This window comes from Halarcobacter ebronensis, assembly GCF_013201825.1.
Taxonomy (GTDB): domain Bacteria; phylum Campylobacterota; class Campylobacteria; order Campylobacterales; family Arcobacteraceae; genus Halarcobacter; species Halarcobacter ebronensis.
In genome coordinates this window covers 1,038,086-1,095,756 of the sequence record NZ_CP053836.1, presented here as the reverse complement: position 1 = coordinate 1,095,756, position 57,671 = coordinate 1,038,086, and the positions used below count along the sequence as shown (strand labels likewise).

Sequence of the window (57,671 nt, the reverse complement as noted above, 5' to 3'; positions counted from 1 at the left end):
TTTTTAGCAAAAGGTTTTAGGTATTTTTCCCTTGCAATATCAACATTTAGATGAAAATGATTTTCTAAAGTATTTTTTAAATCAAGCTTTTTTTCATAAATATTTGGAAGATTATTTTCAAACTCTATTAGAATATCACTATCACTATTTACAGATATCACATCTTTGCATAAGAACCAAAAAGACCGAGCCTAGTGATACCAAACTTCTTTGAGAATTCATCTTTATGTTCGCCAAGATAATTGATAATATATTCTTTTGTCACTTTGAGTCCTTGTTTAATTTTTTAACATAACATACTTTGAATCAATAATAATATAAAGAAATAGTTCTTTATTTAAATAAAAGAATGCACTGTATCTACTTACAATTAGAAATAAAAAACCTTTACTTGCTTACATCATTAGATTTATTAACAAGTTCTTTTGCACAATCAATTTCTATAATTTTACCAATAATAAAGAAAGATATGAAAAATAATATAAGTGATACTAATAGAATTCTAAGTCCAGAATAGCCAATGCTAAATGTTTCATATACTCCATAAATTAAAGTAATAATAAAAGAGACAACAGAAAAAATAAAAATTATAATTAACAAAGCATAGTCAAAGAAAAGTATATATTTATTATTTCTCAATTCAAATGATTTTTCTTTATCATTAAATATAATATACTCATGACCATGAATATAATAATAAAATTGATTCAGAGAATCTTTTTTATGATTCAACAGCATAAAAATCTCACAAGTAATATTACATTTCAAAATACTTTGTAGTTCCAAGTCAAAAAAGAAATTATCTAATTTAGATTTTTTTGTTTTATTATTATATTGATTTATAATTTTTTTTACTTTTTTTACATCATTTAATTTTATTTTATATTGATTATTTATTAAACTAAATAACTTATATATTTTTAGAAAATTCATAAAATAGTCTCCTTCTTTATAATCTCAATTATAACTAAAAAATAATTCTAAGATATCAATTTTTTAAAAGAGCTAGTTAGATTAAAATAATTCTATTTTATTTAAAAAAAATGATTCTACAATGCTAGTTTTTAGGAAGATTAAGGCGGATAAATTTTTGAGAAAGGAGTTTACTGCAGTAAATGACTAAGCAAAAATTTCTCCAACGCCAAGATTTTTAAAAAATGGCGTTAGAGAATCATTTTTTTATAGGGCTTTTGCAGTGATTCTTGATAATCTTTGAGCGAATGCCACAGTATCAGTAATCTCCATACCTTCACTTAATTTAGCTTGGTCAAGTAGTACCCAAGATACATCCTCTACCATTTTTTCATCACTTACATTTTTTAGTTTGGTAACGATTTCATGGTCAGGGTTAATCTCTAAAATTGGAGCTGATTCTGGCATCTCTTGTCCCATAGCTCTCATCATTTGCATCATTTGAGCCATTTGTGCATCACCTGCATCTTTTACAACACAAGATGGAGAGCTTGAAAGTCTAGTTGTAACTTTTACCTCTTTTACAGCTTCACCTAAAGCTGCTTTGATTTTTTCAGTTATATCTTTGAACTTCTCTTCAACCTCTTTTTTCTCTTCTTCTGTTTGTTCAACTTTTGGTGCTTCACAAGCAGTAATATCTTTAAATTCCCACTCTTTAAATGCTCCATACATTGGAGTAATAATCTCATCTATCTCTTTATCATCTAAAATTAAAACTTCAATATCATTTTTCTTATAACTCTCTAAAAGTGGAGAGTTTCTTAGGATATTTTCATTTTCACCTATAATATAATAGATAGCTTTTTGTTCACTATTTGCTCTATCTTTATAAGCTTCTAATGAAGTCATTTCACCTTTTTCTAGTTTAGAAGATTTGAATCTAAGTAGCTCTAAAAGAAGCTCTTTATTTGTGAAATCTTGATATGCACCCTCTTTTAAAGGTCTGTTATATTGAGCAACAAACTCTTTGTATTTCTCTTCATCTTTAGCTAGTTTTTTAATCTCGCTTAGAATTTTTTTGATTGAAGCTTGTTTTATATTTGCCATTACTCTATTTTCTTGTAGAATCTCTCTACTAACATTTAGTGGCAGATCTTCACTATCAATAATACCCCTTACAAATCTAAGATAAGTAGGTAGAAGCTCTTTTTCGCTATCAGTTATAAATACTCTTTTTACATATAGTTTAACTCCTGGTTGATAGTCAGCTCTGTACATATCCATTGGAGCAGTTTTAGGAATATAAAAAAGTGTAGTATATTCACTTACACCCTCTGCTTTTGTATGAATTGTAAGCATTGGATCTTGAGAATCATGAGAGATAGATTTATAAAACTCATTATAATCTTCATCTTTTAGTTTTGCTTTTGGTTGAGTCCATAAAGCTGTTGCTTCATTTGCTTTTTCTCTTTTATTCTCTATTGTTTTTTTAGGCTCTTTTCCTGCTTTTTTATCCTCTTCACTTAACTTTTCAGTTACCTCTTCGCTATAGTTTAAGAAGATTGGATATGCAATATGATTAGAGTATTTTTTAACAATAGTTTCAACTCTATATTTTGAAGTATAATCATCTACTTCATCATCTTTTAGTTTGATATAGATAACTGTACCATTTTCATCTTTTATACAAGGATTTAAATCAAACTCTCCTGTACCTGTACTTGACCATTTGTATGCTGTATCTTCACCTGCTTTTTTTGAGATTACATCAACATTATCTGCAACCATAAATACAGAATAAAATCCAACTCCAAATTGACCAATAAGATTTGAATCTTTTTTAGCATCACCTGTTAAATTTTCAACAAATGATTTAGTTCCTGATTTTGCAATTGTACCAATTGAAGCTATTAAATCCTCTTCATTCATACCAATACCATTATCAGAAATCGTAATAGATTTATCTTTTTCATCTAGCTTGATATTGATTTGACCAGACCAATTTTCTGGTAGTTTTAATTTCATATTCTCATCGGTTAGTTTTAAATAGTTTAGCTTATCTATCGCATCACTTGCATTTGACACAAGCTCTCTTATAAAAATCTCTTTATTTGAATATAGTGAGTGAGTCATCAAATGTAATAGTTGACCTACTTCTGTTTGAAATTGATGTTTTGCCATTAGTTATTTCTCCTTTTTTTTAAGAAAGGGGACAAATTGCTAAAGCAATATGTGCCACAAATTCTTTTGTAAATTAAATTTCTAATGAAGCAATTTTATCACAACTTTATAAAAGGAAGCTAAAGTTTTTATATTTTTTAGCACTTTTTAGTTTAAAGTGCTAATTAATTATCCTATACAGACTTTATTTCTACCTATTCTTTTTGCTTGGTATAATCCAAGGTCAGCTTTTTTCATATATAAATCAATAGGATTAGAGAAGTCATCTATAAGTGTAACACCAATACTTACAGAAACTTTTAAAATACCTTGAGGCGTATTTATTTCCATTTTCTCACATATTTCTCTTACTCTATTTAATACAATGATTGATTCATCTATGTTTGTATCTCTAAGTAAGATTATGAACTCTTCTCCTCCCCATCTAACAGGAATATCATTGTCTCTCAAATGCTTTTTAAGAAGGTTTGCAAACTTTTCTAAAACCACATCTCCAATATCGTGTCCATAAGTATCATTTACCCTTTTGAAGTGGTCTAAATCACAAACTGCAAAACAAGCACTCTGTGAAGATTTAGCTTTTGCAATAATCTCTTTATATTTATTATATTGTTCATCAAATCCTCGTCTATTTAAAAGACCTGTTAAAGTATCACAATTTGCTTCATTGTATAACTTTTTGGTTTCATCAATTAACTTTTTATTGTACTTAGATAAAGAGATTTGAAAAGTTATCACTGTAGATACTATAGTAAATACAATAACTAATATGGCAAAAAACAAGTTAGTTTCTAAATGAAAAAATCTCAAAAATAAAATGCCTAAAACAAAGCTTGAAATAATAGCTAAAGCAGTAGTAATAAATACACTCTTCTTGTATAGCTCTTTTCTTGTACTTAAATATAAAGAGAATAAAACAGATATAAGCAAGAAAATACCATTTACAATTTTATTATTATCTTTTAATAATAGATTATTTTTTATTGATTCATAGGCAATTGCAAGTAAATATGAACCTGACATAGCCCCTTTTGGAGTATTGATTCTATCAGATAAGAAAGCAGAACTTCCTATAAAAACTGTTTTTCCTCTAAAGAAGTTGTTATTTGAGATAGTTTTCTTATTTAAAGCCACTTCACTTATTTTGTAAAAAGGGATTGATATGATTGAGTTTGCATTTTTAGGATAAAAAAGTTTTATTCTATTTTGTTTATCTGTATAAAATACTCTTTTATCTGTTATAAGTTCATTTGTTTTTGTATTATATTTAATATTAGGAATATTAATATGGGGAAACTGGATTCTTAAAAGCAAAGATGGAAATAAATATGAATCAACATTGTATAACATAGGAATTGACCTAATTAAGCCATCACTATCCTCTAAAACAGAAGTTATTCCTAGTTTGTAAATTGTATCTTTGTTAAGTAAATTCTCGTGGGGGAGAAGTAAACTTTTGTATTTTAGTGCAGGCATATCTGAATCTAATCCCCAAGAGATCTCTTTTAACTTCTTTTTATCTTCTGTGTTCATTGGAATAGTTTCTTTTAATGCGCTAGTTACAAAAAATACATTATTATACTTTGCAATAGTTTTTTTAAAAATATCATCACCAACTCTTGGATCTGCAAAGTTGATATCAAATACGATTTTTTCTACATTCATTGATTGTAAAAACTCAATTATTAATACATATTTATCTCTTGTATAAGGCCAATGTCCAAAATCTTTTTCTAGCATTTTTAGTGAACTATTGTTTATATCTACAACTACTGAATCGCTAAAGTATTTCTCATCAGATGCTAAATATTGTAAAGTATCATTAAAATAGTTTTTTAGATTATCATAGGCAGAACTAAATGAAAATACATATGCCAGACCTAATGATAAGATAACTATCCAAAAGTTACTTGACCAATAAATAGTATCTGATTTTCTCATTTTTCATCTACTTTAAAAGGATAAATTGTACTATAAGGACCTTTATTTTTTGAAATATCAATACTTGACATTCTTATAAAATATTCACCTTTTTGAAGAGGTAAAGAGATCTCCTCTAAAGTAGCATTTAAATTATTTACTCTAATTAATATTTTCTCAAAACTTCTAGTTTTTGAGATTTCAAGTATATATTTATCTGCTTCATCAGACTTTTTCCAAGAAAATAAAATCTTTTTAGATTTCTCATTATTAATAGGAGCATTTACAATAGGAGGTATAGGATTTGAATTTACTTCAAAAAACTCTTCTAGTTTAAATCCTTCTAAACCATATTTGTCCACTGCTATTATATCTATTTTGTATTTTCCATTTTTTAAACTATCTATATTTAGTTCTGTTTCATTGATATACTTATCATAAACAAGTGAATCATAGTTTGAAATAGAGTAGATTTGAACATGATATTTTTCTGCATTTTCAAGTTTTTGCCACGACAAATATTTTTTATAGTATTCAACATTTAGTTCATTTATATCAATCAAAGGTTTGCTTAACAGTGCAATAGGAGAGCCTAACTCATTTGTTTCATCTACAACTATACCGTATCCAGTTTTTAGAAGTAAAGATGATTTTTCATTTGAGACTAATATCTTCCCTTCTGTTACAAAAGCTTTTGTATCTTTTTCTCCAAGATGAACATTGAAAATAGTTCCTCTAACTGCCAATTGCAGTGTGGGAGTAGTTACTTTATACTCTGAACCAAAAGTTTCTTGATCTGTAACATTTGATTCTATTTTCCCTTTTAGAAGTAGTATATTTGAAATAGATTGTTTAGAAGATTCATCATATATTAATTTACTCATAGAAACTAATGAATTTTCTGAAATAATTGCAATTGAGTTATCTACAAACCTTATTGTTACAGAAGAGTTATCCTTTGTTTCAAGGAATTCACCATTTTCTAATTTATACCCCTCTTCTATTTCTGATAGCACTTTTCCATTTTTATCAACTATGTTAACAGTTCCTACTTTAGAAACTATTTGGGCAAAAGTATTTTTTGAATATTCAAGCTTATAATATATAAATCCAATAATACATAATATTAAAAATACAAATATAAATATATACTTTTTATTATTCACATTTAGTCCTTACTCTTTTAGTTGATATTTGATTTCAATGAATCCAATTTTATTTTTAAACTTACAACTCTAACAGTTTTATCTTCACTTATAGCTTTTACAAGAACTGAAACTTCACTTGCATTTTTAGGTAAAGTTCCTCTTATTTTTCCTGTTTTAGTGTTAATTACAAAATCATTTATTAAAGGCGTACCTTCTGCAAAACTTGCACTATAGTTTGTATTTGCTTTTTTATCAAGTATATCAATTTTGATTCTGTTTTTTCTTATCGCAATATCTTTGATTGCTAGTCCCATTGTTTCTAATACATCACTTGAATTATCACCAAATGCTAATTTTCCATTTTTATTGACTTTTACTTCAATTTGAGATTTACTATATACTATTTCCCCATTTTCATCAACATCTATTTCTATTTGTGCCTCACCTAACTGGATTGTATTTTCTTCTGTTTTATCATAATTTGAACTTTGACTTGTGTTAGCTGAATCTATAGTTTCTTCACTTGCATCTGTTTTTTGTTCTTCTGAATTTTCATTTGAATTTTCAGCTATACTACTAGAGTTACTATTTTGGTCAATTGAATTTGTATTAGACTCCCTATTTAAAACCATGAAATCTGTTTTTTGTTCTGTTACATTTTTACTTGAACTTTCACTTTGATTACTTGAATTTGTACTTTGTTCTATTAGGTTTTTATTTGAATTTATAATTGGCTTATTTGAATTAATATTTTTTTCTGTTGTATCTTTAGGCAAAATCTCATTAGGAGTGCTTAAATCTGTATATATAGCATTTTCTACTGTATTAGATAAATCAACTAAATTATTAATTAAATTATCAACTAAAGATATTGATTTATTCTTTATATTATCAAAATTTGGAAAATTTTTAATTGTATAATAACTATATGCATTAATTGAATACGAATTATCTGTATTTTCAGATTCATCTGAAATATAATATATATTTCCAGTGGCATTTAGATTTAGGGTATTTGAACCATTTGAAATAGGTTTTTTAACAAAGATATCAGAAGCTAAAAGTTCAACATCACCATTAGCTGTTATTCCATCAACTCCATTTATTGTACCAATTGTAATATCATTTGAATCGCTATATGTTAAAGAAGTCATCCCTGTAGCAGCTAGTGTTTTTATATCATTATTAGAATTAGTTAAAGTTGTAGTGAAACCATTTTTTAACAATAAATTAGCAATTTTAATATATGAAGTAGAATCGGCAGATATTTCATCATCATTTGCATCTATTATAAGTGTTCCTGTTCCTGTACTTTCTATATAAGACCCATTGTTCAAATAGATAGAATCACTTGAAGTATTTCCTTGATTTGAATATCCATTTATAAAAATAGTTCCATTATTAACTCTTAAAATAGCTGATCCATCAGTTAAAGCAGAAGATGTGTCTCCAATAGCTACAGCATCAGAACCACCTTTTGCTTTACCTTCTATACTTATATTTCCATTATAGTTTGTTGTAACAGAACCTGATATAGAAACTCCTCTAGCACTTGTATAATGACTTGATGTACTAGCTAGTCCTTTTATAAAAATATCTCCACCAAAACTATCTGCATTGGCAAAAATATTTCCATTTATTGAAACACCTCTTGCTATTGCATTTCCCTCAGAAGAAGAAAAGCTACTTCCAACAGCAGAGGAGTTCCCAACTGTTAAGCCATTCCATGTTGAAGAACCAGCTCCCCCGCCTAACCAAACATGCCCACCATTTGATGAAATACTTGAACCTTCAGGTAACCATATTGAACCATCACTATTTCCATCACTATCTGACCATAAAACTACATTTAAGCTATTACTTGTACTTGAAATACTACCAAGTGATGTTGGGCTTTGATAATCATCTGCAAAAAATATATTTCTATGTGCCTTTAAAGTTAAAGTTGCATCTGCACCTGAAGTTTTATTGATACTTGTTTGTAAAAAAATATCACCATCTTGTGAATTTGTTCCCGCTTCACCTGTTTCAATAATTACATTGGTTCCATTATTTAATTGACTTTCAACTGTGGATGCACGTAAAATAGTTGTATCATCTAAAGATATATATAATGGTGCACCCGAAGAGTCTACATTTGCTTCAGCAGTTGAATCAGATACAATTTTTATATTATTGGGATCAATAAGCCATGTTCCACCTTTGCCTGCATTAATGATAAAGTTATCAGAAAAATTTATTTTTGAACCAGATGTTTCAATAAAACCACCTTTTGCATTAATGGTTCCATCAATTAAAGCTTCACCGCCATGGGCAAAAATCTCTATGTGTCCTGTTATATCATCAATACTATTTGCCTCAACGATACCAGTATTGTTTACAACTCCTTTTAATAATTCATCTACTGCATTTGTTGTAAGGTAAACTTTTCCACCATCAGCTAATATTGTTCCAGAGTTTGAAACCATTGCATCAAGTACACCTTTATCTACGCTAAGGTCAACTAAGGAGTTTCCATTTAGATTAATTGAATAAGAGTCTGCTCCTACTAAATGGATATTTCCTCTTACTGCTTTTATTATTCCTTCATTTATAACTTCATTTGAAGCTAGTATCACTGAGCCATTGTTTATTACTTCAATTGTTCCTTGATTAATTATTGAGTTTGCTGTTGCATTTTTGAAATTATAATTTCCTATATTAAAATCACCATCAGAAAGTTTTGCGGTAGTTGCTAATAAACCACTTGTATTAATACTTGCATTTTTTCCAAATAAAACACCATTTGAGTTTAGTATCCAAACTTGACCATTTGCATTTAATGCCCCGTTGATAATACTTTTTTCATTTCCAACAACTCTATTTAGTGTAATAGCATTAGCATTTGGCTGATTAAAATTAACTATTTCATTTTGTGAAATAGAAAAGTTCTGCCAATTAATTGTTGCTTTATTAGTAGTTTGATTAATATTGGTGATATTACCATTTTGACTTATTGTAGCAGCCCCTGAAGTCACCTTCCCACCAGTTGGTGCTGCAAATGTAAGTGTAGATGAACAAAGTAAAGAACACACAATTAAACTAATTTTACCACCTTTTAGAATTCTAAAACGTGAATGAACAAAAACCATAAACCCCTTTCTATTATATTTCATGCATAAAAACAGAATTATATCTTTTAACAACTTTGTATATCTTCATTTCTTCGATTATTATTTATAATATAACAAACAAAAAAAGAATTTTCCATGAAAAATTTACTTTCTCTTATTATTTTAGGAATATTTATTATTTTATATATCTTAAAAGAGTTAATAAAGAAGCAAAATCTTATTCAATAACAAGCACAAAATTGATAGACTATGTTTGACTATATATTGAAGGAAAAATTTTGAATAATGACAAATTTTTAAATGATTTAGTAGAAGTTTATGACTTTTTTGATACACAAAAAAATAATGTAAACAAGCATATAATCTATTTAGAAAAGGGTGAGTTTGAAAAACTTACTATAATTGAAGACTTTGCAAAAGCTTTAGGTCTATATATGAAAGATGATTTAAGAGTTGCACTTATTACAAGATTGGTAAATCTAAGAGATGACTCTTTAGTGCAAGTTCTAAAAAAACTAGGAAAAAATGAAAAAGAGATAATAGAACTACAAGAAAAAGCCTATATTTTTGTAAGAGACTTTTGGCATGACAAACATAAAAATACAATCAACTATATAAAAACAAATAACCTTTTAACACCCTTTTATCAAGCAGTATTTGAAGGTGTTTATGAAGTTGGTCTAAAGATGTCATCTTGGCAAAGTTCATGGACAGCTCATATTATAAATGGAATAAATAAAGAACTTTTAGAGATGTTTGATGGAAATGAAAAAAAAGTTTATGAATATTTAGAAGAGAACTCTTTATTTGATTTGGGACATAATGGAATTGTTGCTGACAGGTCTTACTCTGCACTTGTACTTGAAGATGGGAAATACTCTTCAAAAGCATATATCAAAGCTTTTAAAGAGCAAACTACAGCTGTAATTGATGCACTTGAAAAGTTTGAAGAGAGTTTAATTGAGCTTGAAGATGAGATTTATGATGAAAAATGGAACTATATTTTATATATTCAAAATCTAATCAAAGCCTTTAGTGAAGAGCAAAACCATAAACTTGTGGAGAGATGGGCTGATGTTGATAGAGCTTGGATGAAGATAAAATCTCCTGTTCAAATAGGTCACCCATTGGAATATTATGAGGACCACTTTAGAAAAGCAGTTGCCTTAGAGTGGGATATTAGATTAACTAATCCAAAATTTGCCCAAAACGACCATAGGGTAAACAAAATAAAATCTGCTTTTAAAAAGATTTTTAATGAGATAGAGAAAAAAGAGGGTTATGAAAATACTTATAATTTCTCTTTGAAATCTTTGGATAAAGTTCAACTATATATTGGAAGACCTGCTTTGTTTTTTGGTGCAGAATTTAATGGTCTGTTTTCAGCTCAAGTTGTTCCAAATGATGAAGTTGTATCAAAAGAAGAGGGTAAAAAAATCTTTGCATTTGCAGATGAAATTTTACAAACAAGCAGAGCAAAACCATTTTTAAAACTAAGCCAAGAGATATTTGGACAAAAGTTTTTATCTGAAGATAGAATGTTTTTATTTAATGAAGATGAAGCTTGGCATCAAGTATATGACATTACAACTATTGGACATGAGTATGGACATATTTTATGGTGCGATGAAGATACAGAATCAGTAATGAACAAAACAGGAAACTTCAAAAATATAGAGGAGTTTAAAGCTACAACAGGTGGTCTTATCTCTTTCTTTTTAGATGAATCAAATGATGAAAAAGATTTAGAAAAGCAAGTATTAATGGATACTATTAAAAGAGCTGTTGGACTAATTGGTTGGATGGAAGTTGATGAAGTACAACCATACTATTGCGAAGGGTTAATTCATCTAACTGCACTATTTGAGACTAAAATCTTAAATTGGGGAGATGAGGAGTTAACATTAGATATCTCTTCAGTTAAATATGAGAGATTAAAAGAATGGTATATTAAAACCTATACAGAACTTGCAAACCATTATCTAGATAAAAAAGATGCAACAGAATTTTTAACTAGATTTGCAAAAAAAGATGGAAAATATTTTATGCCAGTAAATCATAAACTTCACTCTTTTGTAAAATATTATTTTAAAAGATATCAAGAGATTGGACAAGAGTTAGATACAAAAGACTCAAAAGAGAACTATATAAAATAGAGAGAAATCTCTGTTTTATATACTAATAAACCCTATTTCTTCCCCCAATTTTTGCCCTTTTTAACGACTCTTTTGCCATTATTATCAAATCTTTCATATGTTCCACATCATCAGGAATAAAAGTAGCTGTTCCAATACTAATGGTAAGAACATTTGAAGCAATCGAGTTATCATGGGGAATATTTAGAGATTTTACTGCTTCAATACATCTTTTAGATACCCCTTTTGGCTCTTTTGTATTAGGCAAAAGAATATAAAACTCATCTCCATTAAATCTTGCTACTAAATCAACAGGTCTATTACAATGATTTACCAAAATATTTGAAATCATCTTTAAACACTCATTCCCTTCATTTTCTCCATAAATATCATTAAAGGCTTTAAACTCATCAATATTTACAATAAGCAAGGAGATATACTGTTTTTCCCTAATTGCTCTCCTAAACTCCTCTTTAAATCTTTTCATAAAAAACTTTTCATTTAAACACTGGGTTAAAGGATCTAAATGTGAGTTAGTTTTTAATCTCTCATTTTCATCTACCAAATCTTTTGTTCTTTGTTCAATTTGTTTTTCTAAATATCTATTTTTGTAGTATTTAAAAATTGTATATAAAAAAGTAACCATAGCAAAAAGAATACCCAAAAAGATAATTTTTAATAAAAAATCATCTTTGTTATAAATCTCTGCTTGTGTATTTGTGTAATCTAGGTAAAAAGAGGTAAGAATATAAAAAATCAGACATATAGATAAAATTGTTGAGAAATTACAAAAAGTTATTTTCTTTGAGTCCATTTGTTTCCTTAGGAAATTTATAAATAATTTTACACTTTTTTTCTTTATTTTCCTATGGCAAGTGCATATAAAACCTGTGTATATTCCCCTAAAAACTCACAAACTTCATCATCATAATAGGCACCAATACCACTACAGCCTATTTTTAAGTAATTTGAAACTAAATATAATCTATGACCAAGTATTCCTGCTTTTTGATACATTGCTTGATAATTGTTTGAATTTGAAGTTATAAAAAAGGTTACAGCAGAGGATTTACCTAAATCTTGTTCTAGACAAAGATAGCCTGCTTTGCTCATAAAATCACCCTCTTTGATATATTCACCATTTTTAATAAGTCCTAATTTCATCTTTTCAACTCTATTTATAACGCAATAGATATCCAACGTTTCATTACAATCTGAAGGAATTGGTTCATTTAAAAGTTTCATTATTGTCTCAAACTCTATTTTGCTAATACTTTGTTTTGCAAACTCTCTAATTGATCTTCTTTTTAAAACTACCTCTTTGAAATAGTTTTTACTAAAATTAAAACTTGGTTTTTGACTCTCTTCTTTTGGATTTAAAAGATTTAAAGACTCTTTATAAGCACTCTCAATCATCTGATTTTCTTCAAAATAATAACTTCCATCAATGGTTGGCAAATCAAGTTTTAGTTCTAAAACCTCTTGGTCTAAAGATTTAGTTATCAAAAAAGAGGAGGTAAAAAACTCTTTATTATCAAAAGAAAACAGAGCATTTAACCCCTTTTTATCAAAATCATATTTTATTTCATACTCTTTATTATGTATATAAGAAGAGATCTCTAAGCAACCCAAAAGATGTCCCGCATCTAAAAGACAATATCTAAAAGCTCTATTTTTGTACTTCCATGAACTTCTATAATATATGGAAGAGAGTAGAAAAATAAAACCTTCTGTTTTCTTGTTCAAACCAAAATATGACTCAACTCCATCTTGTTTGATTTTTTTAAGAAGGGTTATGGAAGAACTTGCAATATCAAAGTGATAAATCCCATCTTCTATATCTTTATTGTTTCTGCTTTGAAAATAGATTTCATTTGGATATAGTGCTCCAGCACTTGGATTTACTCTTAAATAATATTCAACTCCTGGATAGCTCTTTTTAGCTGTAATTCCAGCAATATAGTAGATAAAACTATGATTCTCTTTTTCCAAATCAAGTTCTATTTTTTTAAACTCTTTAGGATAAGACTTAAAAGCGCTTGGCTGATTGTCCCAATCAAGTCTGTTGGGAAAACTTCTTACTGAATAGTATGAGTGTTTTGTTTTATTATGGTATTCAAAAAAAGAGTTAAACATATACCTAAGAACCTTTAGATTAATGCCAAATTCTACTAACTAACAATTAATTGTCAATTAATAATCAAAACTAACAATCTTTTTTATAAATAACCTAACTATCTATTTTTCATCTAAAGATGTGAGAAATTTTTTTGATACATCAACAATCATATGTCCATGTAAATAGTTTTTTCCTATCAAAATAGGATATTTGAATTTAGTTCTATTAGTCAAAGAAACATCGATAATTTGGGTTGTCTTACCAAGTTTTAATTGCATTTTAACCACATATCTCTCTTGGTTTTCTACACCATGTCTTTTTATATGAACAACTCTTTCAACAGGAAGAGATTCTTCTATTAAACCACCTTTTGTATCATCAAGTTTAAATTTAACCCATTTTTTGCCATCTTTTTCAAACTCAATAATATCAAAAGCATGAATTGAAGTTGTTGTTGCACCTGTATCAATTTTTGCTTTATAGGTTAGATTAAAAGCGGGAAGAGAAACATATTCAATATATCCAACAGTCACCTTTTTGTCCCCTAAAATAGACTTTTTAGAAACATAAGATTTACTCTTAGTATTTTTTATCATCTTTTCATCTAAACTCTTTTGTGTTGTACAAGCAACAAAAAAAATAGATATGAAAATATTTAGTAGTATAAGAGTGTATCTCATTATTATATGCTTTCTATTATTTTAAAAATTATAGTAAAATAACCTAAAACTTAATTAAAATTATTTAAGACAAATGTCAGAAAAAGGGTGTTAAAACACCCTTTGTTAGTTTTTAGTTGTTGAAATTCCAGGAGCTTCTGGAGTTCCTACGTAATCATCAACTTGATTTGTATATTTGATAACAGCAAATAATGCACCAACTAAAAGACAAAAAATAACAACATAAAGAACTGTTCTTTTTTTCTCTTTTGTCTCTTTCCCATTATAATCATCAATTTTATCTAAAGATAATTCATCATCCATATTACTTTTCATAAGAACTCCTTTTTTGGAAAGGGTATCACATCAAAACTTAAAATAATATTTATAAGTCAAGATTATAATACTTAGTAAAATATATGCCAATTAACTTTTTAAAAGTCTCAATTTTTATAATAAAGAGACCATAATTTGGTTAACTGTAACTGCAACCTCTTTAATATCTTTATTCTCTCTAGTCATAAAAATATCTAATGTCTCTCTTACTTTAAAGAAAGTCTCTTTTTCATTGTTTATAAAGTTTGAGAAGGCAATTTCTGGCTCTTCATTTACCCTTTGGAAGGCTAATATTTTTTTAGTGTAATGAACAACTATAAACTCTATAAACTGTAAGACTTGGTTTCTTAAAATTAAGTCATTTTTATTTGCAATTTTTATTTTGTTTAGGGCAACAATAATATCTAAAATATTAAACTCATGAATTAGTGAATAAAACACTATAACCACATCTTTAAATGAGTGATTTGTATTTGTTTTAATAACAATTGCAGGAATTGCAAATCTTAGATAATCTAATACAGAGAAGAATAGATTAAACTCACTATCATCTTCTATTAATACTTCTACTCTTTGTTTATGTACTTGTGCAAGAAGAGAGAACAACTCATCTTTATGGTCTAAAATATGAGCTGAATCTAACTGATTTTTCTTTAGATATTTAACCATCCATCTTGTACTAGCTGATAAAATATACTCTAATCTATTTATTAAATCATATTGTCTCTCTATATCCATAATATAGTCTTGAGAGTAGATTTTTTCTCTAATATCTCTTCCACCAAGAAGTCTTTTTACAACAAGATATGATTGAATTTTAAGTAAAAATCTCTCATTTCCTAACTTCTCATAATCACTAATAAAGGTGATTCCTTGAGAGTTTATAATCACATCTGCCATTTTTGTTGCAATAATCTCTCTTCTTAATGGGTGATTTAAAATATCATGTTCATAGGCACTTATAAATGATTTTGGGAAGTATCTATATAAATATTGTAAAGCAAACTGCTCATCAATTAGAGTTGACTGCATTAATATTTTTTTCATAAAAATTTTAGAGTATGACAAAAGTGAGCAAAGAACAGGTCGGACAATTGAACCTTCAATATCAACCACTTCATTTATATTTTCATTTTTTGGAATAAAAAATGAGGCTCTATTAAAAGCTTCAACATTGTTTTCTAAAACTTCAATTGCTCTAATAAAATCATTTTGGTGTTTTCTAGAGAACTTCTCATCAAGTGAAATTGCTAAAGCTTGATTATAATTACTTTGTAAAACCAAAGTTACAACTTGTTCAGTCATAGATCTTAAAGTGCTTTGTTTCTCTTGGGAACATAAGTTTTCATGGGTACTTACATTGTTTAGTAAGATTTTTAAGTTTACTTCATGGTCAGAGGTATCAACTCCACCAGCATTATCAATTCCATCAATATTTATTCTACCACCACTTAAAGCATACTCTATTCTTGCTTTTTGAGTGAAACCTAGATTCCCACCTTCACAAACAATTTTTGCTTTTATATCAGTTGCATCAACCCTAACGGCTTCATTTTGTTTATCCCCAATATCAAGTGAGTTTTCATCACTTGCTTTTACATAGGTTCCAACTCCACCATTAAAAAGCATATCAACTTCCATAGTAAGAAGCATTACACAAAGCTCTTCTCCTGTAACATACTTCTTCTTTGTTTTAAATAGTTTCTTAATCTCTTCACTAAGTTCTATCTCTTTGTCACTTCGTAAAAAAACTCCTCCACCTTTAGAGATCTTAGTTGGGTCATAATTGCTCCAACCCCCATTTTTTGACTCAAAAAGTCTTTTTCTCTCTAAAAAACTCTCTTCCAAATCTGGATTTGGGTCAATAAGAATCTCTTTGTGCCCTATTGCTCCATAGAGTTTAAATTTGTCTGATTCTAAAAGACCATTTCCAAATACATCTCCACTCATAGAACCAATTCCAACAACAGAGATACTATCTCTATACATATCAATTCCCATCTCAACTAGGAATCTTTTTGTTGACATTAATGCACCTTTTGCAGTAATACCCAAATCTTTATGTCCAAAACCATTACTTCCACCACTTGCAAAAGCATCACCCAACCAATAACCTCTACTAATTGCAATCTCATTTGCAACATCACTCATAGAAGCAGTTCCTTTATCTGCTGCAACAACAAAATATGGGTCATCTTCATCATAAGCCACAATATTTGAATCTCTTACAACTTCACCATTTACCATATTGTCAACTAAATCAAGGTTTGCATTGATATACATTGAGTAGATTTCATTAAAATACTCTTTTGTTACCTTTGAAGTGTCCTTATTTATTACAAAACCACCCTTAGAACCATCAGGGATAATAATAGAGTTTTTACCCTCTTGGGTAATCATTAAAGATTTTACCTCTTGTCTATAGTCATCATGTCGATCTGACCATCTTAAACCACCCCTACTAATATTACTCATTCTTAAGTGAACTCCGTAAAAATCTGGATGGAAAATAAAGTTCTCTAAATTTGGTTGTAATCCTTTTAGATTTACTGCAAAACTTCTTGTATCTATTTTAAAAGAGATTGTCTCCTTATTTAAATAGAAGTTCGTTCTTAGCAATGATTGAAGTAAAGAGAATGTTAGTTTTAAAATTCTATCATCCATTATTTGAGGTATCTGTTTTATTTTCTCTTCAATATTCTCAACTAGCTTTTTTAAAAGCTCATCTCTTTTTTTCTCTTTTGGGTTGAATTTAATACAAAAGTAGTCAACAAATAGTTTTGTTATCTCATGGTGACTTGTAAGAGTATTTAGCATAGTTGCACTATTTATTGTAAGAACAGCTTGGTCTAAATACTCAATTATAGCCTTTACAAGCATCAATTTTCTAAAATCAAAATTTTGTTTTAATACTAAAGAGAATACTTTTGAGTGGAAAACTGAAGGGTCTTTTAGACACCTTGTAATAATTGCTTCAAGGTTTATTTTGGCACTATCTATTTTTTTCATATCTTCTTTATCATTTATTCTTAGATTAAATCTAGATACATAGATTAGTTGTGAACCATTTCTGATATTATATGTAACTTCATCAACAATCATAAAACCAATATCATGCAAAATTGGGGTTATAGAAGAGAGGAAAAGTTGATATGTTGAGTAGATTTTTATACTCTTTGAATCTAAATAGTCAGTTATATTTGTAACTATTACATTTTCAATCACTTCACTGAATAACTCATTTGAAATTTTTAAATCTTCAGGAGTCAACAGCTGTGAACAAATCGCATTCATATCAGATGATGTGGTACCCATTGGTATGTCCTTTTAAATTCATTTATAATAATACTACACTTAAAATATTAAAAGATTGTTAAAATAATATACAAAAGTATAATTTATATTAATTACTAATATTCGCCTCTTTTGCGTTTAATAATTTTTTTAATTCATCTGCAGAGAGCTCAATATCAAGCCCCCTTTTACCACCACTTATATAAATAGTTTTAAATGAAAATGCAGAGCTATCAACTGCTGTTCTTAGTCTCTTTTTTTGTCCTAAAGGTGAAATTCCACCAAGTAAGTATCCTGTTACTTTTTGTGCCTCATCTTTATTCGCCATTTGTGCCTTTTTAGTACCAAATGTAGTTGCCACATCTTTTAGGCTTAACATTTTTGAGACAGGAATTACACAAACAACTAACTCCTTTGGAGAGAGTTCAACTAAAAGTGTTTTAAAGACTTGGTTTGCGTCCAAATTTAACTTCTCTACTGCTTCTTTACCAAAATCAGTATTTGCTGGATCATGGTCATATTTATGTATTTCAAATTTTATTTTGTTTTTTTTAAGTAGATTAATTGCTGGTGTCATATAAGAAAAAACTCCTTTTTTATTACCTCTTTACCATTTATAACTATTGAGATAAAGTGTTCACCTTTGTAATGTTTTCTTGTTGTCATATCTTTGAAACTCTGTTTTTTTACAAAGGTTTTATTTTTTGTTTTTATTCTATTTTGTGTAATCATAAAAATCTTTTTATTATGCCTATTATTTGCTTTTTTATAATAAATAATATACTCAAGTCTAACATTTCCAATCTCTTCAAAACTAACAAGTTCAAAGGAGAAGTTTAACTCTTCTTGTAGTTCAACCTCTTTGTCAACACTGAAGTTTTTAACCTCTACAGAACTTAACTCTTCATATCCAAAAAGTTTTAAAACTCTTTTTTCCCCTTGTTTCAAAAGTGTTCTTGAGGCGTGTTTACAAATCCAATTTAACTCTTTTGTTTTTCCATAATTTTCCAAAAGAAACTTAACTAAAATATCTGGATTATCTTTTGAAATATCATTTAGATTATTAGCCACACTTTTTTGAACATATTTACTTTTATCATTTTTTAGAAGTTCTATTATTTCCAATACTTTGATTGGATTTTGTTTAAAACTTGGCAAAGCTACTGCCCAAGGAAGTCTTGGTCTACACCCTTCACTTGCCAATCTTCTTAAATGTTCATTATCTGCTTTTGCCCAAAGTTTCATTTGTGCCATTGTTTTATCTTCATATCTTAAGATAAACTCTCTTATTGCAAATTCAGAGCTTGAATCAATAGTAAAAACCTCTAATGCTACCATTGAATTTTCAAAATCATCAAGACCAAAAACCTCAACAAAATCTTGAAAGAACATAGCTTCAAAACCACTAAAATCTTTTGACACTATTTTTAATATTTCAAGCTGCTTTTTATAAGAGACAAGTAAAAATTTATTTAGAGTTGTGGCTATATGCCGCATTCTTTGTTTTAACTCTAAAGAGGACCATGATTTATCAAAAATTGCATTTTCAAAACCTAAAGAATCAAAATCTTCATACTGTTTTTGAATTTTATCGCTCAAATTTTTTATATAGTTTTTTGTATATACATTTTTTAGTTGTTCTGCCATATTTTCTCTTTTAAATTAGTTTTGATAATAAATTATTTGCCCTTATATCTATCTTAGAAAATACCTTGTGCTTGCACTCTCTTTGAGAAACTATTATCTGCTAAGGTCTTTTATACTTGCCCCTAGATGATAAACTTCTTTTTTATACATTAATTGATATGTTTCCCTATAGTTTTTATATCTCGTCCAAATAACTCATATAATTGATTTCTACTAAGCCAAACAGTCATTATTCATTGAAACTTTTAGTTTCAATTCTCCATCATTATAAACTACTATTAAATATATCATTCATAAGAGTACCTTTTAAAATTTATTGATTTTGAACTATATCGTAGAAAAAATGGGCGGGTTTGAAATATTGCAGATTGTAAAGTTTTAGTATTATAACTCTTGTTTTATAAGTTTTATAGTCTCGAGTAAGCTTTCAAGTTTGCTATCGCAAACATCATATATCTCTTTTGCATCAATATCAAAGTAGTGATGAGAAATAATATCTCTCATTCCTTTTGCACCTCTCCAATCTATTTGAGGATATTTTTCCAATAACTCTTTATCTGTAATTTTATCTATATTCTTTAAGCTTTCACCTATTGCGATTAATTGCATACAAATACTATCAAGCTTTTCCATACCTATTGATGTATTAGTAAAATAATCTACATCATCAACTACTTCAAATCTTTTTAACGTAATTTGTATTGAATTTTCTACTTGACTTAATATCTCAAAAACTAAAGATTTGTCATACATATATAGCTTCTTTTTCTATTCTATTTTTTAAAAAAGGATTCATTTTTTCTCTTACTCTTACTATATCAATATGGCTTGACATTAGTTCTTCTAATTCTTCTTTTATATGAACCATGGTAAACAAATCAGTTTTGGAAGTTTTTATACAAATATCAACATCGCTAGAATCTTTAGCTTCATTTCTAGCTACAGAACCAAATAGTCCTATTGCTTCTATACCGTACTTATCTTTATTTTTATTTTTAAATGTTTCAAGTATATTTATTGCTAATTTTCTTTCCATGATATTATTTCACTTTTTTTATTTTGTTTATTATAACAAAATTTAAAATAAATTTCTTTATTATAGGATTTATTAAAGGTGAAAGAGTAATATATAAAATGTATTATCATCAAACAATTTAAGGGTGTTTTATATAAAATGTATGTTTAATAAAAGTTATGCTTGGCCACAAATGAGGAATATAATTTAAATGAAAAAAGAAACTTCTAACAATGCATATATCTTAACAGGTGATGAACCAATCAAATCATCCACAATAAAAAGATTATTGCTTTTTCATAATAAAGTCTTATTTTCAAATATTAAAGACGAGGCAATTATTAACGACAATGAAGTAATAGAGTATTTTCCAAATAGTCAAATTACAAAAGTATGGTGGAGTTCTAGAGGTCATTATCCACGAATAAAAGAATATACTGAAAAATATTATAAATACTTAGAAGGAACAGAAGCTGCATTTAAAAGAAATTTATTAGAATCTATAGAATCAAAAAATATTAAAACAATAGATCCAGGTATACATTGGATGAGCCACAATGCATCTTTGTCTGATTATGATTTGATAAAATCAGCATCCATTGATGCATCTTTGTTAAAGCCTGACATTCCTATACCAAACACAATTATTAAAGGTGGAGAAATAGTCCCAAGTGGAATGAAATCAAAGTACTCTGTTGAATATAAAGAATCAATTGTTCTTCCTAATGTACACGATGATTGGAATACGATTTGTCAGCTAAGAGTAGGTAGAGCACTAAAATCAATAAGAATTGCACAAGCATTAAATGCATCTCCTGTTGCTATTGATAATGTTAATTCAAATATAACTCTTACTTTAATGCAAAAAAATAATCCATTTACTTTCACAAATGATTCTTTGATGGACTATTCTATCAATATGGAAGTAATTGATGATAAAAAACTTGAATCAATTTTATTAGATGCTTCATGGGATGATGTATTAAAACTTAGAAAAGAAATTTTACCTACTATTGGAAAAACTAAACAATTTTTAACTACTAGAAGTAAAAAGATATCAAATACAACTTATACAAGTGTAGAACAATACTTAGAAGCTTTAAAGGAATTAAAAACAGATTTTTCATACCTGCAAGAAAAGGAACTTGAAGCTTGGGAAGCATTAAGGATAGGTTCTATATTTAAAGCAGGAGGAGCAATGGGTGCAATGACACTTGGTACATTAGCTATACCAACACTCACTACTGTACCAAATATTTTTTTAGGATTAATTTCTACTGGATTAGTTGCTACTTCTGCACTAACTGATGAATTAAAGCAATTAATACCTGCAAAAAGAAAAGTTAAAGACAATCCTCTATTTATTCTTGAAAAACTTAATATTTTAAAAGATGATAATTGATATTTAGACTTTTAAACAAAGTCTTGGAGAGAAACGTTATTTTAAAACTCTTTGTACCATTTAAATATATTCTATATTTTTTTCTTAAAGATTCTTCGACTGCCCGCTTCTCTTACTTTGTATGGACAAAATAAGCCTTGTACTTGCACTCTCTTTGAGAAAACTCATAAATAAATACAAGCTTTTTCTAAATGTTGGGAGCAAAAGTAGGATAAGGACATTTGCATTTTTGATTTGTTTAAACTTTTTGCTTTTTTCTAATTTTCTTTACACTAGATAGTTTATACTTTTAAGATAGGAAAAGTTATAACCGAAGTGATTTCCTTTCGGAAAAAGCTGAGGATTGTTTGAATAAAAAAGAGTGATAAACTCACTCTTTTTTGTGAGCTCCGCAAGCTAGAAATTAAAAAGAATAAATGAGGGAAGCTTCGCCTCCAAAGCCGTAGTTGTTTTTGCTTACTTTTCGTCAATACATGCTGGAACGAAGTGACTAAATCCTGAAAGTTAAAAGTAAGAGAAGAGGAGAACTTGTTCTCCAAGAAAGTGCTATTTTTTATTTCGCTTATAAAGACCAATAATCTCTTCTTTACTCAATTCTCTTTGTAATTTATCACTTTCTTCTTTTACTAATATTCCAAATTTTATTGCTTCATCTTTTGTTAGTTTTTCTTTAAAAAATTCACTTATTATAAAACTTACTCCACCCTTTCCAGATTGAGAGTTTATTCTAATAACATCCTCATATCCTCTTTTTATATCTTTAGGATCAATTGGTAAATAAGGCACATTCCACTCTTGGCAATTACTATTTCTATAAAAATCAATTCCTTTTTTTATTGCATCTTGATGACCTCCACTAAAAGCCGTGAAAATCATATCTCCAACAAAAGGACGTCTTGAATCTATTTTTAAAGAGGTATTAATTTCATACATTTTTTTTACTTCATCAATAATTGATAAATCTAATTTTGGATCTATTCCTTGAGAGTAAATATTAAATGCGAAATTTACAATATCTAAATTTCCAGCTCTTTCTCCATTTCCAAATAGAGTTCCTTCAACTTTATTTGCTCCAGCTAAAACTGCCAATTCTGCACTTGCCACTGAGGTTCCCCTATCATTGTGTGGATGCACGCTTATTATTAAAGCTTCTCTTTTATTCAAATTATTACACATCCACTCTATTCTATCAGCATAAATATTTGCTGTACAAGCCTCTAAAGTATTTGGTAAATTTATTATCATTTTGCTTTCTATAGAAGGATTTACAACATCAATTACTGCATTACAAATCTCTGATGCAAAATTCAAATTAGTTTGGGAGAAACTCTCTGGCGAATATTGATAAATGACATTTCCTTCAAAATCTTTTGTTAACTCTTTTAAATATTTCATTGACTCTACAGCCATTGATATTATCTCTTCATCACTTTTTCTAAAGACTACTCTTTTTTGAAACTCATTGGTTGGATTATATAGATGAAAAATTCCATTTTTTACGCCCTCCATTGCTTCAACACTTTTTTGTATTAACTCTTTTTTTGCAGGTATTAAAATCTGTATTGAAACATCATCTGGAATCAAATTTTCTTCAATTAATTTTCTAGTAAAATCAAAATCTGTTTGACTAGCACTAGGAAAACTAACTTCAATTTGTTTAAATCCCATTTTCACTAAAGTATTGAAATACTCTAATTTTTGTTTTATCCCCATAGGATTTACTAAAGCTTGATTGCCATCTCTTAAGTCAACACTACAATAAATAGGTGCTTGTGTTATTTGATTATCTGGCCAAGTACGTATAAAATTTTTGACAATAGGATATTGTCTATATTTTTTAAAACTCATTATTTTCTCCGAAATATATTTAATATAATAAAAAATTAAATGCTTGATTTAAGCTATAGACTAAAACATAAAAATTGTAAATTGATTTAAAATTAGAGGTTGAGAAGCAGAAAAGAGAGAGTAGTTATATTTGAATTTGTTTGTATTGTTTTTTTACAATTTTTGCGATTTTGTATATGCATAAAAGACTCCTTTTTTATAATTGTCTTAGTATAACAAAAACAAAAAAGAATTACTTGCACAAAATTAACATTTTATATTTTTTTGAAACTGTTTTGGAGTTAATTGAAAGATTCTTTTAAAACTTCTATTTAAATGGCTTTGATCAAAAAAACCACTATTTTGTGCCACCTCAATTATTGGCATATTATTTAATAATAGCTCTTTTGCTTTATGAACTTTTTTATTTAAAATATAAGAGTGAATTGGTAAACCAAAATCATTTTTAAAAACTCTAATTAAATGGACTACACTTATCTGAAATTTTTGTGCTAACTCTTCTAAAGAGATATCATCTAAATAGTATAAATCTAAATACTCTTTTATTTTATCCGACAAATTAAATTTTTTTTCTAAAATTTTTTCTTCTTTAAGTGAAAAAATAGAATCACAAAAAAATAATATATTCTCTTTTTTCTCTAAAACTGAAGCTTTATTATCTAACAAAGAATTATATAGATTAATAAAATCATTGTAAAACTTCACATCTTTTATCAATTCATAACTAAATTCACATTGCAAACCATTATCCAAAAGATATTTTTCATCTAGGTAAAGGACATAACCATCTTTAGCTTTTTTATTTATTGTTGCACAATGGGGAATATCTCTGTTTATAATAGCAATCTCTTCAGGAAGAAGTTCGAAAGAATATTTATTAAAAGAGAGGTTCAAAGAACCTCTTTTTATGGCTGTGAGAGTTATCTGCTCATGCAGATGCATCTTAGTGCAATCAGGAATATTTTCAACATATCTAAACTCAACAAAAGGGATATTTTCATCTTTGAAAATTGTTGCCTTCACTCCTTTTATTTCCTAACAGATAGTTCAGGAGATGGTTTTCCTATATGATAACCTTGGGCATAATCCACATCTATCTCTTTTAAGAATCCTAAAATCTCTTCATCCTCAACAAACTCTGCAATAGTGCTTACTTTTAACTCTTTTGCTAGAGCAACAATAGATTTAACAAAAGCCAAATCTTTTTTATCTTTTGTTATGTTTACAATAAAATCTCCATCAATTTTTATATAATCAATTGGAAATCTTTTTACATAATGGAATGTTGAGAATCCAGAACCAAAGTCATCAATTGCAAAGCTAAAACCTTCCATTTTTAGGTTCTGTACAAATTTTTCTAAAAGTGCAAAACTCTTAACAGTTTCTCTCTCTGTTATTTCAAAAACAATTTTCTCTTTATTTATATCATAAAGATTTGTAAGATTTACAACCTTATCAATAAACTCACTAATAATAAGTGCTTTTGGAGAGAGATTTACAAATAAAATACCTGTATAGTTTGTCTCTTTTATCTTTTTAAATGCCTTCTCAATTACAATATAATCCATTTTATGAACTATTCCTAAAGATTCAGCAGTCTCAATAAATCTACCCGCTGTTAAAATCTCATTTTCAATCTCTATTCTCATAAGAAGTTCATTTATCTCTATGCTTTCAGTTGAAGTATTCATAATTGGTTGGAAGTGAGGTACAATCTTTTCATTTTTGATTGCATCAAGAACTATCATAGATTTATCTTCTATATCTTGATGAATTTTTTCTATATCATACTCACTTGGGAATTTAATTGCATTTTTTCCAAGATTTTTTGCTTGATACATCATATTGTCAGCTATATTAAATAACTCTTTTGGCTCAACTGAGTGGTCAGGATAAATTGCCATACCAATAGATACTGTTACTCCAACGCCAGTTCCATCAGGTGCTTCCATCTCAAATTTTTCTACATTTCCTAAGATTCTAGTTGCAACAGTATAAACCTCTTTTTCATCACTTTCAGGAAGAATAATAGTAAACTCATCTCCACCATAACGAGAAAGGATATCCTCATCTCTTTTTGAATCTTTTAACAGACTTGCAAAGGCTTTTAAGAAATCATCACCAAAACTGTGTCCATAAGTATCATTGATAGGTTTAAAGTTATCACAATCGATAACCAAAACACCAAATTTATATTTATGTCTTGCTGCTCTTTTTACTTCATACTCTAATAGATCTCTAAATACTCTTTGAGAGAAAAGTGAAGTAAGTGGATCTCTTGTAGCATAAAACTCAAGATTTTCTGTATATTTATTTATAGCTTTTATTGAACCAACAAGATTTAAAAGTGTTGTTAAAATTGAGTCAATTACAATTGAATGGATTGAGTCTTTTTCTGTATTTGATTGTATTCCAAGTCCAACAATTCCCCCAATTCTTGGAGCATCAAGAAGTATAGATTTTGCTTCATGTTCAATATCTTCAATGGTTAATTGTCCTAAAGAGTATGTCTCACTTGAAACATTATGTCTTAAAGTATAATCAATAACAGAAAGATTATGATGCTCTTTTATCATATTTATAGAGGTCTCTTCTAAATAATCTTTTATCTCTTGATCTGGCTCACCTAACCAAAATATCTCAATCTCATAGTTTTCATCATCAGTTTTAAAAATTGTTATCAAACAATAAACAGGAAGTACAATATGTATTTCATGGAGTAAATCTTTTATATACTCTTTCCAATCTTTGATTATCTCAGATGTAATTACCATCTTATCAAGAAGTTTTACCTCAAACTCTAAAATACTCTTATCCACTGCTATATTTTTTAGTTTGCCACTTAAAGTACTAAGTCCAATCATTATCTGTTCAAACTCTTTGAAACTATCTTTTACATGACTTGTCTCAATATTTTTAAACTCTTTTACAGAATTTACGCTCTCAATCTTTTCTTTAAAATTTTCAATTGATAGGTTTACTCTGCCTAACATTCTAAGAGAGATATAGTAAGTTATTAAAAGCATAACAGGCAGAATAATTAATGAAAAAAGAAGATACTCTTTTTGTGTACTATTTACAATCTCTTCAAAACTATAATCAACTCTAACAGCTCCTAAAATGTCACCCTCTTTAGAGTTTGTATGACAAACAATACACTCATCTTTTGCTATAATTGGCATTATACTCTTAATAGATCTACTGTTTTGTTGAAAAAGTTTCTCTTTTGTATCAAAAACCTGTTGAACATCTGGAGAAATTGCAGATTGTTCAATTTTTCCAAAAATATTTTCTACTTTTTCTCCTCTAAAAATATCAACACTATATGAGCTTCCTTGAAAAGAGCTTTTTGTTACATTTATAAACTCTTGAAGTTGTTCCCTACTCCAGCCTTGTCTCATTACTTGATACATAGAGTTAAATACTTGTTTAGATAATGCTTCAGAAATCTTTTGATTCTCATTTATAGCTAAATTTGTATGAAGATATGAAGAAAAAAGATAAAAAACTAAAAATAGTGAAAAGGTTACTGCTATCATTAAAACACGAAAATAGTTTTTAAGAGTTTTTATTTGCATCGTACTTCCTAAGATAAATTAATTATTCATTTTACTCAATTAAAACTTTTATTTAAGTATTAATTTTCAAAAATTATTTTATAAAATATAATCATGTTTATTAGATTAATTTTAGTAACAATATTTAAAATAAAGCTTTTATATGCAAAGAGCATACCAATAACAGAAAAATAATATTTAAAAATTATTTAAGAAGTAGCTTTTAGCTACTTCTTTATTATGCAAAAGCAGGTTCTAAGAAAGGGATAATCTGTTTTTTTCTTGATAGACATCCATCTATCCAAACTTTTCCATCTACTAATTTGCAATTAAAAGCTTTTTCAAAAATTGAAGCATCTTGGCTTGATACTAAAACTTCAGAACCCTCTTTCATAATATCTGTTAACAATACACAAGCTGTATGAAGATTTTCATCCTCTCTCATTTTTTCAAGTTCAGCTTGTAAATCAGCTTTTACACTATCAAAAATTGCCAAATCAATAACTTCAAGTTGACCAATTCCAACTTTTTTACCATGCATATCAAATGGTTTATAATCTCTTAAAATCAACTCTTTAGCTGGAACTCCCTCAACAGCTGATTTAACTTTAAACATCTCCATTCCAAGTGCACCAAAATCTTCAACACCAGCAATAGAAGCCAACTCTCTAACTGTTTTAATGTCAAGTTCTGTACATGTTGGAGATTTAAAAATTACTGTATCAGAAAGGATTGCACACATCATAATCCCAGCAATATTAGAAGGGATCTCTACACCATGATAATCATACATCTCTTTTACAACTGTATTTGTACAACCAACTGGTCTAATCCAACACTCCAAGGGAGTAGAAGTTGTAATATCACCTAATTTGTGGTGGTCAACAATCCCAACAACTGTTGCCGCATCTAGATCTTTTGGTGCTTGTCCTCTATCTGAGTAATCAGTTATAAATAGTTCACACCCTGCAAATTCAGTTTTAAGTTCTGGTGCTTCAAATCCAAATTTATCTAAAATAAACTGAGTCTCAGGAGATACATTTCCTTGTCTTGCAGGAATTGCTTCTCTTCCAATTTTATTTAATAAATATGCTAAAGAGATAGCTGAACAGATTGAATCTGAATCAGGAGTTGTGTGTCCACATGTATAAATCGCCATATTTTTCCTTTTTAAATTACACTTATTATATTTTTGGGATTTTATCTAAAAAATAGTTATGTTACTTTTAAAAAGTAAGCTAAATAAAAAATGTAATTCTTACATTAGTTTAAAGAATTTTTCAAAGGATATAAGCTTATAGTAGATATTCTAATAAGTAGTTATTAGTTATAATAACCACTTTATTATTCTAAAAAAGGCAATTTATGCGAAAAACTACTTTTATTTTTATACCAATTATTACTGCATTACTTCTAAGTGGTTGTTTTAAAAAAGATGAAGAGACTAAATTTTATGGAAACATTGATTTAAGGACAGTTTCTTTAGGTTTTAGAGTTGGTGGCAAAATAGATACACTATATTTTGATGAGGGACAAACTCTTAAAAAAGGTGATTTGATTGCCCAATTAAAAGATGATTTATATCTTCAAGCACTAAAAGTTGTACAAACACAATTAAAGATGCAAGAGATTCAAACTAAAAAATTAGAAAATGGTTATAGAACAGAGGATATTGCCCAAGGAAAAGCAACTTATGATAACGCCTTAGTTGCATTAAATAAAGCAAAAAAAGATTTTGATAGATATGAAGAGCTTAAAAAAACAAAATCTGTTTCTAAACAGACTTATGAAGATTATAAATTTGCATATGATAGTGCAAAAGCACAATTTGATTTAGCAAAAAGCAATTTAGAAAAGTTAGAAAATGGTTATCAAAAAGAGGATATAGAAGCTGCAAAAGCACAACTTGAAACTCTAAAAGTACAAGAGCAAGAGGCAAAAATAAATTTAGAAGATACAAAGCTTTATGCTCCAAATGATGGAACAATTTTAACAAGAGCTTACGAAGTTGGTGCAATTGTTGACAAAGGTACTCCAATTGTTGAGATGGCTTTAACAAATGAGTATTGGGTAAGAAGTTATATAGATGAGAAATATTTAGGACTTATAAGACCAACTATGCAAGCAAAAGTTTTTACAGATAGCAAACCAGATAAAGAGTATAAAGCCGTAGTTAGTTTTATTTCAGCACAAGCTGAATTTACTCCTAAAAGTGTACAAACCCAAGAGCTAAGAACTCAACTTGTGTATAGAATAAGATTAATTATAAAAAATCCAGATGAGTACATAAGACAAGGAATGCCTGTAACAATTGAGTTTGAAGATTTAGATTAAGAAGAGTTTATGGCACTTGTTGTTGCAAAAAATATCTCAAAAAGCTTTGGAAAATCAAAAGCAATTTCAAATCTCTCTTTAGAGATAAATAAAGGTAAAATCACAGGACTTGTGGGTCCAGATGGAGCTGGAAAAACAACTTTGATTAGACTTATGACAGGGCTTTTGGATTTGGATGAAGGAGAGCTTGAAGTTCTTGAGCTAAAACTTCCCAATGAAGCCTCAAAGGTTCAAGAACAAATAGGATATATGCCTCAAAAATTTGGACTTTATGAGGATTTGTCAGTTTTAGAAAATCTAAAGCTCTACGCAAATTTACAATCAATAGAAAAATCAAAACAACAAAGCAGAATTGAAGAGCTTCTTGAGTTTATCAATCTTAAAGATTTTAAATCTTTTTTAGCAAAAGATTTATCGGGTGGTATGAAACAAAAACTAGGTCTTGCTTGTGCACTTATAAAAAAACCAAAACTGCTTTTGCTTGATGAACCAGGAGTTGGAGTTGACCCTATTTCAAGAAAAGAGTTATGGGCTATTGTTGATAAGCTAATAAGTGATGGAGTTGGTGTAGTTTGGAGTACAGCCTATTTGGATGAAGCTGCAATTTGTGATGAAGTAATTTTGCTAAATGAAGGGGAAATTCTTTTTAGTGGAGAGCCAAAAAATCTTAGCAATACTATGGAAGGTAAAATTTTTAAAGTTGTTGGAAAAATAAAAGACAAAAGAAAAACTCTAAGACTTGCTTTACAAAATACCCATATAAAAGATGGAGTGATTTTGGGAGATAGTATAAAACTTATTTGTGATAAAAAAGAAAATCTACCAAAACTTGAAGATTTGGAGGCAAATGAGTGCAAATATGAGCCAATGAAACCAAACTTTGAAGATGGTTTTATGAATATCCTAAAAGGAGAGTTCAATGGTGAATCAAAGTTGGCAAAACAGATGGGAGAGCTTGAAAAGAGTGACTCAAAATATCTGATTGAAGCAGAAAATCTAACAAAATCCTTTGGCTCTTTTAAAGCAACAGACAGTGTAAATTTTCAGATTGAAGCGGGAGAGATATTTGGATTTCTAGGTCCAAATGGAGCTGGGAAATCAACCACCTTTAAAATGCTTTGTGGTCTTTTAAAACCAACAAGTGGAACAGCACAAGTTCTTGGTATGAGTTTGGAAAAATCCTCTTATAAAGCAAGAAAAAAGATAGGTTATATGTCTCAAAAATTCTCTTTATATGGAGATATCTCTGTATATGAAAACCTAAAGTTTTTTGCTGGTGTTTATGGATTAAAGGGCAAAAAAAGAAGTGATAAAATCAACAATATGATAGAGATTTTTGAGCTTGAAAAGTATAAAAGAACTGCCTCAAAAGATCTGCCTTTGGGTTATAAACAGAGACTCTCTCTTGCTTGTGCAGTTATGCATGACCCAGTAGTTCTATTTTTGGATGAACCAACTTCAGGGATTGATCCGCAAACAAGACGAGAGTTTTGGAATCACATCTATGCAATGGTTCAAAAAGGGATGACTATTATGGTTACAACTCACTTTATGGATGAGGCTGAATATTGTGATAGAATAGCCCTTATTTACAAAGGAAAAGCCATAGCCTTAGATACTCCACATAATCTAATAAGCCAAATAGGAGAAGATGCCACAATGGAAGAGGCATTTATAGAGCTTATAAAAAGGGAAGATAATGATTAGTTCCCAAAGACTTAAAGCAATATTTATAAAAGAGAGTATTCAAATATTAAGGGATCCTAGTGCTTTGATTATTGCTCTAATATTGCCTTTAATGCTTCTATTTTTAATGGGTTATGCTATCTCTTTGGATGCAAAACATACTCCAATTGGAATAGTTGTTGAAAAAAGCTCAAAACATACTCAAAGTTTAATTAAAGCTTTTGAGAGTAGTGAGAGTTTTGATATAGAAATAGCAAATGATAAAAGAGCTTTTATAAAAAAACTTCAAGAAGGGAAACTAAGAGCAATGGTAGTTATTCCTTCAACCTTTGATAAAGATATTTTACAAGGGAAACCAACTATACAGATAATTGCAGATGGAAGTGAGCCAAATATTGCAGGATATGTAAATAAGTATGCCCAAGAGCTTTGGCAAAATTGGTTAAGTTATGAGAATATTTCAACAACAAAACTTATAGATATTCAAACTAGATATTGGTTTAATGCTCCACTATCAAGTACATATTTTTTACTTCCTGGTTCTATTGCAGTTATTTTAACTCTAATTGGAACACTTTTAACCGCACTTGTTGTTGCAAGGGAGTGGGAGAGAGGAACAATGGAAGCAGTTATGTCAACGCCAACAACCATTTTAGAACTTTTACTGGGAAAACTTCTTCCATATTTTATACTTGGAATGGCATCATTGATTATTTGTATTACAATCACCCTTCTTTGGTTTCAAATCCCATATAGAGGCTCATATTTTCTTTTATTTATTACTTCAGCCATATATCTTTTCCCCTCTTTAAGTTTGGGTTTACTTATCTCAACTTTGGCTAAAAATCAGTTTGTAGCAGCACAAATGGCACTTATTATTGGATTTTTACCAGCAATGATATTATCAGGGTTTATTTTCCAAATAAGTTCTATGCCAAATTGGTTACAGTTTATTACAAACTTTATTCCAGCAACCTATTTTACAACCATACTTCAAACACTATTTTTAGCTGGGGATATTTATGAAATTATAATTCCAAATAGTCTTTTTATGCTTCTAATTGGTTTTGGACTTTTTACTATTATTTTTAAAATTACAAGAAAGAAGTTAAGCTAATGTTTTATCAACTACTTGCATTAATTAGAAAAGAGTTTTTAGCTATTTGGAGTGATAAACGTTCACGACTTGTAATAATTCTTCCTCCAATGCTACAACTTGTTTTATTTGCATTTGCAGTTACATTGGAAGTAAAGAATGTCTCAATTGGAGTTTTAGATAGAAGCAACTCCTATGAAAGCCAAGAGTTAATAAGGGCTTTAAAATATAGTGATAGATTTTCTCAAGTTCTATTTTTAAAAGGGAACAAAGACTTAGAAGAGAAAATGGATTCACAGAAAATACTTGTGGCAGTTGAGATTTCACAAGAATTTTCAAAAAATCTAAAAAATGGTACTGGTGCAACAATTGGACTTATAGGAGATGGGAGAAGATCAAACAGCTCTCAAATTGCCATTGGATATATACAACTAATAGTAGAAAAAACCTTTTCACAAAACTCACAAAGTATAGTTTTAAGAAATTGGTATAATCCAAATCTTGACAACTTTTGGTGGATTTTGCCAAACTTAGTTGGAAGTTTAACTATGATTGTTGCCCTTATTTTAACCTCTTTGTCTGTTGCAAGGGAGAGAGAACTTGGAACATTTGAGCAAATTTCAGTTGCACCTTTAAGCCCAATGACACTAATAATAGGTAAAACAATACCTCCAATGGTAATAAGTATTATTGAAGCAATACTTATCTATTTGAGTGCTATAACTTTTTTTGGAGTACCTTTTATTGGCTCTTTTTGGATACTTCTTGTATCTATATTTGCTTTTGTTTTTTCAATTGTAGGGTTTGGGCTTTTTATCTCATCTATCTCTTCAACTCAACAACAAGGGATATTAGGAGCCTTTGTGCTTTTAGTTCCGTCAATACTTATGTCAGGATTTGCAACTCCAGTTGAAAATATGCCCCATTGGCTAATCCCTTACACGGATTTTGTGGCATTAAAATATTTTTTAATTCTTATAAAAGGGGTTTATCTAAAAGATATCACTTGGGATATTGCTATTTTACAGATTGTACCTATGATTATTTTGGGTGTTGTAACTTTAACTATTGCTACTTGGTTTTTTAAAAAGAAGATTAATTAAAGAGTAACATTTACTCTTTAATTAAAAATTGTCCTTTTTGTCTATCTTTTACAAGTTTAGAACAATCAACAACAACCCCATGCATTGAGATATATGTTCCATTTTTAACATCTGCATTTAAAAATCCCAAAGCTTGAGAAAAGTTCATAGTTGCTTCAACTTCATCTATACTCATTGGAACCATGGCACCTGTGAAAACTATCTTTTTCTCTATTTTTTGCTCTTTAATTAAAGCACTTGTTAAATGAACAGTATCTGTTCCATGTATAATTATAATATTTTCATTTTTTGTATTTTTAACAGCTTCACAAATCTCTTCTCTATCACTATCAGTCATATCTAAACTATCTTTAGAAACAACGGTTTTAATCTCAAAATCCACGTTAAAACAAGAGGCAATAATCTTTTCTAAAGCTATATTGTCTGCTGGCACTTCAAGTTGCCCTTTTATTGGATTGTATCTTTTATTAAAAGTTCCACCTGTATTTATTATAGTTACTTTCATTTATATTCCTTAAAAAATGTCCCATTTTTTTAGGGACCTTTTATTCTATTTTTTCTTTTTAAAAAGTAGAAATAAATTCTACTTAAAAGAAACAAAATCTAAAGAGAACAACGAGTTGTTCTTTAAAAATGTCCCATTTTTTTAGGGACCTTTTATTCTATTTTTTCTTTTTAAAAAGTAGAAATAAATTCTACTTAAAAGAAACAAAATCTAAAGAGAACAACGAGTTGTTCTTTAAAAATGTCCCATTTTTTTAGGGACCTTTTATTCTATTTTTTCTTTTTAAAAAGTAGAAATAAATTCTACTTAAAAGAAACAAAATCTAAAGAGAACAACGAGTTGTTCTTTAAAAATGTCCCATTTTTTTAGGGACCTTTTATTCTATTTTTTCTTTCTATCTTTTATTTCTATTTTTAGCTTTTATAATTGCTTACCATGTTTTTTGGATGAAGCAGTTCATCTAGCTCCTCTTTTGTAAAGAGTTTTTGCTCCAAAATAATATCATATACTCTTTTATTTGTTGCCAAAGCCTCTTTTGCAATTGCAGAAGATTTTTCATATCCAATTATTGGATTTAGGCAAGTTACAAGGGTAACTGAGTTTAAAATATTTTCCATACAAACATCTTCATTTGCTGTAATTCCATTAACACACTTTTGTGCCAAAGTCTCAAATGATCTTCTCATAATATTTATTGAAGTAAAAAGTTTATAGGCAACTATTGGCTCAAATACATTTAGTTGAAGTTGTCCACCTTCGCAAGCAATAGAGATAGTTGAATCAGCTCCAATTACCTCAAAGGCAACTTGATTTACAACTTCAGGAATAACTGGATTTACTTTTCCTGGCATAATTGAACTTCCTGGTTGCATTTTTGGAAGGTTTATCTCATTAAAACCTGCTCTTGGTCCACTACTTAAAAGTCTTAGGTCATTACAAATTTTAGAGATTTTAATAGCTACTCTTTTTAAAATTCCAGAGATATGAACAAAAGCCCCTGTATCTTGTGTTGCTTCTATTAAATCCCCTGCACTCTCATAATCAACTCCTGTAACATCTCTTAAATTGTTAATTACTTTTCTTCTATATTCAGGTTTTGTATTTATCCCTGTACCAATTGCAGTTGCTCCAAGGTTTAACTCTTTTAATAAAGCTTGAGCCTCTCTTAATCTATAAATATCCTCATCTATCATAACTGCATAGGTTTTAAACTCTTGCCCCAAAGTCATAGGAACAGCATCTTGAAGTTGAGTTCTTCCCATTTTTAGAACATCTTTAAACTCTACTGCTTTTCTATCAAAACTATCCCTTAACTCTCGCAAAGAATCTTTCAACTTATATATCAACTCATAAAGAGTTATTTTAATAGCAGTTGGATAAACATCATTTGTTGATTGACTCATATTTACATGGTTATTTGGATGGATAATATCATAAGCACTTCTTGGTTTTCCAAGAATCTCTAAAGCTCTGTTTGCAATAACTTCATTTGCATTCATATTTGTTGAAGTTCCTGCTCCCCCTTGAATTGGGTCAACAATAAACTGATCATGAAATTTTCCATCTATTATCTCATTACAAGCTTGGATAATTGCATTTTTTTGCATATCACTTAAATCACCTAACTCATAATTTGTAAGTGCGCAAGCTTTTTTAACTTTTGCCAAAGATTTAATAAAGTTTGGGAATAGAGCTATACTTGTGTGAGTTATATTAAAATTTTCACTTGCTCTTAAAGTTTGAATACCATAATAGGCATCTTTTTCAATCCTCTTTTCACCTAAAAAATCGTGTTCTACCCTATATTTTTCTTCCATTGTTTAGCCTTTTAATGAATTTCAAAACTATATAAAACAAAAGTATGTAAAAAGTGTGCTTTTGTTTTTATGCAATACTATTTTAACAAAATTTTAAGAGGTTTAAAGAAGTTGATATGTTACCATTCTTAATGGATTTTTCAGTTTTCAAAAATTTGCCATATAGGGTCTATATTAGAGATATAAATCGTAAAATTGTTTACGCAAATGAACTTGTCTTAGATATTTTAAAATTGTCCTATGATGAGATTATAAATAAAAATTACGAAGATATTTTTAGAGATGAGAGATTTATACTTCATTTGAAAAAAGTAGATACTTTACTTTTCAATAATGTAATGAACTCTTTTACTATAATTAAAGAGTTTAATCAATGTTATAAAAAAGAGACAATTTTTAAAGTAATAGATTATATTTATACTTTTGAAGAAAAAAAATTTATTATAACAATACTCGTTGAGATTTCAGACAGTTACTCTTTAGATAATGAATTAAAAATCTATTCAGTTGGAAAATATAATCCTTCAAATAGAATCATAAGTTTAAACAGTGGAATTTCCATCTGTCTAACTAGAATGGAAAACTCTTTTTTATTTTTGTTATATGAAAAAAAAGGAGAAGTTGCAAGTTATGATGAGATTTTTTTAGCAATTGATCCTGAAAATAAAATGGATAGAGTCTCATTAAAATCTATGGTTTATAGATTAAAGAAAAAATTGGATTATGACATAATTAAAAATATCTCTGCAAATGGATATTATCTATCAAAAGAGATATATATCAACTCTTAAAAACTTTTTCAAAACTAAAAAATATCACTATTTCATCACTATGCAACTATTATAATTTCAATAGAACTAAATATAAAGGTAAACTATGCGAAAAGATAGTGATTTTTTAGGTGAAGTAGAGATTTCCAATGATGTATATTATGGTGTTCAAACCCTAAGAGCTATGCAAAATTTCAATGTTTCAGGATTATCACACTATGAGATGAACGAATATATTCAAAGTATTGCTTTAATAAAAAAAGCTGCTGCGTTGGCAAATTATGACTCAAAAGCTTTAAATAAAGAGATAAAAGAAGCTATATGTGAAGCTTGTGATGAGATTATAAAAGGAAAGCACTCTTCAAGTTTTCCCATTGATGTAATCCAAGGAGGTGGTGGAACTTCATCAAATATGAATGTAAATGAAGTTGTTGCTTGTAGGGCAAACGAGATTTTAACTGGAATAAAATCATATTCAAAAGTTCATCCAAATACAGATGTAAATATGGGACAATCAACAAATGATGTTATTCCTTCTGCAATGAAAATAGCTACATATAAAAATTTAGATCAACTCTTAGAACCTTTGGATATTTTAGAAAAAACTTTAAAAAATAGGCAAAAAAAATATGAAAATATTTTAAGATTAGGAAGAACTTGTCTTCAAGATGCTTTGCCAATGACATTTGGTCAATATTTTAGTGGTTATATTAGTTTTGTACAAAGAATGAAAAAAAAAGTAGAAAACCTAAAAAAAGAGTGTTTAGAACTACCATTAGGCGCAACTGCAATTGGTACAAGTCTATCTGTTCAACCAAAATATTTAGAAAATATTTATAAACATTTAAAAAAGGAATCAAACATAAACTTTAGAAAAGAAGAAAACTTTTTTGATGGTTTACAAAATGCAGATCTTTATATAGAAATCTCTGCAACATTAAAAAGAGTTGCTACAACACTCTCTAAAATGGCAACAGATTTTAGGATATTATCTTCTGGACCAAAAGCTGGTTTTCAAGAGATTAATTTGCCTGCTGTTCAACCAGGTAGTTCAATTATGCCAGGGAAAGTAAACCCTGTAATTCCTGAACTTATAAACCAAATTGCCTATCAAGTTTGTGGAAATGATATGACCATTTCAATGGCAGTTGAAGGAGGAGAATTGGATTTAAATGTATGGGAGCCTATAATTATTAAAAATCTATCAGAATCTTTTAGATTATTAAATAATGGAATTAGAATTTTTAGTAAAAAGTGTATTGCCAATTTAACACCAAACAAAGAGATTAGCACAAAATACGCTTTAGATACTTTTGCTTTATCAACTACAATTTCTGCAATTTTTGGTTATAAAACTGGGACATTGGTTTCTAGAAAGGCATTTAATGAAAAGAAAACAATAAAAGATGTTGTTTTAGAATTGAAACTTTTAACACAAGAAGAGGCAAAAGAAGTATTAGATCCTTATAATATGATTGATGAACAAATAAGTTCTAATATGATTTTAAAATATCAAAAGATTTATAATAAGCTTGAGAATTAAAAATTAGGATTACAAATGGAAGAGTTGCTTTCTTGGCAAATTGCATATTTTATAAAAAATACAAAATATGAGAATCTACCTCTTAAATTAATTGAATTATCAAAAGAGGCTTTTATAGACTATATAGCAGTTACAATTGCGGGGAAAGAAGAGAGAAGTATTTTAAATATAAAAAAATATATAAAAACAAAAACTATGCTAAAAGAGGCAACAATCTTTGGCTGCAAAGAGAAAAGCTCTGTTGAATATGCAGCAATGATAAATGCAATGAGTGCACATGTATTGGATTATGATGATGTCAGTTGGACAACAATAGGACATCCAACAGCTGTTGTTGCATCTGTTGCTTTTGCAATGGCTGAAAAATATAAAAAAACACCCAAAGAGCTAATTTTGGCTTATGCTTTAGGGGTTGAAGTTATGCACAAACTAGCACAAAAAACAATGCCAAATATTTCCCAAAGAGGATGGCATACAACTTGTGTTTATGGAGTTTTTGGTGCAGTTGTTGCCGCATCTATTTTAAAAAACTCTTCCTTTGAAGAGATAATAAATGCAATAGGAATTGCAGCTTCAAAAGCTTCAGGAATAAGATCAAACTTTGGAACAAATACCAAAGCTTATCATGCTGGATTAGCAGCTTCTAATGGAATCGATGCCCTTTATTTAGCAACTTATGGTTTAAACTCTTCAAATAAAGCCTTAGAAGACAAAGATGGTTTTATTCAAAACTATGCAGATATTGATTTGCTTGAAGATTCTAATTTAAAATTAGGAGAAAATTGGGACTTATTAGAGTTTGGTTTAGTCTTTAAACAATATCCTTGTTGTAGTGGTTCACATCCTGCTGCTGATTTAGTAAAAGATTTAACTCAAAAATATTTATTGGAATCAACTAATATAGAAAAGATTGAAGTGGGTTGTTCCTTATTAGCACAAAAAGAGTTAATATGCGATTTTCCAACAAATGCTCTTGAAGCCAAATTTTCAATGAGATATGCAATTGCATCAATGATAATTTATAAGAATCTTAGTTTAGAAGAGTTTAGCGATGAAAAGGTAAAAGATAAAAGAGTTCAGGAGTTAATGAAAAAAATAGATATCTCTATTGATTCTGAATTTAAAAAATTAGGATTTATTGGTACATCACCAGTTAGAATTAAAATTAAAACAAAGAATAGAGAAATAGAAGAAACAAATTATCTTGCAAAAGGGAATCCTCAAAAAAAATTAACAAAAGAGGAGATAAAAGATAAATTTTTCCAATGTACTAAAAGTCAAAAAAATCAAAAAGAACTTTTTAATTTACTAAAAGATTTTGAACAAAAAAAAGATTTATCTAATTTTCTTAAATATATTAAATAAGAGAAACAACTCTCCTATTTTACATTATTAGGGTATAACCCTCTTGTGATACATTTTTTACCACATTAACTGGCAGTTTTGCCCTTAACTCTTTTATAAAAGATTTAAGAGCATGGGTTGTCATCTCTTTGTCTGTCCAAAGTTCACTCTCTATTTCATAATAAGAGAGAATTGAACCTCTTTTTTCATAAAGAAGATGCAAAAACTCTTTTTCTCTTTTTCTTAAAGGAATAATCTCTTCATTTTTATAAATTAGTTCTCTTTTTTTTAGATCAAGAACTAACTCTTCACATAACAAAACTCTCTCACTATTTATATTAATAAGTTTAAACAGAGCCTCATTTAATTTTTTTGCATTTAATGGTTTTAGTATATAGTGGTTTATATTTAGATTAATTAAATCCATTAAATACTCTTCATTTGAGTAAGCAGTAAGCATTACAATTGCAGTTTTAGAGTCATTTTTTCTAATTCTTTTAACTAAATCTACTCCATTGCAACTCTTCATTTGAATATCAGTTAAGACAATTTTTGGTTTATACTCTTCATAGAGATCATAGGCTTCATTTCCATCTTTTGCCTCATAAACCTCATCAAAATAGTATTTTAAAGTATCAACTATTACTTTTCTAATTCCCTCTTCATCTTCAACACATAAAATTGATAACTGTTTTAACTCTTCTAATAACTCTTTTTCCATCTCTACCCTAATAAAACTATTTTAAAAACTGCACCCTCTTCATTGTTATAAACAGTAAGTTCTCCACCCATATTCCTTTCAATTATGAGCTTTGAAATATATAATCCAAGTCCAGTACCTTTTGATGGGGATTTTGTACTAAAATATGGATCAAATATATTATCTATATTCTCCTGCTCAATCCCACCTGCATTATCTTTGAGTTCAATTATATTATTGACTCCCACTTTACTAATTGTAAGTTCAATTTTTGGTTTTTTAATATTTTTTTCAACTAACACATCTTTTGCATTTGTCAAAAGATTTAGTATAACTTGTGCAAATTCTGTTGGATAGCCATATATTTTTTCATTTTGTTTTGTAATAATTCTAAACTCTATATCTTTCTCTTTAAAAGTTGCATCTATTAGATTTACCGCGCTATTTATAGAATCAAGAAGATAGAAGTTCTCTTTCTTTTTATCTGGCTTATAAAAATTCCTAAAATCATCAATAGTTTTAGACATAAACTCAATCATTTTATCGCTTCTATCAATAGAACTTAAAATATGTGTATCGTTTGCTTTTTTAAATCTTACTGCTGTTTCCAACTCCATTAATATACCAGAGAGTTCTGTTAATGGTTGTCTCCATTGATGGGCTATCATACTAATCATAGAACCCATTCTTGCAAGTTTTGATTGTTGAAGAATTGTTCTATCTTTTCTTTTTGCCTCTTCAATCCCCTCTTGTACTTTTGTGGCAAGATTTTTATTTAGACTTTGTAATTTTTTTTCTTTATTTTGAACTTGCAATATATATTTTTTTATTGTGTCATTTATAATTGAGTTCATCAGTGCTGTAAATAGTGCCATAAAAATGAGAATAGAAACAGTAAGAATTTCCACAAATTTTATAAACTCATCTGAGTTTTTTTCATATGTGGCTCTTTTTTCTTTCTCAATTAAATCAAAACTTTTAGTTGGATTTAGCTCTAAATAGAGAGCTTTATACTCTTTTAACTCTTCTTCAAAATGTAGATTATTGATTTTTAAATAGTATGAAATGGTAAAAAAAGCTATAAAAACAATACTTAAAAAAGGAATCATAATTACAAAAAAAGGTATCCCCTCTTTATTAAACATTCAACACCCTCTTTTTTGTTTATAATACCTAAATTACTTTAAAAAGCTTTAGGATAGAGTAGGCTCTTGCCTACGCTTTATCCTTTGATCTTATATCATTGATATTATCAACAATCTCTTTCCAAATCTCTTTGTCAATTTTATATTCATTGTAATCATTATATCTAAGAACTGGTTTTTTACCCTCTTTTATTTGTCTATCATAACCTCTGATTAATTGAAGTGCTGGTTTATATAATAGTGCTATAGCAATCATATTTATAACTGCAAGTAGTCCCATTGATAAATCAGCAAATGAGAAGATTGAACCTAAATCTTGTTGTGATCCCCAAATGATTAAAACAATAACAAAAATTCTAAATAGAGTAAATAATACTTTATTTCCTTTACTAAAAAAGTTTAGTGAGTTTTCTGCTAAATAGTAGTTATATAAAATTGAAGAGAATCCAAAAAGAAGTAGTGCAATTGTTACAAAGTATCCACCTAAAGGTCCAATATGTTCAATTAAAGCATTTTGAGTTAATAATACTCCATCTACACCTTGTGCTCCTGGAGTATAAACTCCTGATAAAAGAATAATAAAAGCTGTACAAGAACATAAGATAATTGTGTCAATAAACACAGAAAAAGATTGAACAATTCCTTGTTGAACTGGATGGGCTACATAAGCAACTGCTGCAACATTTGGTGCAGAACCAAGTCCAGCTTCATTTGAAAACATTCCCCTTTTTGCACCTTGTAAAATAACTGCACCTAATCCACCACCAATAGCTGAACTTGGATTAAAAGCTTCATTTACAATTATTGAAATTAGTGAAGGGATTTGTGCAATATTTAAAGAAATTACAACCGCTGCAATTAGTAAATATCCAACAGCCATAATTGGAACAATAACTTCAGAAAATTTTGTAATTCTTTTAATACCACCAAATACAGCAAAGGCAAAAAGAATAGTAAGAGCAACTCCTGAAATCCAACCTGGAATATTAAATGTTGATTCAAATGAAGTAGTAATAATAAAAGATTGTGTTGCATTAAAAGCAAATCCAAAAGTAACCATTAGTAAAAATGAGATGATTACTCCAAGCCATCTTTGACCTAAAGCTTTTGTTACATAATAAGCAGGTCCACCTCTATATACACAAGAGTCTTCGCTATCTTTCTCTTTATATAATTGAGCCAAAGAACACTCAAAGAAACTTGTACTCATTCCAATTAGACCAATTATCCACATCCAGAAAACTGAACCAGGTCCTCCTAAAGTGATAGCAACTGCAACCCCTGCAATATTTCCACCACCAACACGCCCAGCAATACTAAGCATAAGTGCTTGAAAAGAGCTAATATGTCCCTCTTTATCATGTACAGTATCCCTTAAAATATGGAACATTTTAAAAAAGTATCTAAACTGTACAAATCTAGAACTTACAGTAAAAAATATCCCAAGTGCAGGTAATAAATAGATTAAAATATTACCCCAAATAAGATTGTTTAAAAAATCGTTAATTTCTAATAACATCATTTCTCCTTACTTTATAAAATAGAAGTTTAACATTTAAAAGAGGGTAAAAAGTGTCATAGCTTTTTATACTACTTTTTTCTAATATTTGTAATAGTTTCTCCACCAATTGCGTAGTTATCTGTTGGTATCTCATCAATTGTTACTACACAGGTTTTCTCTCCTCTTTTGAAAACATCCACAAAAACTTGAGTAAGTTTTTTTGCTAAAAGCTCTTTTTGCTCTTTTGTAGCCCCACCATCTTCATGGGTCATTTTAACATTTATTATTGGCATATTTTTCCTTTACATACTTTTTTGTTCTTTTGTTGCAAATCTTTTTGCTATAAATAGTAGCACCACACCTACAAAAACTATTCCTGCTGTTACATATAAAGCTTGACTATAACTACTATACATATCAACTAATTTTATACTATATAAAGGGGCTGAAACCTGCCCTATTCCATAAGCAGTTGTTAGTGCTCCCATTAATATTACAGGGTTTTTCCCAGCAAGCTTTCCACCTAAATTCATAAATAAAGCCACAAGTCCTACAAAAGTTCCACCATATAAAATTCCACTAAATAGATTTAAGTAGACATTTGAAGTAAGTGCAGAGATTAGAATCCCTACAATTTGTACCAACATTGCAATTATGATTATATTTAAGCTGCCATATTTATGTGCTAATGTCATCCAAATAATACAAGAGGGGATTCCTGCTAAACCAACAAGAGTCCAAGTAAGACTTCCATACCCTTTTAAGCCCTCAAGGGAGTTAATAATATCAGGTAAAAAAGTTCCTTGAACAACAAACCCTACACCTTCTGTAAAATATGCAATAATTAAAAAGATAACAAAAATAGAAAAAAGAGACTTATCAAATTTATGTTTAACAACATTTTGTCTAATCTCTTTGTCAAAAGAGAGAATATATAATGAATATGCCCCAGCAAAAATACCAAATATTGCCAAAACCACCCAAGCCTCTTGCCATGTTCCACCATTATAAAGGACTGCTCTTTTAATTAAATCAGTTACAAAAATTGAAAATCCTATTCCACTAAAATGTATTCCCATAGCTTTTGTTTTGTTCTCAATTTTTAGTTTTGTCATTACAATTGCTGACCCAACCACTAATATCATTGCCGAACCAAAACCAGCAACAACTCTTGATATTGCCCAAACGGCATCATTTGAACTAAGCCCTAAAACAACAGTTGTAACAATACAAAGAACTACACCAATTCTAAAATATTTGACTTTTGTATTTATATCTTTTATTAGTGTCGCAAAAATAGAACCTGATAGATATCCTATATAGTTTATAGAGGCTAAGACTCCTGCAAAAGTAATTGTCAGATAGTTTTCTAGCATTGGAGGTAATAATGAAGTGAAAACAAATCTTGCTACACCCATTCCTACTATAATAGATAAGATTCCTGCTAATATAATTGCTGCATTACTGTTTCTGTTTAGCAAATCCATAATCTTTTCCCTCTACTTTTTTAATGAATATTGAGTATAATATCACTATAAGCGATAGATTGTCAAATATAAAATCGTGATATATGATATAAGGAAAAGCGATATGGATTCTAATCTTCTAAAAGTATTTGTAGCAGTTGCACAAAAGCAAAGTATCTCTCTTGGTGCACTAGAGCTTGGGTTTGCCCAATCAAATGTAACCTCAAGGATAAAACAGCTTGAAAAAAATATTGGACATAAACTTTTCCACAGAGTTCCAAAGGGAGTTAAACTTACCCTTGAAGGTGAAAAGCTCTATCCCCTTGCAATTGAAGTTGTAAAAAAGATGGAGAATATAATTTTTGAGATGAAATCTCTACAAGAACAATCTCTTCTTAGAATTGGCTCAACAGAATCAAATGCTGCAATAAGACTATCCTCTTTTTTAGTTGAAACCCATAAAAAATTTCCAAATATGCAACTTGAACTTATAACAGGAACCACAGAATATATTACCAATTTACTTTTAGAGTATAAAATTGATATTGCTTTTGTAAGTGGCAGACCAAAAGATGACTCCATTGAAATATTAAATGAATTTTCTGAAAAGATTGTTCTTTTAGAACCTAAAATAGGGAAAGTGCCAGATGTGATTCTTACTTTTAAAAAAGGTTGTACTTATAATGAGTATTTGCATAATCACTACTCAAAAGATGGAATTTGTACACACAAAAATTTTGAATTTGGAAGTTTAGAAACCATACTAAGTTGTGTGGAAGCTGGAATGGGAAGAGCATTACTTCCACTAAAAGTTGTGGAAAAACTAGGCTTTAAAGATACTCTTAAAATAATTGAAATTGAAAAGTTATCAAATATTCCAACAGCACTAATTTGTAAAAAAAATAATCCTCCAAAAGTGCTTAAATATCTTAGTAATTTGACTTTTAATTAAAAAAATGATGAAAATATAAATATTTTAATAATATTAATACTCTAATAAATGAAATCATACTTTTATAATACATTTTATCGTTATAATCATTTTATTCATAGAAATTTTCAAAAGACAAAAGGATACTCTATGTTCAAAACAGTATTAAATAAATTGAATGATGTTTTTAATAACTTCAACCAAACCATTGGTTATGTAATCTTTAAAAAAATCTTTTTAGGATACCTTTGTATTGTAATTTTTATCTCTGTATATCAATCATTTGTTGAAATTGATGAATCTAAAAAGATGGTTGAAAAAAATATGAAAATGATTGAAAAACAATTTTCAAATGAGTTAAGAGAACCTCTTCTTAAAAAAGATTTTATAAAAGTAAATAAAATCTTAAATTCCATCTCAAATGCAGAAATTATAAGTGGAATTATATTAACAACAAAAAATAAAAAAATATATTTTCCTGTGGATAGAACACACTACAGCAAAGAAAATTATGATAATTACAAATTTACTATTTATGAATCTGCTTATTTCAGCAAAGCCTATCTTGCTGATGTTGAACTCTATACAAATAATCATATTGCAACTACTAGAGCTTTAAATCAAATATATAGAATCATTATATATTTTGTTGTATTTACTCTTCTTTTTTGGATTCTTACTATTTTTTATACTAATAAATATTTAACCCTTCCTTTAAAAAAACTAATTACGGGAATTAGAGATTTTGAAAAACATGATGAAGAGAAGAGCCATATAAAACTCCAACTAAACAATTTGATGGAGCTTTCAATATTAGCTGATGCTTTTAATAAGATGTCAGGGAAAATCAGTGAAGATATTATCAACTTAAAACAGTTAACAATGATTCAAGGACTACAAAAAAAGGCACTTGAAAATGCAAATAGAGCAAAAGATGATTTTTTGGCAAATATGAGCCATGAGTTAAAAACTCCACTTAACTCTATAAATCTAATTAGTTCAATAATGAAAAAAAATAAAAATGGCAAATTTGATGAAAAAGAGGTAAAAAATTTAGAGATTATAAATAGTTGTGGAAATGACCTTTTGTTTTTAATAAATGATGTTTTAGATATATCTAAACTTGAAGCAGGAAAGCTTGAACTCTACTATGAAACAATAGAGACAAAAAAAGTAATGGTTGAGATTAAAGATATGTTTGAACCTCAAATTATAGAAAAAAGACTTAAATTTGATTTCAAATATGATGAGAGTATTGAGAACATCTTTAGTGATAAACAAAGAATTAAACAGATAATTAAAAACCTAATAAGCAACTCTTTGAAGTTTTTAGAAAAAGGAGAGATAAGATTTTATGTTGAAAACGACAATGAGTTTATAAAAGTTACTGTTAGTGATGATGGAATAGGAATCCAAGAAGATAAACTAAATACTATTTTTGACAGGTTTAAACAAGCAGATGAAAGTACAACTAGAAAATATGGAGGGACAGGACTTGGACTTGCCATTTGTAAGGAACTTACTGAACTTTTTAATGGAAAAATAAATATTCAAAGTAAATTTGGTACAGGTACAACAGTTACTGTTCATTTTCCTAAAAATCTTGATAATGCAAAAGAGTTAAAAAAAGAGAGTAAACCAATAAGTGAGGCAAAAAAAGAGTCTTTGGATAATACTATCTTTTTTGGTAATGATGCGTTAATTGAAGAAAAAGAGGAGATAAAGAAAAATATTCTTATTTTAAATAAAGACCCTATTAATTATATGAGCCTAATTATTGAATTAAATAAAAACTATAGTGTTCAACAATCTTTAGGTTTAAGTGATTTTAAATCAAAGCTCAAAAGCAGTGATTTTGCACTACTTATTGTTGATATGGAGTGCATAACAAAAGAACAGATTGATGAATATTTTTTAAAAAGAGAAGAGAAAATAGTATTTGTATCAAAAGAGGAAAAAAAGGAGAGTTCTTTCTTAACTATTACTAAACCTTTTGATAAAGAAAAAACACTCAAAACCCTGCTAAAAGTTATGGAAGAGTAACTTTTTTTAGGGTTGTTTCAAAACCTTGTTTTGGATCTTTTGGAACTAAAAATGAAAGTAAAAAAGAGATAAGAGCTATTAAAGATCCTATTACAAAAACCATTGAACTTGAATAGAGCCAAAGAACTCCAAGAACAAAAGGCAAAAATACTGCTGCAATATGGTTTATTGTAAAAGATACCGCATTTGCACTTGCAATATCTTTTGGATCTGCAATTTTTTGAAAGTATGTTTTTAAAGCTATTGCCATAGAAAAAAGCAGATGATCCACAACATAAAGACCAAAAGCTATATATTGATTTTCAACAAAAGCATAAGAAACAAAAACAAGCATAAGACCAAAATACTCAAATCTTAAAGTTATTCTCTCACCAAATTTTGAAATAAATCTTCCAATAGCAGGAGCAAAATACATATTTAATATTGCATTTGCAAACATAAGCATTACCATATTGTGAATATCAACTCCAAACTTCTCAACAAGCAAAAAAGCTGCAAAAACCACAAATATTTGTCGTCTAGCTCCTGCCAAAAGAGTTAAAAGATAAAATAGCCAATACTCCTTTTTTACTCTTATTTTTTTCTCTTGAACCACATCATCTTTAAAGTGTTCAAAAAAAATCCAAATAAAAATACCTATAAAAAAAGTTACTCCACCAAAAAGGGCATATACATATTTGTACTCTACAGAGTAAAATTTCATCATTATATATATTAGAACAAATACTACCAAAGAGGTAAAAGATCTTACAGCTGTTATTTTTCCTAAAACTATAGGAGCTTTTGCTTTACTTAACCACTGCAAAGACAAAGATTGATTTAGAGTCTCCAAATAGTGAAAACCTGCTGACATAATAATTGTTGTAATATAAAGTCCCAAAGCTGTTGGGAAAAATCCTGTTAAAATAACTCCCAAACCAAGCATCATCATAGAGAGATATGCTAATCTTTGTTGAGATATAAAAATAATAACTAGAACAACTGTAAAAGCCAAAAATCCAGGTATCTCTCTTAGACTTTGTAAAATTCCTATTTCACTCCCATCAAAAGAGGCAACCTCAATTACAAAGTTATTTAAAAGACTCATCCAAGCAGAAAAAGAGAAAACCATAGAGATAGTTATAATATATAAAAGAGCAACCCTTGATTTAAAAATATCTTTTACCATAATAGTCCAATAATAAGTTTAATAGCTAAGGCAGAGAGAAGTAGTTTTAAAATCATTACAAACTTTTTCCCATCTATCTTATCCCTTAGTTTTGTTCCTGCATAACTTCCAGCAACAGCTCCAACTATCATAAAAATTAAAACACCTAAATAATCAAAAAAAACAAATCCAAAAAACATAAAAACAAATACTTTTAGAGTATGGGTTATACTCATTAAAGCAGCTCCCGTTGCAACTACAATATTCTTATCCTCATAATCTTTTAGAAGTAATGTCATTGTAAGTGGTCCTGTTGCTCCAACAACAATAGAGAGACCTGTTTGAAAAAAACCTGCTAAAAAATAGCTCTCATATCTTTTAATCTTCTCATTAAATTTTTTGCTCCACAAAGATAACAAAATATATATTCCTATAAACAAAGGAACATACTTCAAAGAGATAAAATATAAAATTGAAGCAAAAAGAGCTATACCACAAATCGAACCAAATAAAAACTTTGGAATAGTCTCAACTTTTACATCTTTATAACCAAATACAGCTCTGCTAAAATTACTTGACATTTGGGTTAGACCATGAACTGGAATTAGAGCATTTAAAGGTAGAAAAGATGGCAAAATAGCTATTAACATCATGCCTCCTCCTAATCCAACAACTCCAGCAACAGTAGAGGTAAAAAAAGTTATAAGTCCAAGTAAAATTTCATCTGTCATTTAATATCTTTATAAAAAATTTACCGTAAAATAACAAATTTAGACTTAATTATGAGGATTAAAATGGATATTTACCAGTTTATTGGTTTTGTTGGAATGATATTTGTTGTATTTGCTTACTTTTTGTTACAAACTGAAAGAGCAAAAATAACTTCACTTGTTTACCAACTATTAAACCTTTTTGGTGCAATATTACTTTTTATTTCACTTCTTGTACATTTTAATTTGGGTTCTTTTATTATTGAAATATTTTGGATTACAATTACCCTTTATGGAATGTATAAAAATTTAAAAGGAGCAAAAAAATGATAAAAAAGATTACACTCTTTTTAGTAGTTTCACTTACACTTAGTTTTGCAGCAGAAAATCAAAAAGGTAAAATTGATATGCATGGAGGGAAAGGTGACTCTCTTGTTGGAAACAAAAACTTCTCAAATCAAATAGGACTTAGTTTAAAAGATAAAAAAATTCAAGCAAAAGATGATAAAAAATTTATTCAAATTGAGAAGATTGAAAAAATAGAGAAAAAAGAAAAGACAAAAAATGACTAAATATAAATTTGTATCATGGAATGTTAATGGTATTAGAGCTGTTGATAAAAAACAAGCTTTAAAATGGGTTGATGAAGCAAATATTGATCTACTTGGAATTCAAGAGACTAAATCAACAAAAGAGCAAATACCAAACTCTATTTTTGCAAGGGAGTACAAAACACTCCTTGCCTCAGAGTCAGCTATAAAAGGAAGAAGTGGAACCGCACTCTTTACAGATATAGAACCACACTTTCAATCAACTTGTCCAAGTGTTGATATACTTGATGAGGGAAGAATAAATGAGATACACTTTAAAACAGACAATAAAGAGATAGCATTTTTTAACGTATATTTTCCAAATGGGCAAAGTAAAGAGGAGAGGCTTGTATATAAAATGCAGTTTTATGATAGATTTTTAGAGCATTGTGAAAAACTTAAAAAAGATGGAAAATCTATAATTGTTTGTGGAGATGTTAATACAGCTCATACAGAAATTGACCTTGCAAGGCCAAAGGCAAATGAAGATACTTCTGGATTTTTGCCAATGGAGAGAGAGTGGATTACAAAATTTTTAAAACATGGTTATATTGATACCTTTAGACATATAAATGGTAATGAGCCAGATAATTATAGCTGGTGGAGCTATAGAGCAAATGCAAGAGAGAATAACGTTGGCTGGAGAATTGACTATTTCTATGTAAGTGAAGATTTAAAAGATAATGTTAAAAATGCCTATATAATGGGTAAAATTTTTGGAAGTGACCACTGCCCTATTGCACTTGAAATAGAGTTGTAAGAGAGATTTTATTAAATCACTCTTACTTTATATCTTTTACAAAAACTCTTATTATTTCATTTTTTCTTCATAAAATTATACTTTTTTCTACAAAAAATATTTAAGTAATTCTATTTTCATACTAAAATAAATTCTCAAAATATATCAAATATTAAAATTTACAAATTAAATAAAATTTAAATTTTTTCTAAAAATATTAGATTATTTTGATAAAAATTAATAATTTAATTTAAGCTAAATTAGACTTTTTATTGATTTAGCACTCAACTTTAATAAAAAAATAGCCATTTTATACGTTTTCTTAACAAAAAATAAATTTTAACATTTAAAAAAAATTTTTTATAAGAATTAATTTTTATTTAATAATTTTTATCCTATAGTTTAAATTATATTTTACAAAAGGAGAAGAATATGAGAAAAATTAGTTTGGCGGTAGTCGCTATAATGTTTACAGGGGTAAGTGCATTTGCTGCTAGTGATGCTGCTTTAATCAAAAAAGTAACAGATGCAGGAATTAAACCAATTCCACAAAGTAAATTAGAGGTTTTAAAATTAGTTGATAATCCAAAAAACCCTATTACTGACTGTAAAGTTGAACTTGGAAAAAAATTATATTTTGAGCCAAGATTATCAAAAAGTGGTTTGATTTCATGTAATACATGTCATAACTTGGCGATGGGTGGTGTTGATGGCGTTGATGCAGCTATTGGACATAAATGGACTGCAAATCCACATCACTTAAATTCACCAACAGTATACAACTCTGTATTAAATCAAGCTCAATTCTGGGATGGGAGAGACCCACACTTAGAAGCTCAAGCTCAAGGACCAATCCAAGCTGGACCTGAAATGGCTGCGCCAAAAGATTTAGTTGTTGCTAGAGTAACTTCTATGCCTGCTTATATTGATGAATTCAAAAAAGTTTATGGTGATGATGTAAAAGTTACTTTTGAACTTATTACTGAAACAATTGCAGTATTTGAAAGAACACTTATTACTCCATCAAGATTTGATGCATTCTTAAATGGAAACATGTCTGCATTAACAGACAAAGAGAAAGAAGGGTTAAACCTATTTGTAGATAAAGGTTGTGCTAGCTGTCACAATGATATTGGATTAGGTGGAACTATGCAACCTTTCCAAGTTGCTGCAAAATATAAATTTGCATCATTAGGTGATTTTAAAGGTGATAAAAATGGAATGGTTAAAACTCCAACGTTAAGAAACATTGAAGAGACTGCTCCATATTTCCATAATGGTGGAATTTGGTCTTTATCTGATGCTGTAAAAGAGATGGGTTCTGTTCAATTAGGAATCAAAATTTCTGATGCAGAGGCTTCTAAAATTACAACATTCTTAAAATCATTAACAGGTAAAAAACCTGAAATTACATATCCAATTTTACCAGTAAGTACTGATAAAACACCAAAACCAGATATGAAGTAATTACCAATCTTTAGGGATTTTCCCTAAAGATTTTCATCTTTTCTTTTTAATTTCTCTTTTTCCATAATATATATGTATGAGGTTTTAACAGAGAGATATCTTACTACAAGCAAAAATATTATAACACCTGCTATTACAAGTAAATTATGATTTAAGCTACTAGCAAAAAGATCTTCAAAAGATTTTATTGTTTCATTATTTATCTTTACAAGATTTACAATCAATTCTCTTAAAGCCAAAATAATAAAAGCATCTACTAAAGATGAGATAATTACCCTTTGTTCCCTAACATAATTTACAACAGTTCTTACAATCTCTAAGAAGATAATAAAATAGAGCATATAAATAATAGCCTCCATTAATTTATCCATTATAAGAGCTGTTACAAAAAGGATTGAGGTAATTGTAAACTCAATATAAAATCTATCTTTAAAAAATTTTAATGGCTCCATGTTCAACCTTATATTATTGTTGCACTTATATTTAACCAAGAAGAAGGAATCATTTTCATATTTGCCCCTGCTTGTGCCATAAAAATTGGTGCAGCAATCATTGCTCTAGCACTACTATCTCCTCCTGCTTTTGAGTTATTAACTAACATCTCTTTAAAATTTTTGTATCTACATAAAAGATGAATAACACCTTGAAATCCACCTTCAATATCACAAGCTGGTCCAAATCCTCTTATTGCTTCAAAAGTTGAATCAGTTTTTGATGCAACTCCACTATATATATATGACTGAACTTTTGTATTGTATTCATCTTTTAAGGATAATATAGTCTCTTCTATATCTTTTCCACTTAAGACTTCCCAAAGCAAAGTTGCAAAAAACTTTGAAGCAGTTTTAGCCTCTTCAGAGTTATGAGTAATTACTACAAAATCATTAACATTTTTCAAAAATTCATCTTTTGTTTTTGATACAAGAAGAAGAGGAACAACTCTTCCAACTACTGATAAATCAGTTGATGTAGAACCACAAGGCTCAATACTTTCTTCTATATTTAATAAGGTTTTTTTAGTTGCTGAATCTATATAACCATTATAAATATCCATCTTTGTTTTCCAAAGTTTTGTATACTCTTTTGCATTAAAGTAACCTTCATTTTGTAAAAATTGGTATAACCACAAAGATTGATCTCCATAATGGGTGAACTCACCTGCTTTTTTCCCTTTATGCCAGATAGATTTTGCATCATTTAACTCATTCCAATTTATATCCAAGCTCTCTAACTGTTTTTCATCATAAATCCAATGAGCTCCCAAGGAGTAAGCATCTGCCACCAAAGAAACTAAAACTAACTCTTTTATTTTTTTATCATCAAGCATCTAATCTCCTTATTTAATTGTTGGTTTATCTATCTCATATCCAAAATTAATCTTTTTTGTTTCATTTGGATCTAATTCAAATTCAAATGTGATTTTACCATCTTTTTCCAGTTTACTCTCTTTTGTTTTTCCAATAATTTTAACTTTTATATCTTCATGTTTTGAAACTGGAACTCTCTCCAAAAGGGCAATTTTCTCTCTTTTTTTACTATTATTTGTAATAATATAATCCCAAATTTTTTCAGTTTTTACTCTATTAATAGAGAAAAATGGTTCCTCTTTTAAATCTTTTATTAGCTCTTTTTTTACATCAATTAATCTGCTATTCCCAAAATATATTGATGACTCTTCATCTTTTTTTATATCATTTAAACTATTCTTACCAATATAAAGTCCATCTAAATAAAGATTTGCAAAAATAGCTCCATACAATTTTTTACTTTTGAAATCTACTTTATAAAAGGGTTGTGCCATTGAATATCCATCTATTTCAATACTATTTGTTGCATCATAAATATCATTTGAGAGTAAAACTCTATTCTCTTTTCCAGCAAACAAATCAACATTTTTAGCTTTAAAAAAAGATTTTGTTGTCCCTTCTAAATAATCAGCTGTAGAAACAGCACTAAGAACCCTACTCTTTTGAACTGGAACTGCTAAATTTATTGCCATTTCATTAAAAGCTTTTACCTCTTTTTTCTCAACAATATCCAAATATTCAGGAGTAAATTTATATGGTCTTATTTGATCTATATAATTAAAAGTATAAAAATTTAGTTCAATACCTTCTAAATCTTCACCCAAAGAGTGTTTAACAAACAGTTGATTTTTTAGCTCAACTTTTTTGTTTTTTGAGTTAAAATTAATATCAAAAATAGATTTTTTCTCTAAATTGAAAATTGGGTAACTAACTAAAACTTCTTTTTTGCATGAAATATCATAGTTTAAGTTTGAGTAACTTTCATTCTCTCTTTTTTTAACCATTTCATCTAAACTCTTTTTATCACTCTCTATCTCTTTTTCAATTTTATAAATTTCATTAAAATTATCTAAAATCTCTTTTGTAATATATGAAGAAGTTTTTTCTAAAATCTTCACATCTGTTATTGTTCCTGAAGAGCTTTTTTGTAGGAAAACAATATTACTATTTAATGCTTTTACTTTATTACTTTTGTAATTAATCTCATCTTCAAGTTTTTTTATCTGTATAGATAAAGTATCATTTTCGAAACTTTCAGTTATAAGGTCAAAACTTTTAATTTCACAAGAGTCATCCATTATAAACTTTATATCTTCTAAATTTACAAGAGATAACAGCTTTGTACTCTTTTTAGAAAGATCCAATTTCTGATTTATAAAATCTCTATTTTTAAAGATATCTATACTTTTTACACCACTATTTGCAAAAAGTGACACAACTGCAAAAACCAATATTAGTAGTAATTTCATAACTTATCTCCAATTTTTGTAATTTGTAAAAGATGGGTATTGTTCTTTAAACTCCTCTTCATCAAAAGAGAAACAAAAAGAGTCCATATAACTATTCAAAATATCATAAGCTGCTTGTAACTCTTTAAACTTTTCATCACTACCTTCTGGCATATCGGGATGATACTTTTTTGAGAGTTTTAAGTACTTTTGTTTAATATCTTTTTTTGAGGTTCTTGTTATTATTCCAAATAAATCAACCGCTTTTTCAAACTCATCATAATCCATTTTAAATCCTAAAAATATCTAAACTATTTATAAAACTATCATACATTATAATTATTAATATGAAATTAAATCAAAACTTATTATTTATATAATAAATTGATTTATTTAATATTTAGTATTAACAAATTATAATTCGTCTTCCCATAAAATACTTAGAAATAAATCAAAAAAATAACACTCAAGACTTAATACAAGATAATTACTTTTTGATGCTAATTATGTTATGATTACAGTTAGATAAAGGATTTTCATGATAAAGAAAATTATTTTAAAATATCTTTTTTTATACTTTATCATCACAACATTACTTGTAACAATATATATAATTCAATTCAATAAAAATGTAGAAAACTATTTACATAATAAAACAAATCAACATCTTTTAGAGTATAAAGCTATATATGATGAATATAGGGTTTTATCCAAATTAATTTTTGATACAGATATAAATGATGAAAAAACAATTGAAATTTTTAAAGATGCCTATAAAGAGAGTGGTGCTAAAAAAAATATAATAAGAAATAGACTTTTAAATCATCTAAAATTCAAATATGAAAAACTAAAAAGTTACAACCTAAAACAACTTCATTTTCATTTACCAGATAATGAGAGCTTTCTAAGAATGCATAGACCAAATAAATTTGGTGACAATTTAACAAATGTTAGATCAACTGTTAGATATGTAAATGAGAATAAGAAATATATTCATGGTTTTGAAGAGGGAAGAATCTTTAATGGATATAGATTTGTTTATCCTCTATTTACAAAAGATGATGAATATATTGGAAGTGTTGAGATATCTTTTAGCGTATTAGCTATGGTTGAGACAATGTATCATACATACAATTTAAATTTGAGTTTTCTAATTAGAAAAGATGTTGTTGACAAAAAAGTATTCAAAGAGGAACGAAAAAACTACATTTTAAGTCCAAACAAAGACTTCTATTTTGAAAAATCTGTATATGAGACTCATCCTCCATTAAGTACAGCGAATCCAAAGGATTACACGACAATTATCTTAAAAGGGGAACCTTTTAGCATTTATGATGGTAGTAAAAACATCATAAAAACAATGATACCTATAAAAAATCCTGTTACGCACGAGATAGTTGCAACCCTTTGTGTATGCCAAAATGATGACTTTATATATAATGACAAAAATGACCTAATATCAAAAATATTTATCTCATATCTTCTTCTTGCAATTGTTTTTTATCTCTTTTTTAAACAAACTGTTGCAAAAGAGAACCTAATAAAATTAAATAGAGAGCTTGATAAAAGAGTTACTTTGGAAGTTAATAGAGGAAGGAAACAAGACTTACATCTATTTAATCAATCAAAAATGGCTTCTCTTGGAAAGATGATGTCAAATATAGCACACCAGTGGAGACAACCTTTAAGTGTCATAACAACTTGCGCTAGTGGGATAAAAGTTCAAAAAGAGATGAATCTACTAACAGACAAAGATTTAGATTGTTTTACAAACTCTATTTTAGAACATGCAACATATCTATCAAAAACTATTGACAATTTTAAAGAGTATATTGACGTTAATGATAAAGATAGACGAATACTTTGCATCCAAGAGCACATGGACAAAGTTTTAGATTTTTTTAATCCAATTTTTCAAGAAAAAAATATTGCAGTTATAAAAAAATATGAGGAAGAAAAACTAAATATCTCAGCTAATACTTCTGAAGTTTTTGAAGTATTTAATGCAATTTTTTCTAATGCAAAAGATGCCTTTGAAAAGAGCGGAACAAAAAATAAAAAAATTGTAATAACAATTAAAAAGAAAAATGATAAAAAACTTCTTATTACAATTAAAGATAATGCAGGTGGAATTGATGAAAAGATTATTGATAAAATCTTCGATCCATACTTTACAACCAAACATGAATCAATGGGTACAGGTATAAGCTTGTATTTAACATACAAAGTCATACTTGAAAACCTAAAAGGTGAAATCTTTGTAAAAAATAATATTGATGGAGCAAAATTCTATATAGAACTTCCAATTGTCTAATCGAAAACACACATAAAAAAATAATCCTAATAAAAATTAAAAAATAGTCTGAATAACTTTTACAAAAGCTTATTATTAGTGTATACTATATGGTGTTATTTATCAACTTTTTTAAAAGGAAAAAGATGAGACTATTATTTATATTACTATTTTTAAATGTTAATATTTTAATGGCTCAAACAATCTCAATTAACGTTATTTGTGAAGATAAACAAATATACCCATATATACTAGAAGATACAAAAATTGCAAAGAATAGCCCTGGAATAACTATTGAAATTTTAAAAAGTCTTGAAAAAGAGTTGAATGTTGAATTTAAATTCAATAGAGTTCAAAGTTTAAGAGCACATAAAATTCTTCATTCAAATCAAGCAGATATGCTTCTTTTTGCTAGTTACTTAAAGAATAGAGAAGAGATGGGTGTTTACCCAAAAAATAGTTTAAATGAATTAAACAATAACTTAAAAGCTATGGATTTATCATATGTTCTTTACACATTAAAAGATTCAAATTTAAATTGGGATGGTAATAATTTCATAAATTTGTATGGTAAAATTGGTGCTACTCAAGGTTATTCGATAGTTGATTTTCTAAAAAACAATAATGTACTTGTAAGTGAAAATAGTAGTAATTTAGGAGATGTAAGAAAACTAATTGCAAAAAGGATTCAAGGCTTTGT

49 protein-coding genes (2 of these 49 running past the window's edge) are annotated in these 57,671 nt (G+C 28.3%); 17 read left to right on the top strand and 32 right to left on the bottom strand.

Annotated elements, in window-relative coordinates:
- From AEBR_RS15485 to AEBR_RS05330, 6 genes are all read right to left on the bottom strand, one after another.
- Positions 1-161, bottom strand: the 5' portion of a protein-coding gene (locus AEBR_RS15485) for a nucleotidyltransferase domain-containing protein (RefSeq protein ID WP_228712177.1). It extends 31 nt beyond the left edge of the window; only the first 161 of its 192 coding nucleotides appear in the window; the start codon lies at positions 159-161; its stop codon lies off the left edge, out of view.
- A 226-nt stretch (positions 162-387) separates the two neighbouring features.
- On the bottom strand, positions 388-933 hold the full coding sequence (locus tag AEBR_RS05350; RefSeq protein WP_129087249.1) for a hypothetical protein: 546 nt from the start codon (positions 931-933) through the stop codon (positions 388-390).
- A 246-nt stretch (positions 934-1,179) separates the two neighbouring features.
- Positions 1,180-3,093 carry a molecular chaperone HtpG gene (htpG, locus tag AEBR_RS05345; protein WP_172658857.1) on the bottom strand — a complete coding sequence of 638 codons (1,914 nt, stop codon included), beginning with the start codon at positions 3,091-3,093 and terminating at the stop codon, positions 1,180-1,182.
- Positions 3,094-3,261: 168 nt separating this feature from the next.
- Entirely contained in the window at positions 3,262-5,034 is a 1,773-nt protein-coding gene (locus tag AEBR_RS05340; protein ID WP_129087247.1) for a diguanylate cyclase, read from the bottom strand.
- Positions 5,031-6,179: a FecR family protein gene (locus tag AEBR_RS05335; protein ID WP_129087246.1), complete on the bottom strand. Its 1,149-nt coding sequence runs from the start codon at positions 6,177-6,179 to the stop codon at positions 5,031-5,033. The genes AEBR_RS05340 and AEBR_RS05335 overlap by 4 nt, the downstream gene beginning before the upstream one ends.
- A 17-nt stretch (positions 6,180-6,196) precedes the next feature.
- Positions 6,197-9,316, bottom strand: coding sequence for a two-partner secretion domain-containing protein (locus AEBR_RS05330; RefSeq protein WP_172658856.1), 3,120 nt, complete (start codon positions 9,314-9,316; stop codon positions 6,197-6,199).
- A gap of 236 nt (positions 9,317-9,552) precedes the next feature.
- Here AEBR_RS05330 and ciaB point away from each other — a divergent pair, with 236 nt between their 5' ends.
- Positions 9,553-11,430 carry an invasion protein CiaB gene (gene ciaB / locus AEBR_RS05325; protein ID WP_129087245.1) on the top strand — a complete coding sequence of 626 codons (1,878 nt, stop codon included), beginning with the start codon at positions 9,553-9,555 and terminating at the stop codon, positions 11,428-11,430.
- A gap of 22 nt (positions 11,431-11,452) precedes the next feature.
- Here ciaB and AEBR_RS05320 read toward each other — a convergent pair whose 3' ends face one another.
- The 9 genes from AEBR_RS05320 to AEBR_RS05280 all read right to left on the bottom strand — a co-directional run bounded on the left by AEBR_RS05320 (position 11,453) and on the right by AEBR_RS05280 (position 20,500).
- Positions 11,453-12,223 carry a GGDEF domain-containing protein gene (locus AEBR_RS05320; protein ID WP_129087244.1) on the bottom strand — a complete coding sequence of 257 codons (771 nt, stop codon included), beginning with the start codon at positions 12,221-12,223 and terminating at the stop codon, positions 11,453-11,455.
- Between the two features lie 44 nt (positions 12,224-12,267).
- Positions 12,268-13,545 (bottom strand): SagB family peptide dehydrogenase, encoded by a 1,278-nt coding sequence (locus AEBR_RS05315; protein WP_129087243.1) that lies wholly within the window; start codon positions 13,543-13,545, stop codon positions 12,268-12,270.
- A gap of 102 nt (positions 13,546-13,647) precedes the next feature.
- Positions 13,648-14,208: an ATP-dependent zinc protease family protein gene (locus AEBR_RS05310; protein ID WP_129087242.1), complete on the bottom strand. Its 561-nt coding sequence runs from the start codon at positions 14,206-14,208 to the stop codon at positions 13,648-13,650.
- Between the two features lie 105 nt (positions 14,209-14,313).
- Positions 14,314-14,523: a hypothetical protein gene (locus AEBR_RS05305; RefSeq protein ID WP_128982756.1), complete on the bottom strand. Its 210-nt coding sequence runs from the start codon at positions 14,521-14,523 to the stop codon at positions 14,314-14,316.
- 114 nt (positions 14,524-14,637) lie between these two features.
- Positions 14,638-17,838, bottom strand: a complete 3,201-nt coding sequence (locus AEBR_RS05300; RefSeq protein ID WP_129087241.1) for an NAD-glutamate dehydrogenase domain-containing protein — start codon at positions 17,836-17,838, stop codon at positions 14,638-14,640.
- An 88-nt stretch (positions 17,839-17,926) separates the two neighbouring features.
- Positions 17,927-18,394 carry a Cys-tRNA(Pro) deacylase gene (gene ybaK / locus AEBR_RS05295; RefSeq protein ID WP_128982752.1) on the bottom strand — a complete coding sequence of 156 codons (468 nt, stop codon included), beginning with the start codon at positions 18,392-18,394 and terminating at the stop codon, positions 17,927-17,929.
- Positions 18,391-19,464, bottom strand: coding sequence for a DNA alkylation repair protein (locus AEBR_RS05290; RefSeq protein ID WP_129087240.1), 1,074 nt, complete (start codon positions 19,462-19,464; stop codon positions 18,391-18,393). The genes ybaK and AEBR_RS05290 overlap by 4 nt, the downstream gene beginning before the upstream one ends.
- Before the next feature lie 384 nt (positions 19,465-19,848).
- The gene (locus AEBR_RS05285; RefSeq protein ID WP_129087239.1) at positions 19,849-20,217 is read right to left on the bottom strand and encodes a HepT-like ribonuclease domain-containing protein; all 369 of its coding nucleotides are present in this window, start codon (positions 20,215-20,217) and stop codon (positions 19,849-19,851) included.
- Positions 20,210-20,500 carry a nucleotidyltransferase family protein gene (locus AEBR_RS05280; protein ID WP_129087238.1) on the bottom strand — a complete coding sequence of 97 codons (291 nt, stop codon included), beginning with the start codon at positions 20,498-20,500 and terminating at the stop codon, positions 20,210-20,212. The genes AEBR_RS05285 and AEBR_RS05280 overlap by 8 nt, the downstream gene beginning before the upstream one ends.
- 190 nt (positions 20,501-20,690) lie before the next feature.
- Here AEBR_RS05280 and AEBR_RS05275 point away from each other — a divergent pair, with 190 nt between their 5' ends.
- Entirely contained in the window at positions 20,691-21,881 is a 1,191-nt protein-coding gene (locus AEBR_RS05275) for a hypothetical protein (protein WP_129087237.1), read from the top strand.
- 546 nt (positions 21,882-22,427) lie between these two features.
- On the opposite strand, the gene AEBR_RS05270 is transcribed toward AEBR_RS05275, so the two are convergent.
- The 4 genes from AEBR_RS05270 to AEBR_RS05255 form a co-directional block, all read right to left on the bottom strand.
- A complete protein-coding gene (locus AEBR_RS05270) occupies positions 22,428-23,729 on the bottom strand; it encodes a 2-isopropylmalate synthase (RefSeq protein WP_129087236.1) in 1,302 nt (433 codons plus the stop codon).
- Between the two features lie 246 nt (positions 23,730-23,975).
- A complete protein-coding gene (locus tag AEBR_RS05265; RefSeq protein ID WP_128982748.1) occupies positions 23,976-24,752 on the bottom strand; it encodes a helix-turn-helix domain-containing protein in 777 nt (258 codons plus the stop codon).
- 5 nt (positions 24,753-24,757) lie between these two features.
- Positions 24,758-27,307 carry a putative bifunctional diguanylate cyclase/phosphodiesterase gene (locus AEBR_RS05260; protein WP_128982746.1) on the bottom strand — a complete coding sequence of 850 codons (2,550 nt, stop codon included), beginning with the start codon at positions 27,305-27,307 and terminating at the stop codon, positions 24,758-24,760.
- A 217-nt stretch (positions 27,308-27,524) separates the two neighbouring features.
- Positions 27,525-28,445 (bottom strand): manganese-dependent inorganic pyrophosphatase, encoded by a 921-nt coding sequence (locus tag AEBR_RS05255; RefSeq protein ID WP_128982744.1) that lies wholly within the window; start codon positions 28,443-28,445, stop codon positions 27,525-27,527.
- Positions 28,446-28,651: 206 nt separating this feature from the next.
- Here AEBR_RS05255 and AEBR_RS05250 point away from each other — a divergent pair, with 206 nt between their 5' ends.
- The 4 genes from AEBR_RS05250 to AEBR_RS05235 are packed head-to-tail and all read left to right on the top strand — an operon-like array spanning position 28,652 to position 33,505.
- The gene (locus AEBR_RS05250) at positions 28,652-29,620 is read left to right on the top strand and encodes an HlyD family secretion protein (protein ID WP_128982742.1); all 969 of its coding nucleotides are present in this window, start codon (positions 28,652-28,654) and stop codon (positions 29,618-29,620) included.
- 9 nt (positions 29,621-29,629) lie between these two features.
- Positions 29,630-31,327 (top strand): ATP-binding cassette domain-containing protein, encoded by a 1,698-nt coding sequence (locus tag AEBR_RS05245; protein WP_129087235.1) that lies wholly within the window; start codon positions 29,630-29,632, stop codon positions 31,325-31,327.
- Positions 31,320-32,423 (top strand): ABC transporter permease, encoded by a 1,104-nt coding sequence (locus tag AEBR_RS05240; protein ID WP_172658855.1) that lies wholly within the window; start codon positions 31,320-31,322, stop codon positions 32,421-32,423. The genes AEBR_RS05245 and AEBR_RS05240 overlap by 8 nt, the downstream gene beginning before the upstream one ends.
- The gene (locus tag AEBR_RS05235; RefSeq protein WP_129087234.1) at positions 32,423-33,505 is read left to right on the top strand and encodes an ABC transporter permease; all 1,083 of its coding nucleotides are present in this window, start codon (positions 32,423-32,425) and stop codon (positions 33,503-33,505) included. Before AEBR_RS05240 ends, AEBR_RS05235 begins: the two co-directional genes overlap by 1 nt.
- 10 nt (positions 33,506-33,515) lie before the next feature.
- On the opposite strand, the gene AEBR_RS05230 is transcribed toward AEBR_RS05235, so the two are convergent.
- Positions 33,516-34,010: an asparaginase domain-containing protein gene (locus AEBR_RS05230; RefSeq protein ID WP_129087233.1), complete on the bottom strand. Its 495-nt coding sequence runs from the start codon at positions 34,008-34,010 to the stop codon at positions 33,516-33,518.
- Between the two features lie 413 nt (positions 34,011-34,423).
- A complete protein-coding gene (gene aspA, locus AEBR_RS05225) occupies positions 34,424-35,827 on the bottom strand; it encodes an aspartate ammonia-lyase (protein ID WP_129087232.1) in 1,404 nt (467 codons plus the stop codon).
- Between the two features lie 116 nt (positions 35,828-35,943).
- Here aspA and AEBR_RS05220 point away from each other — a divergent pair, with 116 nt between their 5' ends.
- The 3 genes from AEBR_RS05220 (at position 35,944) to AEBR_RS05210 (ending at position 39,505) form a co-directional block, all read left to right on the top strand.
- Positions 35,944-36,618 carry a winged helix-turn-helix domain-containing protein gene (locus tag AEBR_RS05220; protein WP_172658854.1) on the top strand — a complete coding sequence of 225 codons (675 nt, stop codon included), beginning with the start codon at positions 35,944-35,946 and terminating at the stop codon, positions 36,616-36,618.
- Positions 36,619-36,703: 85 nt separating this feature from the next.
- Positions 36,704-38,140: an aspartate ammonia-lyase gene (locus tag AEBR_RS05215; protein WP_129087231.1), complete on the top strand. Its 1,437-nt coding sequence runs from the start codon at positions 36,704-36,706 to the stop codon at positions 38,138-38,140.
- A gap of 15 nt (positions 38,141-38,155) precedes the next feature.
- Positions 38,156-39,505 carry an MmgE/PrpD family protein gene (locus AEBR_RS05210; RefSeq protein WP_129087230.1) on the top strand — a complete coding sequence of 450 codons (1,350 nt, stop codon included), beginning with the start codon at positions 38,156-38,158 and terminating at the stop codon, positions 39,503-39,505.
- 19 nt (positions 39,506-39,524) lie between these two features.
- On the opposite strand, the gene AEBR_RS05205 is transcribed toward AEBR_RS05210, so the two are convergent.
- The 5 genes from AEBR_RS05205 to AEBR_RS05185 form a co-directional block, all read right to left on the bottom strand.
- Complete coding sequence (locus AEBR_RS05205; RefSeq protein WP_129087229.1) at positions 39,525-40,205, bottom strand: response regulator transcription factor; 681 nt, start codon at positions 40,203-40,205, stop codon at positions 39,525-39,527.
- 2 nt (positions 40,206-40,207) lie between these two features.
- Positions 40,208-41,329: a sensor histidine kinase gene (locus tag AEBR_RS05200; protein ID WP_129087228.1), complete on the bottom strand. Its 1,122-nt coding sequence runs from the start codon at positions 41,327-41,329 to the stop codon at positions 40,208-40,210.
- A 70-nt stretch (positions 41,330-41,399) separates the two neighbouring features.
- Positions 41,400-42,848, bottom strand: coding sequence for an alanine/glycine:cation symporter family protein (locus tag AEBR_RS05195; RefSeq protein ID WP_129087227.1), 1,449 nt, complete (start codon positions 42,846-42,848; stop codon positions 41,400-41,402).
- A gap of 71 nt (positions 42,849-42,919) precedes the next feature.
- A complete protein-coding gene (locus AEBR_RS05190; RefSeq protein ID WP_129087226.1) occupies positions 42,920-43,123 on the bottom strand; it encodes a tautomerase family protein in 204 nt (67 codons plus the stop codon).
- 9 nt (positions 43,124-43,132) lie between these two features.
- A complete protein-coding gene (locus AEBR_RS05185; protein ID WP_129087225.1) occupies positions 43,133-44,317 on the bottom strand; it encodes a YbfB/YjiJ family MFS transporter in 1,185 nt (394 codons plus the stop codon).
- A 103-nt stretch (positions 44,318-44,420) separates the two neighbouring features.
- On the opposite strand from AEBR_RS05185, the gene AEBR_RS05180 reads away from it, so the two are divergent.
- A complete protein-coding gene (locus AEBR_RS05180; protein WP_129087224.1) occupies positions 44,421-45,248 on the top strand; it encodes a LysR family transcriptional regulator in 828 nt (275 codons plus the stop codon).
- 129 nt (positions 45,249-45,377) lie between these two features.
- Entirely contained in the window at positions 45,378-47,270 is a 1,893-nt protein-coding gene (locus AEBR_RS05175) for a sensor histidine kinase (RefSeq protein WP_164969480.1), read from the top strand.
- Here the strand turns inward: AEBR_RS05175 and AEBR_RS05170 are convergent.
- Together AEBR_RS05170 and AEBR_RS05165 are read right to left on the bottom strand one after the other, a co-directional pair.
- Positions 47,257-48,438, bottom strand: coding sequence for an MFS transporter (locus AEBR_RS05170; RefSeq protein ID WP_129087222.1), 1,182 nt, complete (start codon positions 48,436-48,438; stop codon positions 47,257-47,259). The genes AEBR_RS05175 and AEBR_RS05170 overlap by 14 nt on opposite strands.
- Positions 48,432-49,148, bottom strand: coding sequence for a sulfite exporter TauE/SafE family protein (locus AEBR_RS05165; RefSeq protein WP_128982715.1), 717 nt, complete (start codon positions 49,146-49,148; stop codon positions 48,432-48,434). Before AEBR_RS05165 ends, AEBR_RS05170 begins: the two co-directional genes overlap by 7 nt.
- A gap of 63 nt (positions 49,149-49,211) precedes the next feature.
- Here AEBR_RS05165 and AEBR_RS05160 point away from each other — a divergent pair, with 63 nt between their 5' ends.
- The 4 genes from AEBR_RS05160 (at position 49,212) to AEBR_RS05145 (ending at position 51,923) form a co-directional block, all read left to right on the top strand.
- Positions 49,212-49,457, top strand: a complete 246-nt coding sequence (locus AEBR_RS05160; protein WP_128982713.1) for a CBU_0592 family membrane protein — start codon at positions 49,212-49,214, stop codon at positions 49,455-49,457.
- The gene (locus AEBR_RS05155; RefSeq protein ID WP_129087221.1) at positions 49,454-49,699 is read left to right on the top strand and encodes a hypothetical protein; all 246 of its coding nucleotides are present in this window, start codon (positions 49,454-49,456) and stop codon (positions 49,697-49,699) included. The genes AEBR_RS05160 and AEBR_RS05155 overlap by 4 nt, the downstream gene beginning before the upstream one ends.
- On the top strand, positions 49,692-50,477 hold the full coding sequence (locus AEBR_RS05150) for an exodeoxyribonuclease III (RefSeq protein WP_129087220.1): 786 nt from the start codon (positions 49,692-49,694) through the stop codon (positions 50,475-50,477). The genes AEBR_RS05155 and AEBR_RS05150 overlap by 8 nt, the downstream gene beginning before the upstream one ends.
- 411 nt (positions 50,478-50,888) lie before the next feature.
- On the top strand, positions 50,889-51,923 hold the full coding sequence (locus AEBR_RS05145; protein WP_129087219.1) for a cytochrome-c peroxidase: 1,035 nt from the start codon (positions 50,889-50,891) through the stop codon (positions 51,921-51,923).
- Between the two features lie 23 nt (positions 51,924-51,946).
- On the opposite strand, the gene AEBR_RS05140 is transcribed toward AEBR_RS05145, so the two are convergent.
- Genes AEBR_RS05140 through AEBR_RS05125 form a run of 4 tightly spaced genes read right to left on the bottom strand, consistent with a single transcriptional unit; the run spans position 51,947 to position 54,966 of the window.
- Positions 51,947-52,375, bottom strand: coding sequence for a phosphate-starvation-inducible PsiE family protein (locus tag AEBR_RS05140; RefSeq protein ID WP_129087218.1), 429 nt, complete (start codon positions 52,373-52,375; stop codon positions 51,947-51,949).
- Between the two features lie 8 nt (positions 52,376-52,383).
- The gene (locus tag AEBR_RS05135) at positions 52,384-53,250 is read right to left on the bottom strand and encodes an ADP-ribosylglycohydrolase family protein (protein WP_129087217.1); all 867 of its coding nucleotides are present in this window, start codon (positions 53,248-53,250) and stop codon (positions 52,384-52,386) included.
- A 9-nt stretch (positions 53,251-53,259) separates the two neighbouring features.
- The gene (locus AEBR_RS05130; protein ID WP_129087216.1) at positions 53,260-54,699 is read right to left on the bottom strand and encodes a DUF4139 domain-containing protein; all 1,440 of its coding nucleotides are present in this window, start codon (positions 54,697-54,699) and stop codon (positions 53,260-53,262) included.
- A 3-nt stretch (positions 54,700-54,702) separates the two neighbouring features.
- Complete coding sequence (locus AEBR_RS05125; protein ID WP_128982695.1) at positions 54,703-54,966, bottom strand: DnaJ domain-containing protein; 264 nt, start codon at positions 54,964-54,966, stop codon at positions 54,703-54,705.
- 250 nt (positions 54,967-55,216) lie between these two features.
- Here AEBR_RS05125 and AEBR_RS05120 point away from each other — a divergent pair, with 250 nt between their 5' ends.
- On the top strand, positions 55,217-56,992 hold the full coding sequence (locus AEBR_RS05120; protein WP_129087215.1) for an ATP-binding protein: 1,776 nt from the start codon (positions 55,217-55,219) through the stop codon (positions 56,990-56,992).
- Between the two features lie 125 nt (positions 56,993-57,117).
- Positions 57,118-57,671, top strand: partial view of a substrate-binding periplasmic protein gene (locus AEBR_RS05115; protein WP_164969479.1) — the 5' portion only. The gene runs 220 nt beyond the window's last position; only the first 554 of its 774 coding nucleotides appear in the window; the start codon lies at positions 57,118-57,120; the stop codon falls past the right edge of the window.

Bases quoted from the DNA above. Each gene is read 5' to 3' on its own strand.
- AEBR_RS05350 (WP_129087249.1), bottom strand. From the start codon at position 933: ATGAATTTTCTAAAAATATATAAGTTATTTAGTTTAATAAATAATCAA.
- htpG (WP_172658857.1), bottom strand. From the start codon at position 3,093: ATGGCAAAACATCAATTTCAAACAGAAGTAGGTCAACTATTACATTTG.
- AEBR_RS05340 (WP_129087247.1), bottom strand. From the start codon at position 5,034: ATGAGAAAATCAGATACTATTTATTGGTCAAGTAACTTTTGGATAGTT.
- AEBR_RS05330 (WP_172658856.1), bottom strand. From the start codon at position 9,316: ATGAAATATAATAGAAAGGGGTTTATGGTTTTTGTTCATTCACGTTTT.
- AEBR_RS05320 (WP_129087244.1), bottom strand. From the start codon at position 12,223: ATGGACTCAAAGAAAATAACTTTTTGTAATTTCTCAACAATTTTATCT.
- AEBR_RS05315 (WP_129087243.1), bottom strand. From the start codon at position 13,545: ATGTTTAACTCTTTTTTTGAATACCATAATAAAACAAAACACTCATAC.
- AEBR_RS05310 (WP_129087242.1), bottom strand. From the start codon at position 14,208: ATGAGATACACTCTTATACTACTAAATATTTTCATATCTATTTTTTTT.
- AEBR_RS05305 (WP_128982756.1), bottom strand. From the start codon at position 14,523: ATGAAAAGTAATATGGATGATGAATTATCTTTAGATAAAATTGATGAT.
- AEBR_RS05300 (WP_129087241.1), bottom strand. From the start codon at position 17,838: ATGGGTACCACATCATCTGATATGAATGCGATTTGTTCACAGCTGTTG.
- ybaK (WP_128982752.1), bottom strand. From the start codon at position 18,394: ATGACACCAGCAATTAATCTACTTAAAAAAAACAAAATAAAATTTGAA.
- AEBR_RS05290 (WP_129087240.1), bottom strand. From the start codon at position 19,464: ATGGCAGAACAACTAAAAAATGTATATACAAAAAACTATATAAAAAAT.
- AEBR_RS05285 (WP_129087239.1), bottom strand. From the start codon at position 20,217: ATGTATGACAAATCTTTAGTTTTTGAGATATTAAGTCAAGTAGAAAAT.
- AEBR_RS05280 (WP_129087238.1), bottom strand. From the start codon at position 20,500: ATGGAAAGAAAATTAGCAATAAATATACTTGAAACATTTAAAAATAAA.
- AEBR_RS05275 (WP_129087237.1), top strand. From the start codon at position 20,691: ATGAAAAAAGAAACTTCTAACAATGCATATATCTTAACAGGTGATGAA.
- AEBR_RS05270 (WP_129087236.1), bottom strand. From the start codon at position 23,729: ATGAGTTTTAAAAAATATAGACAATATCCTATTGTCAAAAATTTTATA.
- AEBR_RS05260 (WP_128982746.1), bottom strand. From the start codon at position 27,307: ATGCAAATAAAAACTCTTAAAAACTATTTTCGTGTTTTAATGATAGCA.
- AEBR_RS05255 (WP_128982744.1), bottom strand. From the start codon at position 28,445: ATGGCGATTTATACATGTGGACACACAACTCCTGATTCAGATTCAATC.
- AEBR_RS05250 (WP_128982742.1), top strand. From the start codon at position 28,652: ATGCGAAAAACTACTTTTATTTTTATACCAATTATTACTGCATTACTT.
- AEBR_RS05245 (WP_129087235.1), top strand. From the start codon at position 29,630: ATGGCACTTGTTGTTGCAAAAAATATCTCAAAAAGCTTTGGAAAATCA.
- AEBR_RS05240 (WP_172658855.1), top strand. From the start codon at position 31,320: ATGATTAGTTCCCAAAGACTTAAAGCAATATTTATAAAAGAGAGTATT.
- AEBR_RS05235 (WP_129087234.1), top strand. From the start codon at position 32,423: ATGTTTTATCAACTACTTGCATTAATTAGAAAAGAGTTTTTAGCTATT.
- AEBR_RS05230 (WP_129087233.1), bottom strand. From the start codon at position 34,010: ATGAAAGTAACTATAATAAATACAGGTGGAACTTTTAATAAAAGATAC.
- aspA (WP_129087232.1), bottom strand. From the start codon at position 35,827: ATGGAAGAAAAATATAGGGTAGAACACGATTTTTTAGGTGAAAAGAGG.
- AEBR_RS05220 (WP_172658854.1), top strand. From the start codon at position 35,944: ATGTTACCATTCTTAATGGATTTTTCAGTTTTCAAAAATTTGCCATAT.
- AEBR_RS05215 (WP_129087231.1), top strand. From the start codon at position 36,704: ATGCGAAAAGATAGTGATTTTTTAGGTGAAGTAGAGATTTCCAATGAT.
- AEBR_RS05210 (WP_129087230.1), top strand. From the start codon at position 38,156: ATGGAAGAGTTGCTTTCTTGGCAAATTGCATATTTTATAAAAAATACA.
- AEBR_RS05205 (WP_129087229.1), bottom strand. From the start codon at position 40,205: ATGGAAAAAGAGTTATTAGAAGAGTTAAAACAGTTATCAATTTTATGT.
- AEBR_RS05200 (WP_129087228.1), bottom strand. From the start codon at position 41,329: ATGTTTAATAAAGAGGGGATACCTTTTTTTGTAATTATGATTCCTTTT.
- AEBR_RS05195 (WP_129087227.1), bottom strand. From the start codon at position 42,848: ATGTTATTAGAAATTAACGATTTTTTAAACAATCTTATTTGGGGTAAT.
- AEBR_RS05190 (WP_129087226.1), bottom strand. From the start codon at position 43,123: ATGCCAATAATAAATGTTAAAATGACCCATGAAGATGGTGGGGCTACA.
- AEBR_RS05185 (WP_129087225.1), bottom strand. From the start codon at position 44,317: ATGGATTTGCTAAACAGAAACAGTAATGCAGCAATTATATTAGCAGGA.
- AEBR_RS05180 (WP_129087224.1), top strand. From the start codon at position 44,421: ATGGATTCTAATCTTCTAAAAGTATTTGTAGCAGTTGCACAAAAGCAA.
- AEBR_RS05175 (WP_164969480.1), top strand. From the start codon at position 45,378: ATGTTCAAAACAGTATTAAATAAATTGAATGATGTTTTTAATAACTTC.
- AEBR_RS05170 (WP_129087222.1), bottom strand. From the start codon at position 48,438: ATGGTAAAAGATATTTTTAAATCAAGGGTTGCTCTTTTATATATTATA.
- AEBR_RS05165 (WP_128982715.1), bottom strand. From the start codon at position 49,148: ATGACAGATGAAATTTTACTTGGACTTATAACTTTTTTTACCTCTACT.
- AEBR_RS05160 (WP_128982713.1), top strand. From the start codon at position 49,212: ATGGATATTTACCAGTTTATTGGTTTTGTTGGAATGATATTTGTTGTA.
- AEBR_RS05155 (WP_129087221.1), top strand. From the start codon at position 49,454: ATGATAAAAAAGATTACACTCTTTTTAGTAGTTTCACTTACACTTAGT.
- AEBR_RS05150 (WP_129087220.1), top strand. From the start codon at position 49,692: ATGACTAAATATAAATTTGTATCATGGAATGTTAATGGTATTAGAGCT.
- AEBR_RS05145 (WP_129087219.1), top strand. From the start codon at position 50,889: ATGAGAAAAATTAGTTTGGCGGTAGTCGCTATAATGTTTACAGGGGTA.
- AEBR_RS05140 (WP_129087218.1), bottom strand. From the start codon at position 52,375: ATGGAGCCATTAAAATTTTTTAAAGATAGATTTTATATTGAGTTTACA.
- AEBR_RS05135 (WP_129087217.1), bottom strand. From the start codon at position 53,250: ATGCTTGATGATAAAAAAATAAAAGAGTTAGTTTTAGTTTCTTTGGTG.
- AEBR_RS05130 (WP_129087216.1), bottom strand. From the start codon at position 54,699: ATGAAATTACTACTAATATTGGTTTTTGCAGTTGTGTCACTTTTTGCA.
- AEBR_RS05125 (WP_128982695.1), bottom strand. From the start codon at position 54,966: ATGGATTATGATGAGTTTGAAAAAGCGGTTGATTTATTTGGAATAATA.
- AEBR_RS05120 (WP_129087215.1), top strand. From the start codon at position 55,217: ATGATAAAGAAAATTATTTTAAAATATCTTTTTTTATACTTTATCATC.